The following is a 56,977-nucleotide window of genomic DNA, read 5'->3' on the forward strand; positions in this document are numbered from 1 at the left end:
CGGAAAGGACCTCTCATGCACGACACCGACACCGGCACCACGATGCGCGCGATCAGCCCGGCCGCCTGGGGCGGACCCGAGCTGCTGCGCGAGGTGACCCTCGCCCGGCCCGCCCCGGGTCCCACCGAGATCCTGGTGCGAGTGCACGCGGCCGGGGTCAACCCCATCGACTGGAAGACGCGCGCCACCGGAGGCTTCGGGATGCACGGCGAACCGCCGGTGCTCGGATACGACGTCTCCGGCGTCGTCGAGGCCGTGGGGCCGGGCGTCACCGTCCACCGCCCCGGCGACGAGGTGTTCGGCATGCCGGAGTTCCCGCGCCAGGCCGGCGGCTACGCGCAGTACGTCACCGGCCCGGCCCGGCACTTCGTGCCCAAGCCCGCGGCCCTGAGCCATGTGGAGGCGGCCGCCCTGCCGCTGGCCGGCCTCACCGCCTGGCAGTCCCTCGTGGAGACCGCGGGTCTGGCCCCCGGCCGGCGGGTGCTCGTCCACGCGGCGGCGGGCGGCGTCGGTCATCTGGCCGTCCAGATCGCCGCGGCCCGCGGCGCGTACGTCATCGGCACCGCCCGTGAGGAGAACCACGCACTGCTGAAGGAACTCGGCGCCGACGAACTCATCGACTACACCCGGCACGACTTCACGGCCGTGCTCGGGAACCAGGCCGTCGACGTCGTCCTGGACTCGATCGGCGGGGACTACGGGCACCGGTCCCTGCGGGTGCTGCGCGAGGGCGGCACGCTCCTCACACTGCCCTCGCCCGACGAGGTGCCCGCCCCGGAAGAGGCCGCACCGAGGGGCATCCGCACCGGTTTCACGCTCGTGGAGCCGGACTCCACCGGGATGCGCGCGCTCGCCTCGCTCGCGGTGGAGGGAAGGCTGCGTCCCGTCGTCGAGACCGTGCTGCCGCTGGAGCGCGCCGCCGACGCCCACCGGCTGGGCGAGACCGGACGCACCCGGGGGAAGATCGTGCTCACGGTCGTGGACGCCTGATCCGGACCCCCGTCGATGCGAAATCCCCGTTCCGCGTCTGTGTCCGGGTCGGTGTCCGTCGGTCGGGCCGTTCCTTCCTCGTTCCTGCTGCGTGAAGGGTGACCGGCCGTGGGAGGCGCGTGCGGGCCGGGGCACGGACTCCGGCCGCGCCCGGCCCCGCGGCCGTCCGCCGTGGCCCCGGGGAGGGGTGGCCCGTAGACCGCGCTCGAGCCCGTCCGCGGGACCTCAGTCGGCGGACGGGCTCCAGCCCGCCGCCTCGATCCGCGCCGCGTCGCCTGCCCGGGACTCGTCGAAGAGGGTCCCGCCGCCGTCGTCGATCCGCAGGCCGTCCACGTACGCGCCGCGCCCGACGTACAACCGGTCCGTCGTGTACCGCCAGCGCAGCCGGAGCGGCCGGGCGTGCCAGGCCGACAGATCCGCCTCGACCTCGTGCCAGACCCGCCCCGACCACCCGGTGACCCAGCCCTCGTGGCGGGTCTCCGCATGCTCCCCCCGGCGCCGCGTCTCGAACGGCAGCGCCCGCCAGGTCGTCCCCCCGTCGGCGGACGCCTCCAGGAACACCTTGGCGGAGCCGGGTTCGGTGTCCCACCACAGGGAGCACCGCAGCCCGGCGCGCCCGGTGGAGGGGGTGACCTCGGGCAGCGCCAGCGTCGCGGTGGTGGCCGGGGCCATCCCGGAGAACCAGGCGGTTCGCCCCAGTGCGGGACGTACCGGGACGGCGCGGGCGAGGTTGTTCGCGGCGGTGACGCGCGGCGCGCTGCCGGAGCGCCATGTGCGCACCGGATGGACGGAGTTGCCGAGGACGACCAGGAACGAGTCCGTCGATGGGTCGAGCACGAGACTGGTTCCGGTGAAACCCGTGTGTCCGGCGGTGCGTGGCGTGGCCATCGCGCCCATGAACCAGTGCCGGTAGAGCTCGAAGCCGAGCCCGTGCCCGCCGCCGGGGAACGCGGTGTTGAAGTCGGTGAACAGCAGTTCCACCGACTCCGGGGCGAGGATGCGGGCCCGGCCGTACGCGCCCCCGTTGAGCAGGGTGCGGGCGAGGACCGCCAGGTCCCAGGCGCGGGAGAACACCCCGGCGTGCCCGGCGACCCCGCCGAAAGCGTGGGCGTTCTCGTCGTGTACCTCGCCCCACACCAGCCCACGGTCCAGACCCGACCACGGCGGCCGGGCGTCCTCGGTCGCCGCGATCTCCGGACGCCAGGACGCGGGAGGGTTGAACCGGGTGCGGTCCATCCCGAGCGGCTCCGTGATGTCCTCCCGCAGGAGGGCCTCCAGGCCCCGGCCGGTGATCTCCTCCAGGACCAGCTGAAGCGTGATCAGATTCAGGTCGGAGTAGAGGTACCTGGTGCCCGGGGTGCCGATGGGTGCCTCGTTCCACAGCAGCCGGAGCCGGCCCGCGTGCGTGGGCTCCTCGAAGAGGGGAATCCAGTCCCGCAACCCCGAGGTGTGGGTGAGCAGTTGACGTACGGTGACGTCCTGCTTGCCCGCCGCCCCGAACTCCGGCAGGTACGACGCGACCCTCGCCTCCAGCCCCAGCGCGCCCCGTTCGATCTGCTGCACGGCGAGGATCGAGGTGAACAGCTTGGACACCGACGCCAGGTCGAACACCGTGTCCTCGGCCATGGGGATCTGCCGCTCCGGCGGGAACTCCACGCCGGTGTCCGTCTTCTCGTCGTAGGCCGAGTAGCGCACGGCCCTGCCGATCGGGTGGTGCAGCGCCACCGTGCCGCCGCGGCCGGCGAGCAGGACGGCCCCCGCGTACCAGGGCCGCCGGGGCGAGGGGGACAGGAAGGCCTCCGCGTCCGCGACCAGCCGGTCCAGATGCCCGGCGACGAGCCCGGCCCGCTCGGGCGTCCCGCGCCGCAGCGTCGTACGTCGGCGGCCCGCGCCGCCGCCCCCGCCCGCGGCCGGTGCCGCCGCGGCACCCGGGACCGGTTCGATCACCTGCGGACACCTCCAGTGCGAAGCTCCGGGGGAGTTCCTCCCGGTGCCGGCGGCGCGCCGCCGAACCGGTGCGGGCCGATCCCCCTGCGTGCCGACGCCTCCGTCATACCGCACCCTCCCAGAGGGAATCCTTGGGGTGGCCGTGCAACACGGGAAACCCTCGTGCCGAGGCGAGGGGGCGTCAAGACCGCTCAAGAATCTGACACTGCATCAGAAATCCTCTTCCCTCGGCCGTTCCGCTGCGGCATCCTGCGCCCATGGAGACGGAGCTGAGCAAGAGACTGGGAATCGAGCACGCCATCTTCGGCTTCACCCCGTTCCCCGCGGTCGCCGCGGCCATCAGCCGGGCCGGGGGCCTCGGCGTCCTGGGCGCGGTCCGCTACGCCGTGCCCGGCGACCTCGCCCGGGACCTCGACTGGATGCAGGAGCACACCGGCGGCAGACCGTACGGACTCGATGTCGTGATGCCGGCCAGGAAGGTCGAGGGCGTCACCGAGGCCGATGTCGAGGCCATGATCCCCGAAGGGCACCGCCGCTTCGTCGAGGAACTCCTCACCAAGCACGGCGTACCCCCGCTGCCCGCCGGCGAGGCGTCCGGCTGGCGGATCACCGGCTGGATGGAGCACGTCGCCCGCAGCCAGCTCGACGTCGCCTTCGACTATCCCGTCAAGCTCCTCGCCAACGCCCTCGGTTCGCCGCCGCCCGACGTCGTCGACCGGGCCCACGGCCACGGAGTGCTTGTCGCGGCCCTCGCCGGCAGCGCCGCGCACGCCCGCCGTCACGCCGAGGCGGGCATCGACATCGTCGTCGCCCAGGGCTACGAGGCGGGCGGCCACACCGGCGAGATCGCCTCGATGGTGCTCACCCCCGAAGTCGTCGACGCCGTCGGCCCGCTACCGGTGCTCGCCGCCGGAGGCATCGGCAGCGGCGAGCAGATCGCCGCCGGACTGGCCCTGGGCGCCCAGGGCGTCTGGCTCGGCTCGGTCTGGCTCACCACCACCGAGGCCGATCTCCACTCCCGCGCGCTCACCGCGAAGCTGCTCGCCGCGGGATCCGGCGACACCGTCCGCTCGCGCGCCCTCACCGGCAAACCCGCCCGCCAACTGCGCACCGAGTGGACCGACGCCTGGGACGACCCGGACGGGCCCGGCACCCTCCCCATGCCCCTCCAGGGCCTGCTCGTGGCCGAAGCGGTCTCCCGCATCCAGAAGTACGGGACCGAACCGCTCCTCGGCACCCCCGTCGGGCAGATCGTCGGCCGGATGAACTCGGAGCGGAGCGTCCGGCAGGTCTTCGACGAGCTCACCCGCGGATTCGAACGCGCCGTGGACCGCATCCAGCGCATCGCCGGAAGGAGCGCATCATGAGCGAGCGGCCGTCGGGAGCACCGCTGACGGAGACCCCGGGAGGCTTCTGGGCCCAGGCCGGGGTCGATCCGGAGCGGACCGTGCTGATCGCCCCCGGCGGCGAGGAGTGGACCGCGGGACGGCTCCACGAGGACGTCAACCGCCTCGTGCACGGGCTGCGCGCGGCGGGGATGCGACGGGGCGACGCCCTCGCCGTCGTACTGCCCAACGGCGTCGAGTTCCTCACCGCCTACCTCGCCGCCACCCAGGCGGGCTTCTACCTCGTCCCCGTCAACCACCATCTCGTCGGCCCGGAGATCGCCTGGATCGTCGCCGACTCCGGCGCCGAGGTCCTCATCGCGCACGCACGCTTCGGCGCCGCGGCGACCGCCGCCGCGGACGAGGCGGGGTTGCCCGCGGACCGCCGCTACGCCGTCGGGGACGTGGACGGCTTCCGCCCCTACGCCGCGCTGTTGGACGGACAGCCCGCGACGCCGCCCGGGGACCGTACCCTCGGCTGGGTCATGAACTACACCTCCGGCACCACCGGACGGCCCCGGGGCATCCGCCGCCCTCTGCCCGGCAGACCACCGGAGGAGACGCACCTCGGCGGGTTCCTCGGCATCTTCGGCATCAGGCCCTTCGACGACAACGTCCACCTCGTGTGCTCGCCGCTCTACCACACGGCCGTGCTCCAGTTCGCGGGAGCGTCGCTCCACATCGGCCACCGGCTGGTGCTGATGGACAAGTGGACGCCCGAGGAGATGCTGCGGCTCATCGACACCCATGCCTGCACCCACACCCATATGGTTCCCACCCAGTTCCACCGGCTGCTGGCGCTGCCCGAGGAGGTCCGTGCCCGGTACGACGTCAGCTCCATGCGGCACGCCATCCACGGCGCCGCGCCCTGCCCCGACCACGTGAAGCGGGCGATGATCGACTGGTGGGGACACTGCGTCGAGGAGTACTACGCGGCGAGCGAGGGCGGGGGCGCCTTCGCCACCGCCGAGGACTGGCTGAAGAGACCCGGCACGGTCGGCCGGGCCTGGCCCATCAGCGAACTCGCCGTCTTCGACGACCACGGAAAGCGGCTGCCACCCGGTGAACTCGGCACCGTCTACATGAAGATGTCCACCGGAGGCTTCAGCTACCACAAGGACGAGGCCAAGACCCGGGGGAACCGCATCGGCGACTTCTTCACGGTCGGCGACCTGGGTCTCCTCGACGAGGACGGCTACCTCTTCCTGCGCGACCGCAGGATCGACATGATCATCTCGGGCGGAGTCAACATCTACCCCGCCGAGATCGAGTCCGTACTCCTCGGTCACCCCGCCGTCGCCGACGCCGCAGCCTTCGGAATCCCGCACGCCGACTGGGGCGAGGAGGTCAAGGCCGTCGTCGAGCCGGCCGAGGGCCACACCCCGGGCCCCGACCTCGCCGCCGCGATCCTCGCCCACTGCGAGGAGCGCCTCGCGGGCTACAAACGGCCCAGGAGCGTGGACTTCACCGCCGCCATGCCCCGCGACCCCAACGGCAAGCTCTACAAGCGCCGGCTGCGCGAACCGTACTGGGAGGGGCACGAACGCCCGGTGTGACGGCCTGTGGGATCCCTCCCCGCAGCCGCCGGTCCGGCTCCGGACGCGGCCCCGGTCCGCCCGGCGGGAGCCCAGCCCCGTAGGGGAGCCGCCCGCAGCGTTCTCCAACGTGCGCGGCCGGGGCCGCCCCGGACCTCGGAACTGGGACCGCGAACCCCGGACCCTCGGACCCCGTGGTCCCGTTGGCCCACCAGACCGCGCGAGCCGCCCGGCCTCCTGGCAGCGTGGCGCGCATGAAGACCGGCACGAAGGCGCTGGGCGCGCAATGGACCACCTGGGTGCCGGTGGCCGCTGCGTTGGCGCTCGTCGTCGGCTGGGGCAGACACCTTCCGGGCTTCGCCGTGACCGTGGTGGGACTGTGCCTCGTCGGTGCCGTGCTGGCCGCGGTGCACCACGCCGAGGTCGTCGCGCACCGCGTGGGCGAGCCGTTCGGCTCCATCGTCCTCGCCGTCGCGGTGACCGTCATCGAGGTAGGACTCATCGTCACCCTGATGGCGGGCGGCGGGGCCAAGGCCTCCACCTACGCCAGGGACACCGTCTTCGCGGCCGTGATGATCACCTGCAACGGAATCGTGGGCCTGTCCCTGCTCGTCACCGCCCTGCGCAAGCGGATCGCCGTCTTCCATGCCGAGGGCTCGGGCGGGGCGCTGGCCACCGTGTGCACCCTCGCGACCATGACGCTGGTGCTGCCGAGTTTCACCACCGGCCGCCCGGGAGGCGAGTTCACCGCGGCCCAGTTGGCCTTCGCCGCGATCGCCTCGCTCTGCCTCTACGCCATCTTCATCGCCGTGCAGACCGTGCGGCACCGCGACTACTTCCTGCCCGTCGAACGCGAAGGGCGAGGGAGCGACCCCGACGAGCACGCCCCGCCGCCGGGGATGCGCCAGACCTGGTGGAGCGTCGCGCTGCTGTTCGTGGCGCTCGTGGCCGTCGTGGGGGACGCCAAACTCGTCTCCCCGACGATCGAGGGCGGCGTGGAGTCGGCCGGACTGCCCAACTCCGTCGTCGGCGTCGTCATCGCCCTGATGGTGCTGATGCCCGAGACCCTCGCCGCCGTCCGTGCCGCGCGCCGGGACCGCATGCAGACCAGTCTGAACCTCGCCTACGGCTCCGCCATCGCCAGCATCGGGCTGACCGTCCCGGCGATCGCCCTCGCCTCGGTCTGGCTGCCCGGTGCGCTGATCCTCGGAATCGACGCCACCCACCTGGTGCTGCTCGCCCTCACGGCCGTGGTCAGCGCCCTGACCGTGGTCCCCGGCCGGGCCACCCTGCTCCAGGGCTTCGTCCACCTCGTGCTGTTCGCCGCGTTCGTCCTGCTGTCGTTCAGTCCCTGACCCACGAGCCGGGCGACGGTTCCGCACCCGGCGGCCGGACCGGAGCGGCGCGTCGCCTTTCGGGCGGTGCGGCCTGCCACCCGGCGGTACGTGCCTAACCGCCGGGCGGGAAGGGCTGAGCCTGCTGCGGGGGCATACCGGCCGGCGCCACACCCGACCGGATCACCTGCTCCAGGCCGCGCAGGGTCTGCTCGGCCTCCCGGCGCACCTGAGCGGGCACATCACCGCGTTCGGTGACGAGCCGGTCGTAGATCGGCGCCTCTTGCCACACAGCCAACCAGCCCTTTCCGCAGACGACTTCCCCCGGTTCCGGAGGCGGCTGCCGAGCTTAGCCGGTCCCCGGAGCGGCGCCGAAACCGGCCCGTCGAACCGACCGCCCGCCCCGACCGTCCGCCGAACCGGCCCGTCCTGCCCGCCGGGGCCGGCGCCGGCCCCGGCACCGGGTCAGCGGTGCCGGGAGGCGAAGGCCGCGGTCGAGGTGTCGTCCAGGTCCACACAGCAGCCGTAGCCCCAGTAGACGTAGTAGTGCGGGGTGGCGAGCCGGCGGCGGCACTCGACGCACTGCACCTGCTGGTGCGGATTGGCGCGGATCACGGCGGTGTCCTTGAGCGCGAACACCGCCCGGGTGGCCTCGAGACCGTGTTCCTCGATCCCCTGCTTGACGAACTCGAACGCCCCGTAGACGTGGCCCGAAGGGCACTTGATCCGGTTGGAGTAGGCGGATCCGCACGCCTCGGCCCCGAGTTCCGCCGTGATCCTGGCCATCTCCTCGTCGGACACCGGCTCCAGACCGAGCTGCTTCATCCGATTGGGGGTCCAGTACCAGGCGTTCACGGCGTCGAACTGGGACCGGGTCAGATAGAAGGTCGCCGTACGGCCGCTGCGCACGGTCTCCTTGACCGCGTCCACGACAGCGGTGTCGTCGGCCGCCATCACGGCTCTGCCGCGCTTGACGACCGACTCGATCCCGGCCAGTGAGGATGTGTCCACGGTGTATCCCTCCGCGGGACGGACAGGCCCGGGTGGCCTGTGGCAGGAGGCTTCCGCAGTGATGGTCCGTCCGGCGCGGCCGCACCGCAAAGCGTGGCGGGCGTTCGGGTGGACCGGCCGAGGGCGGTGGGGCGCGCGGTGCGAGGTCCCCGTGGCGAGGGCGGCGGGGCGCGGGGGCGGGCGGCAGGCAGCCGCGCCCCGCCGCCCGGCCCGGTCCTCAGGGCCTGGTCAAGTCGACCGCAGGTCGACGATCCGCTTGATCTTGCCGAGGGATCGCTCCAGCGTCTCCGGATCGACCACCTCGACCGCTACGGACACGCCGACCCCGTGCGCCCGGCATCGACGGGAGGGACGGCACCGACGGCCCGGCCGGATCGCCCGGAGTGGACGGTGCGCCCGGGGCCGACGGCCAGGACGGCGCGACCGGTCCGGCCGGACCACCGGGACCACGAGGCGAGCCGGGCGCCACAGGGCCGCAGGGACCAGCTGGCCCGCAGGGTCCGCCCGGCAAGGACGGCACCGGCTGCCCGGCCGGGTACAGCTGGCAGCCGAAGCCCGGCGACCCGGACGCTGTCGAGCGCCGGCGGGACGGCGCCCCCTCACCGTCGCCTGAGCGGCGCGGTCTGCTGCCCATGGCACTCGATCCGCAGCGCCGCCAGTACGCCTGATCCGAGCCCCCTCCCACGCTGCTGTGGGAGGGGGCGCTTCGCCATGCTCCTGCAGACGTAGGCTCGAAGCGTGATTGAGACCATCGTGTTCGACGTCGGTGAGACTCTCACCCGTGACGACGGCTACTGGGCGTCTTGGGCGGAGTGGCTTGGCGTACCCCACCACACCATGTCCGCCCTGGTCGGTGCCGTCGTAGCCCGGGGCCTCGACAATGCGGAGGCCCTGAGACTTCTACGCCCTGGCGTTGACATCGAAGCGGAGTACGCGGCGCGTGAGGCCAGTGGCCTGGGCGAGCAGTTGGACGAGGAAGATCTCTACGGCGACGTGCGCCCGGCACTGTCCGCGCTCCGCGAACTCGGAATCCGTGTCGTCATCGCGGGGAACCAAACCTCTCGGGCCGGCGAGTTGCTGCGCGCCCTCGAGCTGCCTGCGGACCTGGTCGTCATGTCGGGGGAGCTCGGTGTAGCCAAGCCCGACCCGCGGTTCTTCGCCCGGGTGCTCGAGACGTCCGGTGCTGTGGCTCACGAGACTCTGTACGTGGGCGACCACCCGAAGAACGACGTCTACCCAGCGCGACGTGCCGGGCTGCGTACCGCTCATTTGCGGCGCGGGCCCTGGGGGTTCCTGTGGGCTGACGACCCGGATGTCGTGGCGGCTGCGGACTGGAGCATCGATTCCCTCACTGAGCTCGTCGGCATCGTGAAGGTGTAGAGCGTCAGCGGCCCTGCCCGGCATAGCCGGGCAGGGCCGTTTCGGTATACCGCGCGTCGCCGCACGGGTACCTTTCGGAGTGGACGCCCCGAATGGAGCAAGTATGCCCGCCGACACCGCACGGCAGGTAGGTCAGCGCATCGCGGCCACCCGCCAGTCCCGCCGCATGACACAGGCCGACCTCGCTCGCGCCGCCTTCGTCTCCCTCGCCATGATCAAGGCGATCGAGCGCGGAGCCCGAACCCCCAGCGACGCCACCCTCGACGCCATCGCCGGTGCCCTCGGAGTCGACTCTTCCAGACTCGTCACGGGCCACTCCGGCACGGAGCGCCGGGTGCACGCCGCGCTTCCCGAACTCTCGGCTGTCCTGGCCGCGTACGACATTCCGCTGGGTCCGCCGACACGCACGACCGCGGAGTTACGTCACGACGTCGAGCGGGCCGAGGCTTGGCGGCTGGCCGCCCAGTACAGCCGCATCGCTGAGCGCGTGCCCGCTCTGCTGGCCGACACGCTCAGGCAACTGCACACCAGCCACGCGCCGGACGCCGCGCGGCTCGTCGTCTCCGCGGCGCGCACCGCGGACGCCGTGGCGTACAAGTACGGAGCGCACGACCTCTCGGCCCGGCTCATCGATGTGATGCGCTGGGCCGCTGCCCAGGCGGAGGACGCGTTGCTGTCGAGCACGGCCGCCTACGTACGCACCGAAACCTTCTTCGCTGCCCAGGCCCACGAGGCTGGCCTCCGCGCGCTTGAGGCAGCGGTCGATGCTGCGCCCTCACCAGACGATGCCCACGGCTTCGCGGTCCGTGGTGCCCTGCACATGCGGGCCGCCGTCATCGCCGGCCGGGCAGGAGACGACAGCGCCGCGGACCTGCACCTCACAGAGGCCAAGCAGTTCGGGGACCGCGTCCAGGAAGACATCTACCAGGGCACCGCCTTCGGGCCCGACTCGGTCCGCATGCACGAAGTGTCCGTGGCCGTGAGCCTGGGCCAGGACCACGTAAGCCGAGCCCTGGAGGTTGCCCAAGACTGGAAGCCGTCGCAGGACCTGCCGGCCGAGCGCTGCTCCGGCTTCTACATCGAGCTCGCCCGGGCACAGCTTTGGTCGGGCTTGGCCGACGACGCGTTCGAGTCCCTGAAGGTCGCGCGTCACATCGCACCCCAGCACACCCGCGAGCACCCTTGGGCGAAGCACGATGCGGCAACGCTGCGTCGGCTGAAGAGGGCTGACGCCGAGTCGCTCACGAGTTTCGCCGAATGGATCGGGGCAGTCTGAGCTCGTTCGATGTCGAGGGCTACAGGGGATACAGCCTGTAGCCCTTGTGCCCCTTGCCGTCCCCCATCATCTGTCAGACCACGACGAGGTCAGGCAGATGGAGTGACGGGATGGCCCAGGAATCGCACGCACCGGCGCCGCTCGCTGAGCGCCCCGTGAGTATCGCGCGGCTCCACGGTATGGCCTGCTTCTACTGCGGCGCAGTCAGCCGCAACCTCCGTGCCGCCGGGCACATCAGCCTCCCCGGAAGAGAGAGGCGGTGGCCCATCGTCACCTGCGGGTGCGAGGCCCCGAGTTCGGGCGGTGGCACAGGCCGACCCTCGTCGTTCCCGCCTGAGACCCCGGCGACCGTCCAGCACACGGCCCCCGGGGCGCTTGCCAACGCTGCGAGGAGCGTCGACATGAAGCACGGTACCGCCCCGGCCGAGCCGTCGTCCGGGAACGACGAGAACAGACCACCTGATCTCGCCACGATGCGCGAGACCGGCCGCCTGGTCATGGCCATGGGCGAACCGGGCCCCGAGCTCGAGGACCTCACTGCCGAGATGCGCGGCTTCGTCCAGCTCCTGGTCCCTGAGATCCGCGCGCTCATCGCCGCGAAGCCCGCCGGTGACCAGCCCGCGCAGGTTGCGCAGGTCGGCGTCGACGAGGCGTGGCGCCGACTGCACACCACACCTGGCTTCGGCCCCGACGCCGCGTACCGCCGCGCCCAGAAGCTGGCCCTGTCGGTGTTCTCCCTCTGCGACCACTACGAGAACCTGCAGCCACCGGCGGCCGCGGCGTCGTGACCCCACACCCATGGCGACCGAACCGGGTTAAGGGTCGCACCCCCTGAACGCCCGCCCCGCCGGTGATCCGGAAGACGCCGGCGGGGCGGGTTTCCAAACGCCCGCTCCCGCAATCCCAACGGTGACAGGTCGAGTGCGCGGGGGCGGGTTCCACAACCGCACGAATACCAGAGAGGTACAGCTGTGGGAACCATCAGCAACGGCAAGACGACGAAGGCCTACGAGAACGAGCAGGCCCCGGGCCTGGACTGGCGCAAGGCGAGCCGCACCGACCTCGACCCGATCCTCAAGGACTGCGTCATCCTCGCCGCAGCCCCGGACGCCACGGGCCACCCGCACCCCCACGTCCCGGACGGCACCCGCATGGTCGCGCTCTCCGACGACAAGGACCCGGGCAGCCCCGTCCTCTACTTCACCCGCGCCGAGCTCCGGAAGTTCCTCGAGGGCGCGAAGGCCGGCGAGTTCGACGACCTGATGGCCACCGACGAGGAACTGCAGCAGGCCGCCGCGGTGGCGGTCTGACGATGGACGCGCAGCAGGTGAACACCGCGTTCGCGACAGTACGGCAGCGGTACGCGCGGACGCCGTGCCGGTCCTGCCGTAGCCGTGAGACGGACGCGCTGATCGCCTACGGCGAGGTGCTCGTCTCCTGCAGCAACTGCGGCACGGCCGCCAACAAGGGATCGGCGCAGGACCTCCCTGCCTCGCGGTGAAGACCGCCCCGGTCCTCAGGGCCTGGTCAAGTCGACCGCAGGTCGACGATCCGCTTGATCTTGCCGACGGATCGCTCCAGCGTCTCCGGATCGACCACCTCGACCGCGACGGACACGCCGACCCCGTCCTTGACCGCCGCCGCGATCCCCAGGGCCGCGGCCTCGCGCTGCTCCGGCGACACGCCCTCGCGGGCCTCGGCCCGGACGGTGAGCGCGTCCATCCGGCCCTCCCGCGTCAGGCGCAGCTGGAAGTGCGGGGCCACGCCGGGCGTGCGGAGCACGATCTCCTCGATCTGGGTCGGGAAGAGGTTCACCCCACGCAGGATGATCATGTCGTCGCTGCGTCCGGTGACCTTCTCCATCCGCCGGAACACCCGTGCCGTCCCCGGCAGCAGCCGCGTCAGATCCCGCGTCCGGTACCGGATCACGGGCATGGCCTCCTTGGTGAGCGAGGTGAAGACCAGCTCGCCCTCCTCGCCGTCCGGAAGCACCTCGCCCGTGAAGGGGTCCACGACCTCCGGATAGAAGTGGTCCTCCCAGATGTGCAGACCGTCCTTGGTCTCCACGCACTCCTGGGCCACGCCCGGCCCCATCACCTCCGACAGCCCGTAGATGTCGACCGCGTCGATCGCGAAACGTTCCTCGATCTCCCGCCGCATCTCCTCGGTCCACGGCTCCGCGCCGAATATCCCCACCTTCAGCGAGGTGGAGCGCGGATCGACGCCCTGCCGCTCGAACTCGTCCAGCAGCGTCAGCATGTACGAGGGGGTCACCATGATGATCTCGGGCCGGAAGTCCTGGATCAGCTGCACCTGCCGGGCCGTCATCCCGCCCGAGGCCGGGATCACCGTGCAGCCGAGCCGCTCCGCGCCGTAGTGCGCGCCGAGCCCGCCCGTGAACAGGCCGTACCCGTACGCCACATGGACCTTGTGCCCCGGCCTGCCGCCGGCCGCGCGGATGGAGCGGGCCACCACGTCCGCCCAGGTGTCCAGGTCCCGGTCGGTGTACCCGACCACCGTGGGCCGACCCGTCGTGCCGCTGGAGGCGTGGATGCGGCGCACCCGCGACTGCTCCACGGCGAACATCCCGAACGGGTAGTTGTCGCGCAGGTCCGCCTTGGTGGTGAAGGGGAAGCGGGCCAGGTCCGCCAGGGAGCGACAGTCCTCGGGCCGCAGCCCGGCCTTGTCGAACGACTCCCGGTAGAAGCCGACGTTGTCGTACGCGTGGCGCAGGGCCGTCCCCAGCCGCTCGAGCTGCAGGGCCCGCAGCTCGTCACGGCCGAGGCGCTCACCGGCGTCCAGCAGGTCCGCAGGCTCCGTCGGTTCCGTCAGGTCCGTCCGATCCGTCATACGGATGACTCCCCTGTCACTCGCAAACCGGGCGACCGATCATTCGGTCGAGGTGTCCGGGATCAGTAATCCAGCACCCGGGCCGGGCGTCAAGACACGGGTACGGCCCGGTCGGCTCCGTCGGGCGTGCGGCGCACCGCGGGCCGCACGATCCGTTGGCGCGATCGCCGCAGCCCGGAGAGGATCACCGTATGCCGACCTTCAGTGCCCACGACGGCACGGCGCTCGCCTACCACGCCGAGGGCGAGGGCGAGCCGCTGGTGTGTCTGCCCGGCGGCCCGATGCGTGCCTCGGCGTACCTCGGCGACCTCGGCGGACTGACGGCCCACCGCGGGCTCGTACGGCTCGATCTGCGCGGCACCGGCGACTCCGCGGTCCCCGGCGACGACGCGACGTACCGCTGCGACCGGCTCGCCGCCGACGTCGAGGCGCTCCGCGAGCACCTCGGACTCGACCGCGCCGACGTCCTCGCCCACTCGGCGGGCGGCAACCTCGCCCTGCTGTACGCGGCGGCGCACCCCGGGCGGGTGCGCTCCCTGACCCTCGTCACCCCCGGCACCCGCGCCCTCGGAATCGAGGCCACCGCGGAGGACTGGCGCGGCGCTGTCGCGCTGCGCCGGGGCGAACCCTGGTACGGGGCGGGCCGCTCGGCATGGGAGGCGTTCCTCGGCGGAGCCGAGCTCGACGACCTCTGGCCCGACATCGTGCCCTTCATGTACGGCCGTTGGGACGCCGCCGCCCGGGAGCACGCCGCTGACGACGCGCACCAGACGAACCCGCACGCGCGCGGTTGCTACTACGCCGAAGGCGCGTTCGACCCGGGCGCCACGCGGAAGGCGCTCGCCGCACTGGAGGCGCCGGTCCTCGTGCTCGCCGGCGAGTACGACGGCGCTCCCACACCCGCCCGGGCGGGTGAGATCGCCGCGCTCTTCCCGCACGGCACGGCAGCCGTGCAGTCCGGCGCCGGCCACTATCCGTGGCTCGACGACCCCGGTGCCTTCCGCCGTACGGTCGCCGCCTTCCTGGAGGCGGACGGACGACCCCCGTGAAGCTCTGCTGTCGGCCCGCTTAAGAAGATCTCGATGGACTGAACGCCCGAGGCTCGGCAGATTGGTGCGCATCACCGCCGGCCGGGTCGTCATGCCTGGTCAACCCCTCGCCACGCCTGGAGCCGCACTCATGAAGGCACTCGTCAAGCAGCACGCCGAGCCCGGGCTGTGGCTCATGGACGTCCCCGAGCCCGAGTACGGTCCCGGAGACGTGCTGATCAAGGTCCTGCGCACCGGCATCTGCGGGACCGATCTCCACATCCGCTCCTGGGACGGCTGGGCGCAGCAGACGATCTCCACGCCGCTCGTGGCCGGCCACGAGTTCGTCGGAGAGGTCGCCGCCGTCGGCACGGACGTCGAGGACGTGGCCGTAGGCGACCTGGTCAGCGGTGAGGGCCATCTGGTCTGCGGGAAGTGCCGCAACTGCCTGGCCGGCCGTCGCCATCTGTGCCGCAGCACGGTCGGGCTCGGCGTCGGCCGCGACGGTGCGTTCGCCGAGTACGTCTCCCTGCCCGCTTCGAACGTCTGGGTCCACCGCACCCACGTGGACCTCGACGTCGCCGCGATCTTCGACCCGTTCGGCAACGCGGTGCACACCGCGCTGTCGTTCCCGCTCGTCGGCGAGGACGTCCTGATCACCGGCGCGGGCCCGATCGGCGTCATGGCGGCGGCCGTCGCCCGCCACGCGGGCGCCCGCAACGTCGTGATCACCGATGTGAGCGAGCCCCGCCTCGAACTGGCCCGCAAGGTGGGCGCCACGCTGGCCGTCAACGTCGCCGAGACCGGCATCGCCGAGGCGCAGCGCTCGCTGGGCCTGAAGGAGGGCTTCGACATCGGCCTGGAGATGTCCGGCCGTCCCGAGGCCGTCCGCGACATGATCGACAACATGACGCACGGCGGCCGGATCGCGATGCTGGGACTGCCCGCGCAGGACTTCTCCGTCGACTGGTCGAAGATCGTCACCTCGATGATCACGATCAAGGGCATCTACGGCCGTGAGATGTTCGAGACCTGGTACGCGATGACGGTCCTGCTGGAGGGCGGGCTCGACCTCAGCCCCGTGATCACCGGCAGTTACGGCTACCAGGACTTCGAGGCCGCCTTCGACGAGGCCGCCACCGCCCGCAGCGGCAAGATCATCCTCGACTGGACCGCCTGATCCCCGGCCCGGCGCCCGCGCCGGGCCGTGCGGCGTCCTCCGCCACTCGCCCGCAGCCACATCCCAAGGGAGCACCCCGCATGTACGCCTCCGTGCGCGACGACCTCCGCGCCACCCTCGACGAGATCCGCGCCGCCGGCCTCCACAAGCCCGAGCGGGTCATCGGCACCCCCCAGTCGGCCTCGGTGGCCGTCACCGCCGGGGGTGCCCCCGGCGAGGTGCTGAACTTCTGCGCCAACAACTACCTCGGACTCGCAGACCACCCCGAGGTCGTCGCCGCCGGCAAGGAAGCACTCGACCGCTGGGGCTACGGCATGGCCTCCGTCCGCTTCATCTGCGGCACCCAGGAGGTCCACAAGGAGCTCGAGCGGCGCCTGTCCGCGTTCCTCGGCCAGGAGGACACGATCCTCTACTCCTCCTGCTTCGACGCCAACGGCGGTGTCTTCGAGACCCTCCTCGGCCCGGAGGACGCCGTCATCTCCGACGCCCTCAACCACGCCAGCATCATCGACGGCATCCGCCTGTCGAAGGCCGCCCGCTTCCGCTACGCCAACCGCGACATGGCCGAGCTGGAGGCCCGCCTCAAGGAGGCGGCCGACGGCGGAGCCCGCCGCAAGCTGATCGTCACCGACGGCGTGTTCTCCATGGACGGCTACGTCGCGCCGCTGGACGAGATCTGCGACCTGGCCGACCGGTACGACGCGATGGTCATGGTCGACGACTCGCACGCCGTCGGCTTCGTCGGCCCCGGCGGCCGCGGCACCCCCGAGCTGCACGGCGTCATGGACCGCGTCGACATCATCACCGGCACCCTCGGCAAGGCCCTCGGCGGAGCCTCCGGAGGCTACGTCGCGGCCCGCGCCGAGATCGTCGAGCTGCTGCGCCAGCGGTCCCGCCCGTACCTGTTCTCCAACTCCCTCGCCCCGGTGATCGCCGCCGCGTCCCTCAAGGTCCTCGACCTGCTGGAGTCCGCCGGCGACCTGCGCGGGAAGCTCGCCGCCAACACCGCGCTCTTCCGCCGCCGGATGGCCGAGGAGGGCTTCGAGATCCTGCCGGGCGACCACGCGATCGCCCCCGTCATGATCGGCGACGCGGCCGAGGCCGGGCGCATGGCCGAGCTGCTGCTGGAGCGCGGCGTCTACGTGATCGGCTTCTCGTACCCGGTGGTCCCCATGGGCCAGGCCCGCATCCGGGTGCAGCTCTCCGCCGCGCACTCGACCGAGGACGTGGAACGGGCCGTGGGGGCGTTCGTCGACGCCCGGGCGACAATGGCGGGGTGATCGACCCTCGCAGGCTCCGCATTCTGCGCGCCGTGGCGGACCACCGTACGGTGACCGCCGCGGCCGCGGCGCTGTATCTGACCCCGTCGGCCGTCTCCCAGCAGCTCGCCGCGCTGGAGCAGGAGACCGGCCACACCCTGCTCATCCGCAGCGGCCGGGGCGTGACGCTGACTGCGGCCGGCGAGATCCTGCTCGGCCACGCCCACGCCGTGCTCTCCCAGCTGGAACGGGCGGAGGCGGAGCTCGCGGCGTACGCGGGCGGGGCGGCCGGCGAGGTCACCGTCGCCTCCTTCGCCACCGGGATCGCGGAGGTCCTGGCCCCGGCCATCGGACGGCTCGCCCAGGACCACCCCGGGATCCGGGTGCGCGTCCGCGACGCCGAGGGCGACGAGAGCCTGCCCATGGTCCTGGACGGGGAGGCCGATCTCGCCCTGGCCGTGGAGTACCGGGGTGCCCCGCGTGAGGACGACCGCCGCCTCGCGCGGGTCCCGCTCTACGCGGAGCCCTTCGACGCCGTGCTGCACTGCGGCCACCCGCTCGCGGATCGCGGCCAGGTGGAGCTCGCCGCCCTCGCGGACGGCGACTGGATCGGCCAATACCCCGGCAACCCCTGCCATGACGTGATGCTCCTGGCCTGCGAACTCGCCGGGTTCCAGCCGCGCCTCACCCACTCGTCCGACGACTTCCGGGCCGTGGTGGCCCTGGCCGGCGCGGGCGCCGGAGTGGCCCTCGTACCCCGCTCGGCCCTGCGCGGCATGGAGCTGAAGGACACCGTGGTCCTTCCCGTCGCCGGCCCGGCCGCCACCCGGCGCGTCTTCGCGGCGGTCCGGCGCGGAGCCGAGAGCCATCCGCTGCTCAGCCCGGTCCTGGAGGCCCTGGCGCGCGCGGCGGCGGGTCTCTCCACGGGCTGAGCACCCCACCGGGCCGGCCGGGGCGGTGTCACCCCCGCCGCTCCGTCGCCTGCGGCCGGTACAGGAACGGCGTCGTCGTGCCCAGCGCGGTGAATCCCAGCCGCTCCAGGATCGGCCGGCTCGACGGCAGTGCGTCCACCTGGAGGAAGCGGTGGCCCCGCTCGGCCGCGATGCGTGCGCGGAAGGCCACCGACGCGCGGTACAGACCCCGGCCGCGCCACTCCGGCACGGTGCCACCGCTCCACAGTCCCGCGAAGTCCCGGCCCGGGGCCGACTCCAGCCGCGAGGAGCCCACCGGCTCCCCCTCCGCGGTCGCCACCACGGCCACCACCGTCCGCCGCTCCGAAACCAGCTGCTCCAGCAGGTGCTCCCGCAGCCAGGAGCCGTCCGCGCCGAACGCCCGCTCGTAACCGCGCACCGCGAGCTCCACCCCGGCCGTGTCCGTCACCTCGCGGAGCGTCACCCCCGAGGGGAGCTCCACCTCGAGGTCCCGGAGGGCGCCGACCGGGGCGGCCATCAGCGTCTCCGCGGGCTCCCGTACGAACCCGGCGGCGAGCAGCCGGTCCGCCAGGTCGGCCGGCCGGTCGTGTCCGTACAGCTTCCACTCGAATTCCCGCCCGAGGGAGGCGAAGTGGTGCACCTGCTCCGCGACGGCCGCGTCCGCCGTCGCCCCGTCCAGGTCCGACCAGAGGACCCCGTTCCATCCGCCGTCGTGCCCGGCGGTCTGCCGGACGACCCCGCCCACGTGCTCGACCCGTGCACCCGGCCCGTCCGCCACCGCGCCCCGCCGCATCTGCCGGTCGTACAGCGCGAGTACCGCCTCATCGTGATCCATCCGGCCAGTCCAGCACCGGGGCGGGGCGGCGGCAACGGAGTTTCACCGGGACCGGAGGGCGGTGGCCGCCGCCCGGGGCCGGGTTCAGGCGCCCTGCACCAGCCGGTCCACCGCCGCCGTGCCCGAGGCGTACGGCAGCGCGTGGGCCGGGTCCGCGTGGGCGTGCATGGGCATGGGGCCGGGATGCCGGCCGGCCGGCACGAGGGCCTGGCCGGACAGCGGGGCCTGGCCGGACGTGTGGGGCGTCCCGTACAGCGTCCGTTCCAGCCCCGCCACCAGTCGCTGGACGTCCGGCTGCGGCCGCACCACCAGCCGCAGGTACCTGCTGGAGCTGCCGATCTTGTTGCCGCACTCCCGCACCAGTACCCCGTGCTCCTCCAGCAGCCGGTCCCGCAGCAGCGCGCCGTCCGCCCCCTCCGGGAGCCGCACGTACACGAAGTTGCCCTGCGACGGGTACACGGTGAGCCCGGGCAGCCGGCTCAGCTGCCAGATCATCTCCTGGCGGTCGCGCTGCACCAGCCGCAGACTGTGCGCGTACTCCAGCCGGTGCTCCTTCAGCATGAACACCACGGTCTCCGCGAAGGAGTTGAGGTTCCACTTGGGCAGGGCGGCCCGCACCCGGCCGGCGAGGCCCGGATTGGCGACGAGATAGCCGAAGCGCACCCCGTGGAGCCCGAAGTTCTTGCCCAGGCTCCTCAGCACGATCGTGTTGGGCCGCAGCACCGCGTCGCCGACGACACTGGCGTCCGACTCGGCGTCGGCGAACTCCAGGAAGGACTCGTCCACGACGACCAGGTCCAGGTCCTGGAGCTGGTCGAGCAGGGCGAGGACGGCGTGCCGTGGCAGCAGACCGCCGTCCGGGTTGTTCGGATTGCAGATGACGGCGGTGCGGGAGCCGCGCGAGCGGACGAAGTCGACGAACGACGCCGGATCGAGCACGAAACCGTGGGACTCCGGCAGCGGGAACATGTCCACGCGCTTGCCCGTCTCCATCGGCTGGTCCGTCCAGCGGCCGAAGGTCGGCACCGGCACCGCCAGCGACTCGCGCACCAGCAGGTGGTCGATCCAGGTGATCAGTTCGGTGGAGCCGTTGCCCATGGCCACGGTCTGCGGATTGAGCCCCAGCACCGAACACAGCTCCGCGGTGATGGTGTCCGCGCTGCTGGGGTAGTAGGTGAGGATCTCCCGCAGCCGGTCACCCAGTTCCTCGAACATCTCGGGTGTCGGGAAGTACGGGTTGCAGGGGATGCAGAAGTCGGTGATCGGCTGCTGGTCACCGGTCGCCCGGCTCAGGGCGGCGTACGACGGGCTGTGCGCTGTGGACGTGCGGAAGAGCTCGGTGACGTTGCTGCCGGCTTCTGCCATGGGGGTCCTCCGGAGGTGGCTCGCTGCTCCCTGCCGGGGAATACGTACGGGCGCGCGACCGTGCTCAACGCGAGTGGCCGACGAGGTGCCCGGGGACGGGTGGGACGGGCGCAGCCCCCTGACCGCGGGCGGTTCGCCCCCGCCGGGCCTGCGGGGCACCCGGCGAGGGCTCACTGCGTCCCGGTGTCGCCGGCCGCCGCGGCGACCGCCCGTGCCCAGCGGTAGTCCGCCTTGCCGCTCGGAGAGCGCTGGATGGCCGGGGCGAGGACCAGTTGCCGCGGGATCTTGTATCCCGCCAGCCGGCTGCGGCAGTGCGCCTGGACGGACCCCAGGTCCAGCGCGGGCGCCCCCTCCCGCAGTTGTACGACCGCGGCCACGTGGTTGCCCCACTTGGCGTCGGGAACCCCGGCCACCAGTGCGTCGTAGATGTCCGGATGGGCCTTCAGCGCCTGCTCGACCTCCTCCGGATAGACCTTCTCCCCGCCGGTGTTGATGCACTGGGAGCCCCGTCCCAGCACGGTGACCACGCCCTCCTCGTCCACCGTGGCCATGTCGCCGAGCAGCACCCAGCGCTCGCCGCCCCGGCCGAAGAAGGTCTCGGCGGTCTTGTCCGGGTCGTTGTAGTAGCCGAGCGGCACGTGGCCGCGCTGGGCGATCCGGCCCGGCTCGCCCACCGCGACCGGCTCGCGGGTGACCGGATCGACCACCCGCGTACGGTGGTTGACCCGCAGCCGGAACCCGTTCTCCGGACCCGAGTCCTCCGTGGCCGTGCCGTTGAAGCCGGACTCCGACGAGCCGAAGTTGTCCAGGAGCATCACATGCGGTGCCAGCGCCTTGAACTGCTCCCGCACCGTCTCGGACATGATCGCGCCGGAGGACGACACACTGAACAGCGACGAGAGGTCCGTGCCCTTCAGCGGGCCGTTCAGGGCGTCGACCAGCGGCCGCAGCATCGCGTCGCCCACCAGCGACACCGACGTCACCCGCTCCCGCTCGATCGTGCGCAGCACCTCCTCCGGTACGTACTTGCGGTGCAGCACCACGCGCTGGCCGAAGCCGAAGCCGATGAACGAGGTGAGCGTCGACGTGCCGTGCATCAGCGGGGGGGTGGGGAAGAAGGTGATGCCGTCGCCGCCCGCCGCGACGCGCTCCGCCAGTTCCTCGGGCCGCTCCACCGGCTCACCGGTCGGCGCCCCACCGCCGAGCCCGGCGAAGAAGAGGTCCTCCTGGCGCCACATCACACCCTTGGGCATCCCCGTCGTGCCGCCCGTGTAGATGATGAACTGGTCGTCCGCAGAGCGCGCCCCGAAGCCGCGCTCCGGCGAGCCGGTCGCCTCGGCGTCCGTGAACACGGTGCAGTCCAGGACCGGCGCGTCCGGCTCCGGTGCGCCGACGCGCACGAGGTGCCGCAGCTTCTCCGTCCGCGGCAGCGCGGCCGCCACCCGCCCGGTGAACTCGGCGTCGAAGACGAGGGCCGCGAGATCGGCGTCGCGGTAGAGGTAGACGAGTTCCTCCTCGACGTAGCGGTAGTTCACGTTGACGGGGACGACCCGTGCCTTGAGGCAGCCGAGGACCGTCTGCAGGTACTCGACGCCGTTGTAGAGGTGCAGCCCGAGGTGTTCCCCGGGCTTCAGTCCCGCGTCGGCCAGGTGGTGGGCGATCCGGTTCGCCGCCGCGTCGAGCTGAGCGTAGGTGAGGCGGCGTTCCGCCCCCGTCCCGGGGAGGTCGAGGTAGAGGAGCGCCTCGCGGTCCGGCACCACGTCGACGACCGACTCGAACAGGTCGGCAAGGTTGTACTCCACCGTTCCTCCTGACCCCGGCCCGTACGGCGCAACCGCCTCGGAGCGGTCATTAGAGCGCCGCCGCCCACAACTGGGAAGGGTTACCGCAGAAGAAATCTGACTGTCTGTCAGAAAACTATTGAACTGCTCCCCGGGCTCCTGCAACCTGTTCTAGGTCTTGAGACGGGAGGACGGTCATGACGGGTACGGAACACCTCACCGTGCTGCGCGAAGGCGCCACTCTGGTGCTCACGCTGAACAGACCGGAGGCCAGGAACGCCCTGTCGCTGCCCATGCTGGTCGGGCTGTACGACGCCTGGCTGGAGGCCGACGCGGACGACGGCGTCCGCTCGGTCGTGCTGACCGGCGCGGGTGGCTCGTTCTGCGCGGGAATGGACCTCAAGGCCCTGGCCGGGAAGGGCATGGAGGGCGAGGAGTACCGCGACCGTCTCAGGGCCGACCCCGACCTCCACTGGAAGGCCATGCTCCGCCACCACCGCCCCCGCAAGCCGGTCGTCGCCGCGGTCGAGGGGCCCTGCGTCGCCGGCGGCACCGAGATCCTCCAGGGCACGGACGTACGGGTCGCCGCGGAGAGCGCCGTGTTCGGGCTGTTCGAAGTCCGCAGGGGGCTCTTCCCCATCGGCGGCTCGACCGTCCGGCTCCAGCGTCAGATCCCGCGCACCCACGCCCTCGAGATGCTGCTCACGGGCCGCCCCTACACCGCCGTCGAGGCGGAGCGCATCGGCCTCGTCGGCAGCGTCGTCCCCGACGGCACGGCGCTGGAGCGGGCCCTTGACATCGCGGGGAGGATCAACGCCTGCGGGCCGCTCGCCGTGGAGGCGGTGAAGGCGTCCGTCTACGAGACCGCCGAGATGACGGAGGCCGAAGGGCTCGCGGCCGAACTGAAGCGCGGCTGGCCGGTCTTCGACACCGCCGACGCGAAGGAGGGCGCCCGCGCCTTCGCCGAGAAGCGCGACCCCGTGTACCGCCGGGCCTGACCGCGTGACCGTCCGGCCTGACCGCCCCGCCACCCGCCCGCCCCGCCTGACCGGCCTGCCACCCGCCCGTCCGGCCCGCCCGCCCCGCCTGACCGGCCTGCCACCCGCCCGTCCGGCCTCGCCGTCCCGCAGCCTCACGGCCGAGCGCCCTCCGGCCGGAGGCCCGCGCGGGAGCACCACGGCACCCCGGGGACCCGCAGGGTCCTCCGTACGCAACCGGCAGAAGGAGTCCCATGACCGCCACCCCCGCATCCCGGGTGCCTCCCGCACCGGAGGTGCTGCGCGCCCCGCTCGCCGTGGAGTTCCCCTTCACCCGCTCCCTCGGTCCCGTGCAGTCGGCCTTCCTCACCGGCCTGCGCGAACGCATCGTGCTCGGTGTCAGGACCACCGGCGGCCGGGTCCTCGTCCCGCCCGTGGAGTACGACCCCGAGACCGCCGAGGAGATACGCGAACTCGTCGAGGTCGGCACCGCCGGCACCGTCACCACCTGGGCCTGGAACCCGCAACCGCGCCGGGGCCAGCCCCTCGCCACCCCCTTCGCCTGGGTGCTGGTGAGGCTCGACGGCGCCGACACGGCCCTCCTCCACGCCCTCGACGCGCCCGGCCCCGACGCCGTGCGCACCGGAATGCGGGTCCGAGTCCGCTGGGCCGCCGAGCGCGCGGGAGCCATCACGGACATCGCCTGCTTCGAGCCGTACGAGGACCGCGGCCAGGGGGTTCCGACCCCGGCCGGGACCGACGGGCGTGCCGCGATCGGACACCGCCCCCACAGCGGGGAGTTCGACGACCCCGTCACCGGAATCGTCGCCCCGGCCCGGCTCGACTACACCTACACGCCCGGGCGCGCCCAGACCCGCTTCATCAACGCCCTCGCCGAGCGCCGCACCACCGGCGAGCGCTGCCCCGCCTGCCGCAAGGTCTACGTACCGCCGAGAGGCGCCTGTCCGACGTGCGGTATCGCGACCTCCGAACAGGTCGAGGTCGGTCCCCGAGGCACCGTCACCACGTTCTGCATCGTCAACATCAAGGCGAAGAACCTCGACATCGACGTCCCGTACGTGTACGCGCACATCGCGCTCGACGGTGCCGGCCTCGCGCTCCACGGCCGCATCGGGGGCATTCCCTACGACCGGGTGCGCATGGGCCTGCGCGTCGAACCGGTGTGGACCGAGGGCGGCCGGCACCCCGACCACTACCGGCCCACCGGCGAACCCGACGCGGACTACGACACCTACAAGGAGCTGCTGTAGCCATGCGAGACGTCGCGATCGTCGCCTTCTCCCAGACCGACCACGTACGCAGCAGCGAGGAGCTCTCCGAGGTCGAGATGCTCATGCCCGTGCTCCACGACGTCCTCGGACGGACCGGGCTGCGCACCGGCGACATCGGCTTCACCTGCTCCGGCTCCTCCGACTACCTCGCCGGCCGGGCGTTCTCCTTCACGATGGCGCTCGACGGCGTGGGCGCCTGGCCGCCCATCCCGGAGTCGCACGTGGAGACGGACGGTGCCTGGGCGCTGTACGAGGCCTGGGTCGAGCTCCTCACCGGCGAGACGGACACGGCCCTGGTCTACTCCTGGGGCAAGTCCTCGCCCGGCTCCGTCCGCGACGTCCTCACCCGCCAGCTGGACCCCTACTACCTCGCCCCGCTCTGGCCCGACTCGGTGGCCCTCGCCGCCCTGCAGGCCCAGGCGCTCGTCGACGCGGGGGAGACGGACGAGCCGGCCCTGGCCGCGATCGCGGTACGCAGCAGGGCCGACGCCGCGGACAACCCGCACGCCCAGCTCCGCGGTGCCCGCGCGCAGGGCGACTACGTCGTACGGCCCCTGCGCACCGGCGACTGCCCACCCGTCGGCGACGGCGCGGCCGCGGTGGTCCTCGCCGCCGGGGACAGGGCACGGGAACTGTGTGACCGCCCCGCCTGGATCCGGGGCATGGACCACCGCATCGAACCGCACTCCCTCGGCGTACGCGATCTCACCGACTCGCCCTCCACCCGGCTCGCCGCCGAACGGGCCGGAGCGTTCGAGCGGCCCGTGGACACCGCCGAACTGCACGCCCCGTTCACCTCCCAGGAGGTCGTGCTGCGCAAGGCGCTGCGCCTCGACGGCTCCGTGCGGATCAACGCCTCGGGCGGTGTCCTCGCGGCCAATCCCGTCATGGCCGCGGGCCTGATCCGCATCGGCGAGGCCGCCGCCGCCGTCCACCGGGGCGCCTCGGACCGCGTCCTCGCCCACGCCACCTCCGGCCCCTGCCTGCAGCAGAACCTGGTCGCCGTCCTCGAAGGAGAGCCGCATGTCCGCTGAGGAACCCGTGGCCGTCGTCGGCGTCGGCCAGACCAAGCACGTCGCGGCCCGCCGCGACGTGTCGATCGCCGGGCTCGTCCGTGAGGCCGCGCGGCGGGCCCTCGACGACGCCGGACTCGGCTGGGCCGACGTCGACGCCGTCGTCATCGGCAAGGCCCCCGACTTCTTCGAGGGCGTGATGATGCCGGAGCTGTACCTGGCCGACGCCCTCGGAGCCGTCGGCAAGCCGATGCTGCGCGTGCACACGGCGGGCTCGGTCGGCGGATCGACGGCGCTGGTCGCCGCCAACCTCGTGGCGGCCCGCGTCCACCGGACGGTCCTCACCCTCGCCTTCGAAAAACAGTCCGAATCGAACGCGATGTGGGGCCTGTCGCTGCCCGTCCCGTTCCAGCAGCCGCTCCTCGCGGGCGCGGGCGGGTTCTTCGCCCCGCACGTACGCGCGTACATGCGCCGCAGCGGCGCACCCGACACCGTGGGATCCCTGGTCGCGTACAAGGACCGCCGCAACGCGCTGAAGAACCCGTACGCCCACCTCCACGAACACGGCATCACCCTGGAGAAGGTGCAGTCCTCGCCGATGCTCTGGGACCCGATCCGGTACTCGGAGACCTGTCCGTCCTCCGACGGCGCCTGTGCGATGGTCCTCACCGACCGGGCCGGGGCCGCCCGTTCGCCGCACCGCCCGGCATGGGTGCACGGCGGCGCGATGCGCAGCGAACCGACGCTGTTCGCGGGAAAGGACTTCGTGTCCCCGCAGGCCGGCAAGGACTGCGCCGCCGACGTCTACCGGCAGGCGGGCATCACCGACCCGCGCCGCGAGATCGACGCCGTCGAGATGTACGTGCCCTTCTCCTGGTACGAGCCGATGTGGCTGGAGAACCTGGGCTTCGCCGCCGAGGGCGAGGGCTGGAAGCTCACCGAGTCCGGCGTCACGGAACTGGACGGCGACCTGCCGGTGAACCCGTCCGGCGGGGTGCTGTCCACCAATCCCATCGGTGCTTCCGGGATGATCCGCTTCGCCGAGGCCGCCCTCCAGGTACGGGGCCGGGCGGGCGCGCACCAGGTGGAGGGGGCACGGAAGGCCCTCGGCCACGCCTACGGCGGCGGCTCGCAGTTCTTCTCCATGTGGCTGGTGGGCGCCGAGCCCCCGGCGACCTGACTCCGTGCCCCCGGTTGGCGCGGGTGTGCCCACCGGGGGCACACGGGCGGGCGGCGGCTGCGCACACCCGGGCCGGGAACACGAATGGGGCCCCGCGAGCGGCCCGGCCGGCATCCCGGAAGAGGCCCGCGAGTCCTCCTGCGGCGGCCTGTCCGCGACCGGCCACGATCGCTACGCTGACCCCGGACGACGAACCGGGAGGAGTAGGGACGTGGCCGAGAGCATCACCACGGAGCAGCCGCTTTCGGGTTGGGACAAGCCGGAGCTCGACCTCAGCCAGGCGGACTGGCAGTCGGGGAGCCAGGGGGCGGGTGACGTACAGATCGCCTTCGTCGAAGGCTTCATCGCGATGAGGAACGGCGGCCGTCCCGGCGGCCCGTCACTGATCTTCAGCCCGGCCGAGTGGCGCGCCTTCGTCATGAACGCCCGGCACGGGGAGTTCGACCTCACCTGATGTGCCTCCGGCGGCGGCCCGTGTGCGAGGCGCGCCGGGTCGCCACCCCGGCGCCGACCTTCGAATGAAAGGTGGGCGCCCCCAGAATCCATGGGTCCCTGGTGTTCGGTTGCGCCCATGAGGGATCGTATCGATGAGAGGTGGGAGAACCCGCCGGCCCCTAGGCTGACGATCATGAGCCCAGAACGCGACCTCGGCCGTCTGCTCACCGGCATGCGTCCCGAACTGAACCCCGGCCGCTACGTCTTCACCACCGTCGCCGGGGCGCCGCCGCCCGGCCCCACCCCCGTGGTCACCGTCGCCGAGGCCGAGGGCCTGACCCTCGTCGTGCGCGAGGAGGAGGCCGACGCCGCCGGGCTGGCCCACGACTACGTCGCCGGCTGGATCACCCTGCGGGTGCACTCCGCACTCGACGCCGTCGGGCTCACCGCCGCCGTCGCCACCGCCCTGGCCGACGCGGGCATCAGCTGCAACGTCGTCGCCGGCCATCACCACGACCATCTGTTCGTCCCCTACGAACGCGCGGACGAGGCCGTCACCCTCCTGCAGGAGCTGGCGGGCCGCGCCGGCTGAGCCCGCGGGACGCGGCGCGACCGGCCGTCCGGCCCGTTCCGGCGTGTCGCGCCCGCGAGCGCCCGGTCGGCGGCACGGCCTGCGGGGCACGTACCATGTCGGCATGTCCTTCCTCCGCCGCCGCAGCGCCTCCACTCCCGCGGGCCCGGACTTCGACGTCCTGGCCATGGACCCGGGGGACTGGCCCGGAAACCTCGGCGCCGGGCTGCTGCCCGCGCCCGACGGCAGCTGCCAGGGCGTATTCCTGCGCTACGACCTCTTCGGCGGCCGGGGTCCCGCGATGATCATCGGCAATCTGCCGGAGGGCTCGCCCGCCCGAGAGGTCGGCGAAGGACAGGCCCCCTTCGAGGTCGCCCAGCTGCTCGCGGCACTGGAGAACGACGAGGACGTCACGGTCGTCGGCACCGAGGACGTCCCCGTGATGCAGGGCGACAACCTGCTGATCGTGCGCCGGATCAAGCTCTCCGAGGGCCGGATCTCCTGCGTGCAGTTCGACCGCAGCGACAACGTCCTCGTCACCATCGCCAGCTGGGACCGGCCGATCACCGACGATCTCTACGCCCTCCTCAAGCCGCTGCCCGCGGAACTCTTCCAGCAGGGCTGATCCTCCGGGCACCCCCGCCGTCGGAATCGCGCGGACGGGGCGGTCCCGCGGTGGGAGCCCGCCGGTGTCGGTGAACCCGGCCCGGGTCGGGTCCATGCCCGTGCGCCCCCGCTCCCGCCGCACGCGCCTCGCGCACCGCCCGGCCCCGTAGGGTCCCGCGCCCCCGACGCGGGACCGGTACGACAGCCCGCGCCCGCCCCGGTTCCTGCGGCGCGGGACGTCCCGGGCCCACACGAGCCGCCCCGGTATCGGGGTCAGAGCCGCACGGCACCCGCCGACGCGCCGGTGTGCGATCCCGTGCCGGTGCTCACCGGCGCCCCCGACCCCGCACCTGTCCGGAGCAGGTCGACGACCCTCGCCGCCGACATGCCCAGAGCCAGGGGCCCGTCGAGACGCAACGCCGCGCCCGGGCCCGACCGCACGTCCTCCGCCCCGTAACGGCGCGCCTTCCGGTGCCAGTTCAGGATGCCCGCGAGCCAGTCCTCCAGTTCCCGCACATAGGAGTCCAGGGCCGCCCTGCCCCGGGAGTCCAGCGCGAACCGCTCCTGCAGCAGTGGGAGTTCGTGCTCCGTGATGTGCAGGAACTGGCTCAGCCGCGACCGCATCAGATCGTCCACGATCCCGACGGCGGCCCCGTAGTCGCAGCCGAAGAAGTTCTGCACCACCAGGACGCCGTTGTGCAGCTCGCCCTCGACCTCGATCTCCTTCTGGTACGAGAAGAGGTCATTGATCAGACAGGCGTAGTCCGACGCCGCGTTCTCCAGGCTCCGCATCGTCCCCGTAGCGTGGATCTCCGGCGGCAGCTCCCCCTCGTGCCGCAGTCGGCACAGCATCATCGTGAGGTCCGATCCGAAGGTGCTGCGTCGCATCTCCATGTAGTCCACGGGGTCGGGCACCCGGTGCTGCGCCTGGTTGTGCAGCTCCCACAGCCAGCTCTCCAGCATCATGTCCAGCGCACGCCGCAGCCCCGCCCGCGCCTCGGGGCCCATCGGCCCCGCTGTCCGCGCCCAGAGATCCGCGAGCGACCGCTCCATCGGGCTCCGCGCGACCGCGGCGCCCGACCCCGGGTCGTCGAGCGGCATACAGGCCGTCAGCCGGTCGGTGCACGCCTTCGCGCCGAGGAGATCGCGGGGGCGGCCGAAGACCAGCGGGTAATAGTCGTCCCCGTACGTGCCCCACGTCAGCCACTCCGTGCTGAGCTCCAGCTCCTCGGGCGTGGCGTCCGGGTCGAGGCCGGCCGCGCAGAGGGCGAAGTCGAAGCCGGTGAGCATCTCCTCGTCCCAGATGTCCCCGAGGAGCCCCATCCGCTTCGCCCAGGTGACCGACCGGGTCAGCGCGTCCTGATGGTGCGGGCTGAGCGTGAGGGGGAACGGGCAGTCGAACTCGGGCAGCAGTGACGGCCCCGTCGGCCGGTGCGGTACGTGCGTCAGTCCGCGCAGCCGGGACACCGCCGGCCGGCCGAACAACGTCCTGACGTCCAGGGCAGACGTCCCGAGCACCCCGTCGAAGAGCGAAGGCCCCGCCACCGCGCCCTCGTTCATGTAGCGGCTGGAACGCAGATGCCACTCGTGCCCGCCCGACTGCCAGTCCTGCAGGCCCTTCGTGTACGCGGCGACCGCCGCGCACTCCGCCGGGTCCAGGCCGTACTCCACGCAGAGCGCCGGGACCTCGGTGAGCGCGCTGTTCTCGAACTGCTGCAGCCGTGAGGTCAGCAGGTCGTTGACCGCATCGGCCGCCTCCTGGGTGGAGCAGCCGAGGAACGTCTCCAGGACCAGCACGCCGTTGCTGTTCTCGCCCTCGTCGCCGACCTCCCGCTCGTACGAGAACAGGTCGTTGCGCAGATGAACCCCGTCGGAGAAGGCGTCCCTCAGCACGCGCATCGGCCGCGAGCCGGCGACCCGCTCGGGGATCTCCGCGCCCGCCGCGAACTCGACGAGCCCCGCCGACCACGGCGCACCGCCGACCTTGCGCCGCATCTCGACGTACTCGACCGGGTTGGCGATCCGGCCCTGGTTGATGTTGTGCAGCTCCCACAGCGACTCGTTGAGCAGATGCTCCGTCGCCTCGGCGAACCGGGCCCGCCACGCCGCGGACATGCTCGGCACCGTGCGCGCCCACAGGTCGGCGAGTCCCGCCTCCACCTGGTTGGTCGGCTCCGGGACGCCCTGCTCCGGATCGAGCGGCATGAACGCGGGCAGCCGGTCCAGATAGGCCTTGCCGCCCGCCGTGTCCCCCGTGCGCTTGTAGACCTCCAGGAAGTGGTCGTCGAAGAAGAACACCCACACGTACCAGTCGGTGACCAGCGAGAGCACCTCCGCCGAGCAGTCCGGATGGGTGTAGGCGCACAACAGGGCGTAGTCGTGCGCCTCGAGGTCCTCGAGCTCCCAGATCCCCGACCCCTCCAGCATCCCCATGCGGTGCGCCCACTCACGGGTGTGCCGCCGTGCCGCGTCGACGTGGGGGTTGAGACGGGCCGGATGAGGGACGTAGAAATCCGGCAGTTCGAAGGGCTGTGCCATGCGTGCCCGGCCTTTCGGTGTGCGTCCGCGCGCGAGCCGCGCGGACCGGTCGGCGTACGGGCGAGCCCTACCCGTCGCCTCTCCGGGCCACGCGGCCCCGATGATCACCCGTCCGGATGAACCGGCCGCGCGCCGCCGCCCGCCGGCGGTCCGCTACCGGCGCACGACCCGCACGTCGGAGGCCTTGACGAAGGCGACCCGGTGCCCGAACTGGATCTCGTAGTAGCGCTCGTCGCCGCGCACCACGGTGTGCTTCGACGCGTCGAACGTCGTCGCCCAGTAGTACTCGCCCGGCGTGCTGCCACCGGTCACGTACCGCTGTCCCGCGAGCAGCCTGTACGGCAGCGGCGTCACCGCCTGCACCGGTACGCCCGCCGGGTACGCCGACGCCTCCGGGTAGGCACGGCCGTACACCGCAACCTCCGCCAGGCCCGCGCGCGGGGTGACGAGCGCGGCCCGCGCGCCCACCGCGGTCGGCCGGGTACGCGGGTCGTGGAACCAGGCCTTCTGGCCCAGGTACCAGATGGCCGTCCAGTCACCGCGGCGCTCCGCGACGGCGTACTGCTGCCCCGTCGTGGCCCGCGCGCCGGTGTCGTTGACACCGGTCGTCGACTCGCCGCCGCCCGGCCGCAGCCCGATGTCCTTCACCAACGGCGCCGAGGCGTCCGGCGCGGTGTGCAGCCGGACCGCACCCGAACCGTGCGGAGTGCAGGTGTCGCCCGCCTTCACACAGCCCGTGTACACGGGCTGGTGCCGGTCGTAGTCGGGACGGATCGTCACCGCGGACGCGCCCGGCCCCGCCGTCGGGACGAACGGCCGCCCCAGCAGCGTGAAGTAGTGCGCCCAGTCCCAGAACGGCCCCGGATCGGTGTGCATGCCCGGGATGGTCGAGGGCAGCGTGCCCGGCACGTTGTCGTGCCCGATGATGTGCTGCCGGTCCAGCGGGACGCCGTACCGCTTGGCGAGATAGCGCACCAGCCGGGCGGAGCTGCGGTACATCGCCTCCGTGTACCAGGCGTCGGGACTGACGAGGAAACCCTCGTGCTCCAGCCCGACCGACTTGGCGTTGACGTACCAGTTGCCGGCGTGCCAGCCGACGTCCTTCAGCCGCAGGTGCTGGGCGACATGACCGTCCGACGACCGCAGCGAGTACTGCCAGGACACGTACTCGGGGTCCTGGACCAGGCGGAGGGTGGTGTCCCAGGTCGCCTCGGTGTCATGGATGACGATGTACTCGACCGACTGCGACGCGGGCCGGTCCGCCTTGTCGTGGTTGCCGTAGTCGCCCTCGCCGAACTGCTCGTACGGCGCGGGGATCCACTCGCACGCCACGGTCACCGGGCACTCCGTGAGCGATCGGTCCACGGTGCGCAGCCCCAGCCGGGCCAGGCCCGACCTGTCGGGACGCAGCCCCTCGTGGGCCCGCAGCGACACCCGCTGCCCGCTGTCCGTGGTGCGCCTCTGGCCCGTGCGGATGACGTCGAACACGTCGTCGGCGTAGGTCGTCGCGGTCGCCGTGTCATCGGCGCCGGAGAACCGGGCGACCGCCGTGTACCAGTCCGCCGCGCCACCGCCGGGCGCCAGGCCCAGCTTCCGCTGGGCGTCGGCGAGCAGCGCCGCGCCGCCCCGGACGTTCGCGGCCGCGTTCGTGCGCAGCCGTTCGGCGGGGATGCCGGTGAGGTCCGCGGCACGCTCCAGGGTCCGCAGCCGGGCCGGCGGTACGGCACGCTCCGCGAGCGTGGCGCCGTCGCCCGTCCGGGGAGCGCGGGCCGCGTCGCCACGGGCGTCCTCCGCGCCGTGCGAATGGTGCGGGGCTTCGGCCAGGGCCGTCGCGGCGTCCGTGAGATGCATCGGCCCGTAACCGCCCGTGACGCTCGGGGCGCCGCCGTGCCCGTCCCAGCGCGACTGGAGGTAGGCGACGCCGAGCAGCACGCTCTGCGGCACCCGGTACTCTGCGGCGGCGGCGGCGAAGGCGCGCTGGAGTTCGTCGGACGGCGCGGCCGGCTCCGCGGCGGCGGACGGAGCGGCCGAGGCAAGGGTCAGCAGCAGGGCCGCGACCACCGCCCCCCGCCTGCGAGCAAGTCTCGGTCGTGCCAGGGCGGATGCCTGCAATGCAGCCTCCAGTGACGGATGGTGCGCGAGCGACCCGTACAGGGGTAGCGGCTCCCGGACGATCCGTCAATGAGGCTCAGCGGCACGGAAGTCCACGTCATGGACGGGCGGGGCGCGGCCTGCGGCGCGTCGGTGGAGTGAACCGATGATCGTCGGTGAGGGGCCGTCAGGGCACGGCTCCGGCCGGGCGCGGCGCCTGGGCGCGGAACGTCGCAGGGACGGGGGAACGGCCGTGCGTCCGGCCGGTGCGCTGCGGAGCCGACGCGGCCGGGGGCCGGTCCCGGGAACGCAGAGAGCCGTCAGGCGCGGGCGTCGCAGGGCTCACGGCACACGGCCGTGGGACGTGACACCGCGCGCAGGAGCAGCCGCCGGCCCTGGCGACCAGCGGCTCCTGCGCGCGAAGGCGTTGCCTGGCGGCGGTGGACGACGCCGGGGTCAGCTCGCCGGTACGACCGCCACGGGGCAGGGCGCGTGGTGCAGCGCGGCATGGGCGACGGAACCGATCCGCGTACCGATGGGAGAACGGCGCGCGCGCCGGCCGACGACCAGCAGTAGCGCACGCCCCGTGGCGGACAGCAGCACCTGCCCGGCGCTGCCCATCTCGACGTGCTCCGTCACCGGCACCTGGGGGTAGCGCTGCCGCCAGGGCTTCAGTGCGTCCGCCAGCGCCTTCTTCTCGAACGGCTCCAGGCCGCCGGCCTCGTCGGCCGGCCGCATCGACCCCGGGCTGTAGGTGTAGAGGGTCGGCAGGCTCCAGGCCCGCACCGCGCGCACCCCCACGCCATGCGCGGCGGCGGTCTCGAAGGCGAATCCGAGGACGGCGTCGCAGTCCTCCGGCGTGCCGTGCTGTCCCACCACCACCTCGGCGCCGTCGTGGGGTTCGGGAACCGCGGTCCCGTCCTGCTCCTCCCCGGCCGGCGCGCGTACGGCGACGACGGGACAGGAGGCGGAGGCGATCACCTGCTGGCCGTAGGAGCCGACGATGAAGCCGGCGATCGCGCCATGGCCGCGGGAGCCCAACACCAGCATCGACGTGCGCTCCGACTCGTCGAGCAGCGCTGCCACCGCCGTGTCCGCCACCACCTCGGCGGAGACCGGCACGTCCGGGTAGCGCCCGGTGATCTCCGACTCCGCCTCACGCACCAGACTCTCGGCCGAACGCGCTTGCGCCTCGCGGTCCTGCACGATCGGCACGTCGAGGGGCTGCCACAGCCATGCGTGCACCATGCGGAGCGGAAGCCCGCGGAGCGCCGCTTCGCGGGCCGCCCAGTGGACCGCGGCCCGGCTCTCCGGTGATCCGTCCACTCCGGCAGTGATGCGTCGGGCCATGAGGGGTGTGCCTCCGTCCGGGGTCCGGGCTCGACCACGCGGTCCGCCCTGCGGAGGTCAGTATTGCGCAGCCTGCCCGCACGGGGCGGGCGGCCCGTGCCCGGTCACGGACCCGTGTTCCCGTGCCGCCCGGACGGCTGGGAACGGCTGCGACCGGTACGACTTCCCCCGAGCGGGACTCGCTGCGCCTCCCGCCGTGAGCCGTCCTCCCGCGGTGTGAGCCGGGCCGTAGGGCGGACGGCCTCTGCCTCGGCCGTGCGGGGTGTGGCAGCGGGCCTCCGACATCCCGCGCGGTGCGGCCCGGGCGTGCCCGTCATCCCTGGCGCGGAGTCACCTCGGCACACGACAGAGCGCTGTGCGTCCAGTGTGTCGGCACTGGGCGCACAGCGCTCTTCCCCCTCGTCCCGGTCAGCGGGTGCCGACCGCCGCGCGCACGGCCCGCCGTGCCAGCGCGCAGTCATCGTGCAGCCGCCGCAACAGCAGCCGCTGCTCCTCGCCGGAGGAGACTCCGGCCTGCGCCGAAGGGACGGTGCCGGCCGGCGGGGCCTCCCGCATCGTCCGCTGCACGGCCGTCTCGTAGGTCCTGATCTCCCGGGTCAGCACCAGCATCAGGTTCACCAGGAAGGCGTCGCGGGCCGCGGGGCCCGACTGCTGGGCCAGCTGGCTGATCTGGCGCCGTGCCACCGGCGCGTCGCCCAGCACCGTCCAGAGCGTCGCCAGGTCGTACCCCGGCAGGTACCAGCCGGCGTGCTCCCAGTCCACGAGCACCGGGCCCGTCGGCGCGAGGAGGATGTTCGACAGCAGCGCGTCTCCGTGACAGAACTGGCCCAGGCCGCCCTGCCGTCCGCCGGCGTGGGCGAGACCGTGCAGCAGCTTCTGCAGATCACCCAGGTCGCGGTCGGTGAAAAGCCCCAGCTCGTGGTAGCGGGCGATCCTCGACGCGTAGTCCAGCGGTGCGTCGAACGTCCCCGCCGGCGGCCGCCATGAGTTCAGCCGGGCGATGGCCCCGAGCGCGGCGCGGACGTCCGCGCGCGGCGGCGCCTCGGAGGGATGCCGGGCGAGGGCGGCCGGACGTCCGGGCATCCGCTCGACGACGAGCGTGCAGTTGTCCGGGTCCGCGGCGATGAGCCGGGGCGCACGCACCGGAGGCCGGTGCCGGACGAACGCACGGTATGCCGCTATCTCGTGCCGGAACCGCTCCGCCCACGCCGGCGACTGGTCCAGTAAGCACTTGGCGACGGCCGTGGTCCGCCCCGTCGTGCCGACGAGCAGCACCGAGCGACCGCTCCTGCGCAGCACCTGCACCGGATTGAACTCCGGGCAGATGCGGTGCACGGAGGCGATCGCCATGCGCAGCTGCGCGCCCTGGGGGCCGGACAAGTCGATTCTCCCGCTGAGCGGTTGGCCGACAGCCCCCGGCCAGCGCCGGGTCCTGCCGGTCGTGGAGGGCTCGAACAACGGCCCGCCGCCTGCCTGCAGGGTGCGCGGACGGGGCGGGGCGGACACGGAGGACGATGCTGTGTACATGGGCGATACAGATCCCTTCGTGTGCCGACAAGTCGCGTGCGCGGCCCTGCCCCGGAAGCCTTCGGCACCCTGGGGAATGCGGTCTCGCTCCCGGGGCGGGGTGGCGCTTTCCTACCTGACACCCGGCCGTGGGTGGCACACCATCTGGCGGACCCTGGCGAACCCTGGCGAATAGTCGCGGCGCATCTGACAGGGGGTTACTGTCAACTCAGCCGAGAACCTGGGGGCTTGACGTGACCGGAGAACCCAACACCCGTCTCGCGGACCTGTTCGGCCTCGCCGGCTGGTCCAAGGGCGAGCTCGCGCGGCTCGTGAACCGGCAGGCGGCGGCCATGGGGCATCCGCAGCTGGCGACCGACACCTCGCGGGTCCGGCGCTGGATCGACATGGGGGAGTCCCCACGCGATCCGGTGCCGAAGGTGCTGGCGGCTCTGTTCACCGAGCGACTCGGCCGTGTCGTGACCATCGAGGACCTCGGGTTCGTACGGCACGGGCGCACGCGCAAGCGAAGGGAGGCCGGCTGCGCCGGCCATTCCGACGGCCTGCCCTGGGCACCCGAACGTACGGCGGCGGTCCTCACCGAATTCACGGGAATGGACCTCATGCTCAACCGACGCGGCTTGGTGGGCGCGGGCGCCGCGCTCGCCGCAGGCTCCGCACTCAGCAGCGCCATGTACGACTGGCTGCACACCGACCCCGCTCTCGCCACCGGCACTCCGCGTGTCCACGATCCCCTGCACGCCGACCCCGCTGGATTCGACCGCTACGAGGCCGCCCCCATCGGGTCGCAGGAGATCGACGCACTGGAGCGCTCCGTCGAGGTGTTCCGCGCCTGGGACGCCTCCCGGGGCGGCGGACTGCAGCGCAAGGCGGTGGTCGGCCAGCTCAACGAGGTGGGCGGCATGCTCGCCTACCGCCACCCCGACCACCTCCAGCGCCGCCTGTGGGGCGTCGCTGCCAACCTCGCCGTGCTCGCCGGCTGGATGTCCCACGACGTCGGCCTCGAACCCACCGCCCAGAAGTACTTCGTCATCGCCGCCCACGCGGCACGCGAAGGGGGCGACCGCCCCCGCGCGGGAGAGGCCCTCTCCCGGGCCGCACGCCAGATGGTGCACCTGGGCCGGCCGGACGACGCCCTCGATCTGATGAAGCTCGCCAAGTCCGGTTCCGGGGAGGAGACCCTGCCCCGTACCCGGGCCATGCTGCACACCATCGAGGCATGGGCGCAGGCCTCCATGGGCCGGGCCCAGGCCATGCGCCGGACCCTCGGCGAGGCCGAGGAACTGTTCGTCTCCGACAAGGGCGACGTGCCGCCGCCGAGTTGGATGCAGATGTTCGACGAGGCGGACATGCACGGCATGCAGGCGCTCGCCTACCGCACCCTGGCCGAGCACGACCCCGCCGCCGCCGGCATCGCCCAGCGCCATGCCAAGCAGGCGCTGGAGCTGAGGGAGGGCGGCCGCCAGCGGTCCAAGATCTTCGACTACCTCTCCATGGCGTCGGCGTGCTTCATCGCGGACGACCCGGAACAGGCCGACAGGTACGCCCGACTGGCGCTGGTGTCGATGGGTGAGACCTCGTCGCACCGCACCTGGGACCGGCTCCGGGAGATGTACCGGCTCACCGGGCAGTTCGCGGGCTACGCGAAGATCGAGGATCTCCGCGCGGAGATCCAGCACGCGCTGCCCAACAGCCCGTCGAAGAGCGCGCGGAGCGCCCGGATCTGAGAGACGTCGGTACCGACCCCCGTCACCACCCGGAGGTGACCGCGGCCGCGAGCCGGCGGTGGTGGACGATGTCACCGTTGCCGTTCTCGTGCAGGAGACAGCCGGGCACGTCCGACGGGTCCGCTGCCGGCCCGCCCCCACTCACCCGTTAGCGACTGACCCTGGCCACCATCACACAGGCGTCTTCCTGACGCTCGATCGCACCGAACTCCTCGACGATCAACCGGGTGCACTCCTGCGCGCTCCGGGCGACGGAGAGCGCGGGGGCGAGGGCCAGCAGACGTTCCCGCCCGGAACCGTCGTGGGCGGCGCCCGGTCCCCTCATCAGCCCGTCGGTGTGCAGAACCAGCACGTCGCCGGGCAGCAGGCCGATCTCGGCCTGCTCGTACGCCCCTCCGGCCGTCGCGCCGAGCAGCACTCCGTCCGGCTGGGGCAGGGCTCGCCCCGTCCCGCCGCGGAACAGCAGCGGGGCGGGGTGTCCGGCCTGCGCCCAGGACAGCAGCCGGGTCTCCGGGTCGTAGTGGCAGCACACCGTGCTGCCGAGCGCGGGCTGTGCCGAGGAGTCCAGGAGACCGTTGAGCCGGCCCATCAGCGGGCCGGGCCGGATACCCGCCGCGGCGAGAGCCCGCAGGGCGCCCAGCAGCATCGCCATGGTCGAGGTCGCGGTGACCCCGTGGCCGGTGAGATCGCCCACGCTCAACAGTGCCCGTCCACCGGGCAGTTCCAGGGCGTCGAACCACTGGCCCCCGATGAGGCCGCCCTCCGCCGAGGGGAGTTGATGGCCGGCCAGCTCCAGCGCCTGCGGACCGTGCCCGGGAAGGGCGAGCGGGCCGCGCCACGGAGGGAGGACCGCTTCGTGCATCTCCCTCGCGACCCGGCGCTCGGTCCGGTCGACGTGCTGCCGGCGGGCGAGCGAGTCCTGGGATTCGCGCACCGCGCGCTGTGACCGCCGCAGTTCGCTGACGTCCCGGAGCACGGCCCACATCGAGGCCGTGCAGCCGTCGGCGTCGAGGACCGGCTCTCCCATCATATGGAGCGTACGGACACGTCCGTCGGCGCGGACGATGCGGAACTCCCCGTCGATCGGCTTGCCGTCGACCAGACAGTCCGTCACCATCTCCGTGAGCAACCCCTGGTCCTCTGCGAAGACCATGGAGGGCAGCTCGTCCAGTGTCATCGGCTCGCTTCCGGCGGGCAGTCCGAAGATCTGGTGCAACTCCTCGGACCAACCAACCTCGTCCGTCAGCAGGTTCCACTCGGCACTGCCGACCCGGCTCAGCAGGGACCCCGGGCGCGGCGCGAGGTCCTCGTACGGGGCGGACTCCTCCGGGCCGAGGAGGTCCTCGGGTTCCGGCAGGGCGGGCAGTCCCTCCTTCAGCTGGCCCAAGTGCGACCCGAGATCGTCGAGCTGATGGACCGCCAGGTCGCACAGGGCTCGGTGCCAGCGTCCCTGGGGGTCGTCCTCGTCGACCACGGCGTCGCGCCGGACCGCGTCCACGTCGCCGCGCAGCCGTCGGGTCTGCGAGATCAGCTCGTCCACCGAGCCGCGCCGAGGAGGCTGGGGGGCGGGGCGGTCCGCGAACAGATGGGACGGCATGTCGTACTCCGATGCAGGCGCGGCGTGGCCAGGTCTCGGTGAGGAGACCGTTACGACTGTTGCACAGGTAACGGGGGCGCGTAAGGGATTTGGCAACACTCGATACGGTGGTGCACCTGGCATATGTCAATGGCGCGCAGCGCTCCGACCAGCCATGACGCGTTCGCTGTTACTCCTGAGTGCTCGTGTGGCGTGGCCCGGAGATGTCCCGTTCGACGTTCCGCAGCAGTGCCGGCATCGGAGAACCGGGTTGCAGCGTCAGTCCCGTACGCGGTGCCACCTCGCCGGGACCGAGATCGACATGGAACCGCTGCGCCAGGGTGGCCAGTACCAGTACCGCCTCCACCATCGCGAACCGCGCGCCCAGGCAGGCCCGTGCGCCGCCCCCGAAGGGGAACCAGGCGTGGTCCGGCACCGCCGGCTCCGCGTCCGCCCCCCACCGTTCCGGCCGGAACGCCCCCGGCTCCGGGAACCAGCGGGGATCCCGGTGCGCGCTCCACTGGGAGGACCAGACCACCGTGCCCTCGGGCAGCGGCAGTCCGCCCAGCGCCGAGCCCTCCTTCGCGATGCCCGTCATCAGCCACACCGGCGGGTACAGCCGCAGGGTCTCCTTCACCACCTGCTCGGTGTACGGCAGCAGGCGCAGATCGTCGAACCCGGGTGTTCGGCCCCCCAGGACCTCCGCCAGCTCCCGGCTCAGCCGGGCCCGCGCCCCGGGATTGCGCGAGAGCAGGTACCAGGCCCAGGCCAGCGTCGTCCCGGTCGTCTCGTGCCCGCCGATGTAGAGCGTCACCGCCTCGTCGCGCACCTCCCTGTCCGACAGGGGACGGCCCTTCTCGTCACGCGCCGCCAGCAGCCGGCTCAGGAGGTCGTCCCGATCCTCCTCACCGCCGCGCCGCCGCTCCTCGGTCACCCGGCCCACCTCGGCGTCGATCACCTCGACGGCCCTGTGCAGAGCGCGGCGACCGGGAGTCGCGACCCGGGTCGGCAGGAACAGCGTGAGCCCCCGGAACTCGGCGCCGATCGCCCGCTGGGCCACCTCCATGGCCGAGCCGATCACCCGCTCCCTGCCCGTGGTCTCCGCGCCGAAGAGCGTCCGCACGGCGATGCGCTGAGTGAGCGCCAGCATTTCGCGGCGTACGTCGACGCGTTGCCCCGGCTGCCAGGCGTCCGCCAGCCGGGCGGCGCAGTCGGCCATCGTCCGGGCGTACGACCGCACCTGACGGGGACGGACCGCGGGCTGCACCAGTGCGCGCTTCCGGCGCCACGCGGGCCCCTCGGACGTCACCACGCCGTCCCCGAGGAGCAGCTTGAACGCCCAGCCGAGCTCCGGGTGGCGGAAGACCGTCTCGACGCCCTTCAGGAGCTCGCCGATGTGCTCCGGACGCGACACGAACAGTGCTCGCTGCGGGCCGAGCCGCCACTCCACCAGGTCTCCGCGGTCGCGCAGCCGTACGAAGAAGCCGAGCGGATCGCGGGCGAAGGCCGGCAGATTGCCGAGGCCCGGCAGCCGTCGCGGACCGGGCACGACCGGATCCGGTCCGGGCCGTGCGCTCTCCGCCGTCATCGCAGACACCTCCCCGCGCGCTGAACCGCCGGGCACCCGGGGCGTCTCCGACTGCACGACGTGTGCACGACCACACTGCCAGGACCGCCCCGCCGGTGGGCAGGGCGATCCGGCCGGAAAGTCGGCTCGGGTGTCCGGAACGCACTGTCGGCGGCGCGACGGAAGAGAGGACGCGCCGCGGCGTCCGCACCGGCGTCCTGGCGGCGGGGCGTCGTCAGGTTCTCCGTCCGCCGGGTTCCTTGCCGGGGCCGGGGCCGGGGTGGGAGCCGGAGTTCCCGAACCCGGCCGCGCCACCGGGCTCCTCCGCGGCGGCGGGGTCCAGGATGCGATCGAGGAAGTTGCGCGTCCGCTCGTGGCGCGGAGAGCCCACCACCTGTTCCGGCGGGCCCTGTTCGACGATCGCCCCCTCGTCCATGAACACGACCCGGTCGGCGACCTCCCGGGCGAAGCTCATCTCATGGGTGACCACCATCATGGTCATGCCCTCCGCCGCGAGCATCCGCATGACCGCGAGGACCTCCCCGACGAGCTCCGGGTCCAGCGCCGACGTCGGCTCGTCGAAGAGCATCACCTCCGGGCTCATCGCCAGGGCCCGTGCGATCGCCACGCGCTGCTGCTGCCCGCCGGACAGCTGCGCCGGATACGCGTCCGCCTTGTCCGACAGACCCACGCGCTCCAGGTTCTCCCGGGCCACAGAGGCGGCCCGCGCCTTGTCGCGCTTCAGAACCCGCCGCTGCGGGAGGGTGAGGTTCTCGGTCACCGTCACGTGCGGGAAGAGGTTGAACTGCTGGAACACCATGCCGATCCGCCGCCGCACCGCGTCGATGTCGACGTCGAGGTCCGTGACCTCCGTGCCGCCCACGAAGACCCGGCCCGCGCTCGGTTCCTCCAGCAGGTTCACACACCGCAGCAGCGTCGACTTGCCCGAGCCCGACGGGCCGATGACGCACACCACTTCGCCACGGGCCACGTCCATGTCGATGCCCCGCAGCACCTCGTTGTCCCCGAACGACTTGCGCAGTCCGCGGATCTCGATCTCGTTCTCCGCCATACCCGTCGTCACCTGGCCTTCTCGGTTCGGGCTTCCAGCCGGCGCACGACCAGACCCAGCGGGACCGTCACCAGCAGGTAGCACAGCCCGGCGACCAGGATCGGCGTCGAGTTGGCGGTCTGGCTGGCCAGGTCCCGTCCGAACTTGGTCAGTTCCCGCTCGCTCAGCGTCACACCGAGGAACAGCACCAGCGAGGAGTCCTTGAACAGCAGCACCAACTCGTTGGTCAGGGGCGGGATCACGATCCGGAAGGCCTGCGGGACGACCACCGACACCATGGCCCGCGCATGGGAGAACCCGAGCGAACGCGCCGCCTCCATCTGCCCCCTGGGCACGGCCTGGATCCCGGCCCTGATCGTCTCCGCCATGTACGCGGCGGCCACCAGCCCGAGACCGAGCGCGACCTTGCCGTACACCCCGCCGGGGATCTCCGTCCCCGGGAAGGCCAGCGGCACCGCGACCCCCACGAAGATGAAGATCAGCAGAGCGGGCAGACCGCGGAACAGCTCGATGTAGACGCTCGCCACCCAACGGTACGGCGCCACCGACGACAGCCGCATCAACGCCACGACCATGCCCAGCACCAGACCGAAGGCGAAGCCCGACAGCGTGTACACGACCGTGTTGCGCAGCGCGATGGTGATGATGTCGGGGAACAGCTCGCTCGCGAGGTCCTTCTGTGCGAACTGGTTCCGCAGCCGCCCCCAGTCGGCCAGCACGGCGACCAGGACCACAGCGGCGACGAACACCGCGTACTGGATTCCCTGCGACACCCGGCGGCGCTGTCGCCTGGTCAGTCGCGAGGTCATGACCGGCCCTCCGGCAGCGGCCCGATCCACTGCCGGTAGAGCTTGTCGTAGGTGCCGTCGGCCTTGGCCTCCGTGATCGCCCTGTCGATGGCCGCGCGGAGCTCGTCGTTGCCCTTCTTCACCGAGAAGCCGTACTCCTCCCCGGTCTCGATGTTCTGCCCGAGCACGAAGGCCTCCGCGTTGGCCTTGTCCTTGAGCCAGCCCTGCACCACCGGGTAGTCGATCACCACGGCGTCGACCTGGCCGGTGCGCAGACCGTTGAGCACGGCATCGGAACTCTCGAACGCCACCGGGTCGAAGCCCTGCGACTTCGCGTGGCTCTCGCCGGTCGTCCCGGCCTGCGCGCCCAGTCTCGCGCCCTCGGCCTCGACGTCGGCCAGCGAGGTGACGCCGCTCTTCCTCGTGGCGAGCAGCGCCTGGGTGGCGTCGAAGTACGGGACGGAGAAGTCGACGTTCTTCTTGCGCTCGTCGGTGATGGTCATACCGGCGGCGGCGAGGTCGCACTCGCCGGAGTTCAGGAACGCGCCCGTCCTGAAGTTCTCGAAGGGCGTGTCGAGGATCTTCTGTTCGACCTCGAGGTCCTTCGCCACCAGGTCGACGAGGGCCACGTCGAAGCCGACGACCTTGCCGCCCTGCTCGAACTGGAACGGCGGATAGGGCAGATGCGTACAGGTGGTCAGTTTCCCCTTCTCCACCACCGGCACTCCGCCCGCGGCCTCACCGGGCCCCTCCCCGGAGGAGCAGCCGGCGGTGAGCGACAGGCCCGTCGCCGTGGCGCAGAACAGGGCGAGAACGCGGATCGGGTGGGTACGGCCGCCGGCAGTCCTGGACATGGTGACCTCCATGGGCACAGGGATCGGTGGATGGCACCGCCACACATGAGCGTAGGCCACCGTCACAGCCCCGGCCCGGAAGATCGTGGACCTTGCCGGTCGGGGTGGTCTTCCCGCAGGTGGGGGTCGCGGATACGGTGGGGCGATGAGCATGCGTCATGTCCCGGTGCACCTTTCGGCCTCGACTTGGCGGCAACCGCGCCCGGCCCCCGCGTCCCCGGGGCGGGAGGCCCTCGTGGCGGGGATCGCCGAGCGGGTCCTCGCGCTCGGCGACGGCCGGCTGCTCGTCGGCATCGACGGGCTCACCGCCTCCGGCAAGACGAGCTTCGGCCATGAGCTGGGCGCCCGGATCGGCGCGGCGGGCCGCCCGGTGCTCCGCGCCACCCTGGACGACTTCAAGCGGCCCTGGAAGGACCGGCACCTCTACGACCGGGAGTCCGGTGAGGGCTACTACCGCAACGCCTACGACTACGAGGCCGCCCGCCGGCTGCTGCTCGACCCGTGCCGTACCCAGGGCGCCGCGTCCTGTGCGCTGTGCAGCATCGACCCGCTGACGCAGCAGGACCACTCGGCGACCAGGACGCCGCTGACCGACGACAGCGTGCTGATCGTGGACGGGGTCTTCGCCTTCCGCCCCGCGATCGACGCGTATTGGGACTTCCGCGTCTGGCTCGACGTCGACGCCGAGGTCTCCGTACGCCGCGGCGCCGCCCGGGACGGGGACTGGGCCGGCTCCGCGGCAGAGGCCCTCCACCGGGACCGCTACCTCGCCGCCATGCGTGTCCACATCGAGGAGGCCGACCCGCTGACGCGGACGGACGCGATCATCGACAACACGGACTTCGCCCGTCCACGTCTCCTCTGATCCCCCGCCCTTCGCGTGCGGTGCCGTCGGGGCGACGCGCGTCGGCACCGGGTCGTCGGGGCGTTCGGACGGCGGTGATGGCCGGGAACCCGTACTCCGGCGCGGGCGGTCCGGCCCGGCGCGCCGGCCGCCGCCTTCGCCCCTCCCCGTCCGGCGGGCATCACACCTGCGGGAACCCGGGGGGCACTCCGAGGGTCCGCGCGACGGTCCCCCAGATGGCCGTCTGGGCGGCGTCCAGGTCGACCTTCGGGTCCGACAGCATCAGCCGGATCCCGTAGCCGTCGCAGAGCGCGAGCAGGAGGGTGCTGGTGGCGTCGATGTCGCAGGAGGCGAACTCCCCGGAGTCGACGCCCCGCACCAGTGCGCCGCCGACCCATTCGTGGAGCTGGTCGTACAGGTCGACGGCGAGCCGCTGGGCCGTCTCGTCGCGCAGCGCGCGCACCCACAGCTCCTGCCAGAGCCGCCAGTCCTGCCGCAGCTCGGGGTCGGTGGGGAGCAGAGCGCGCAGGATCCGGGCCAGGATCACCGAGGCGGGCACCGAGCCGGCGTCCTTCTCCAACTCCGTCCCGGTCTGGGCGAAGGAGTGCGTCATCGCCTCGGCGAAGAGCTTCTCGCGGGTGTCGAAATGGTAGTGCAGCAGCGCCGTCGACACCCCGGCGTGCTCGGCCACCATCCGCATGCGGATCTTCTCGAAGCCGACCTCGGCGATCACTTCGCACGCGGCGGAGAGGATCCGCTCACGGGTCTCGCGAGTGCGTTCGGCCTTGGTCACGTGTGTGCTCCCCGGTTCGGATAGTTGTCGGTGCTGTCGGTGCTGTCGGTGCTGTCGGTGCTGTCGGTGCTGTCGGTGTCGTCCGTGTGGCTCTCGGTGCGGGCCGTCGGCGCGGGACGGCCCGACCGCCGTCGTCCATCTTGGCGCATCCACGCCGTCCGCGGGTCCCGGCCACCGGCGGTCCGGACCCCGGAGGACGGCTGTGGCCGGTCATCGGCAGGAGCCGGTCACCGGTCATCGGTAGGAGTGGAAGCCGCGTCCGGACTTCCGCCCCAGCAGCCCCGCGTCCACCATCCGCGCCAGCAGCGGCGGAGGCGCGTACAGCGGCTCCCGGAACTCCTCGTACATCGACTCGGCGATGGCCTGAGTGGTGTCCAGACCGATCAGGTCGGTGAGCGCGAGCGGCCCGAGCGGATGCGCGCAGCCGAGCACCATCCCCCGGTCGACGTCCTCGACGGAGGCCGTGCCGGACTCGACCATCCGCACGGCCGCCAGCAGATACGGCACCAGCAGCGCGTTCACCACGAATCCGGCACGGTCGCGGGCGCGGACGACCTCCTTGCCGAGGACCCCGGAGGCGAAGGCCTCCGCCCGCCGCACGGTGCTCTCACCTGTCAGCAGCGACGGCACCAGCTCGACCAGCGGCAGCACCGGCACGGGGTTGAAGAAGTGCAGCCCCACCACCTGCTCGGGCCGCGCGGTCGCCGTCGCGAGCCGGATGACCGGGATGGACGAGGTGTTCGTCGCCAGGACCGCGTCCTCGCGGCCCACGGTCCGGTCGAGCTGGGCGAACACCCGGACCTTGGCCTCCTCCCGCTCGGCCACGGCCTCCACCACGAGGTCCCGGTCCGTCAGTGCCTCCATGTCCGCCGTGACCACGATCCGTGCCAGGGCGGCGTCACGGTCCGGGCCCGGGAGCCTGCCCGCGGCCACGGCCCGGTCCAGCGACGCCGTGATCCGGCCGCGGCCCTCCTTCACCGCCGCCGCACCGGTCTCGACCACGACGACCTCCCGGCCGGCCCGCGCGCACACCTCGGCGATGCCGGAGCCCATCAGGCCGCAGCCCACGACCCCGATCAGCGAGCACTCCCGCTCTCCGTCAGCCATCAATTCCTCCGGTTCCACACGCTCATCCACCCGGCAACAGGCGTCACGGCACCGAGGCCCCGTGTCCCGGCGACCCCGCCGGGACACGGGGCCCGGGCCTCAGCCCGCGGACGGCATCCGCAGGACGCCCGTGCCCCGCTTGACCAGTTCACCGGCGACGATCAGCCGCTGGATCTCGGAGGTGCCCTCCCAGATGCGGTCCACGCGCAGTTCCCGGTAGAGGCGTTCGACGGGGTAGGAGCGGTCGTAGCCGCGCCCGCCGAAGATCTGTACGCAGCGGTCGACGACCCGCCCGGCCGCCTCGCTGGCCGACAGCTTGGCGATCGACGCCTTGGCGTGCAGGGTCTTGCGGTCGGACAGGCCGGCGTCCACCTCCCAGGCGACCTGGTGGGTGTACGCGCGGTTGACGGCGATGTCGACGGCGCAGTCGGCGAGCATGCCCTGGACGAGCTGGAAGTCGGCGATGGGGGAGCCGAACTGGCGGCGTTCGACGGCCCAGTCGCGGGCCAGCTCGAGGGCGCGCTCGGCGGCCCCGGTCGTACGGGCCGCGATCATCAGCCGCTCCTCGGTGAACCAGGACCTGGTGATGTCGTATCCGTTGCCGACCCCTCCGAGCACCGCGTCGTCTCCCACGCGGACATCGGTGAACGTGAACTCGGGGTGCTCGTAGACGAAGGTGTGCATGAAGCGCGGCACCCGCGTCATCTCGATCCCCGGCGTCTCCTTGTCGACGAGGAACAGGGTCGGCGCACCTTCCTCCCCGGCGGCCGCCAGCACGATCATGAAGTCGGCGTGGTCCCCGACGGTGACGAACCACTTCTCGCCGTTCAGCACCCAGCCGTCCGGGGTGCGGGTCGCCGTCGTGGCGATGGCCTGCGGGTCCGAGCCCGCGTCCCGCTCGGTCACCGCGTAGCAGTCCCGCCGCCGCCCCTTGATGACGGGGACGAGATAGCGCTCGCGCTGCTCCGGGGTGCAGAACCGCAGGGCGTTCGCCGGCCGCCACACGGTGTCCCACAGGGCGCCCGTCAGCCTGCCGAGCTCCTCCTGCACGATCGCCTGCTCCAGGATCGTCAGTCCGGCGCCGCCCCACTCGGCGGGCATGTTGACGGCCTGGAGCCCGCTCGCGAGCACGGCGTCGCGGATCTCGTGGTGGGCCTGCGGCTGCAGGCCGTTGTTCTCCTCGCAGTCGAGTTCGTACTTCATGATGAACTCGGTGAGCCCGCGGGCTGAGTCCTTCAGCTCCTTCTGACGGGCGGTGAGACGGAAATCCATGGCAGTCAGTCCTCTTGGGTCGGCGTCGGCGTCGGCGTCGGCGCGTACGGGTCGGGGATCGGGGCGGCGGTCGTGTCGCCGGTGGGCGAACGGGTCGGCGGATGCGCGGCCGGTGGGCGCGCCGGATCAGGAATGGGGCAGTGCGAGGGCCCCGGTGCCCCGCTTGATCAGCTCGTTGGCGACGATCAGCCGCTGGATCTCGGAGGTGCCCTCCCAGATGCGGTCCACGCGCAGTTCCCGGTAGAGGCGTTCGACGGGGTAGGAGCGGTCGTAGCCGCGCCCGCCGAAGATCTGTACGCAGCGGTCGACGACCCGCCCGGCCGCCTCGCTGGCCGCCAGCTTCGCCGTCGACGCCTTGGCGTGCAGGGCCTTGCGGTCGGTGCCCGGCTGATCGGCCTCCCAGGCGACCTGGTGGGTGTACGCGCGGTTGACGGCGATGTCGACGGCGCAGTCGGCGAGCATGCCCTGGACGAGCTGGAAGTCGGCGATGGGGGAGCCGAACTGGCGGCGTTCGACGGCCCAGTCGCGGGCCAGTTCGAGGGCGCGCTCGGCGGCCCCGGTCGTACGGGCCGCGATCATCAGCCGCTCGTCCGTGAACCACTCCTTCGTCAGCTCGTAGCCGTTGCCGACGCCGCCGAGCACGTCCTCGTCGGAGACGAAGACATCGGTGAACGTGAACTCGGGGTGACCGTTCACGGCGGAGTGCATGAAACGCGGCACCCGGGTCATCTCCACCCCCGCCGCCTGCTTGTCGACGAAGAACAGCGTCGGCGCGCGTTCCTCGCCGGCGTCGGCCTGGACGAGCAGGAAGTCGGCGATGTCGCCGCAGGTGACGAACCACTTCTCGCCGTTGAGTACCCAGCCGCCGTCCGTACGGGTCGCGGTGCTCGTTCCCGATGAGGGGTCCGAGCCCGCGCCCGGCTCGGTCACCGCGAAGGCGTCGAACTTCTCGCCCCGGACGACCGGCAGCAGGTACTTCTCCCGCTGCGCCTCCGTGCCGTACGCCAGGACGTTCGCGGGCCGCCACGGAATGTCCCACAGACAGTTGGTGACCTTGCCGAACTCCTCCTCCACGATCACCTGGTCCAGCAGGGACAACCCGGCGCCGCCCCACTCGGCGGGCATGTTGATGGCGTACACACCGGCGTCGATCGCGGCACGGGTGAGTTCGCGGACCGTGTCGACCGGCAGCGGACCGCCCGCCTCCTCGGACCGGTCCTCGTACTCCATGAGCAGGCGGGAGTAGGCGGCGGCACGGGCCTTGAGGTCCGCCTGTTCGGGGGTGTAGCGGAAGTCCATGGGGTGTTCCTCCGGAGATGCGTCAGGGGGAGGGGGAGGGGATCCGGCGCGTCGCGCCGGGGCGGGGGATACGGAAGTGGGGATACGGAAGCGGGGGCGCGGTTACGGCCGGGCGTGGGATGCCGGGCCGGTCGAGTCGGCGAGCGGGAGTGCCGGGCCGATGGAGCCGGCGAGCGGAGTCCGGGCCGCCGCGGCCCGGTGGCGGGCAAGGGGGATCAGGCCAGTACCGCCCGGGCGTCGAGGGCCAGGGCGCCGTCCGGCCGTACCAGCAGGGGATTGACCTCCAGTTCGGCGATCTCGGGATGCGCGGCCGCGACGGCGGTGATGCGTTCGATCGTCTCCGCCGCGGCGTCGACGTCCACCGCCGGCCGGCCGCGTACACCGGAGAGCAGGGCCGCGGTGCGCAGCCCCCGCAGCAGCCGCGCGGCGCGCTCCGCCGGCACCGGTGCCAGCGAGAAGGCGACGTCGTGCAGCGTCTCCGTGAGAACGCCCCCGAGCCCGACCATGGCGACCGGACCGAAGCGCGGATCCCGGTTGACCCCCACGATCAGCTCGACCCCGTCCGAGAGATCCGCCATCGCCTCGACCGAGTAGGAGGAGGAACCGAGCCGGGCGTGCATCTCCCGGTACGCGGCGAGCAGGGCGTCACGGTCGGCCAGCCCCAGCGCCACCCCGCCCGCGTCCGACTTGTGCAGCACGTGCAGCGCCTTGAGGACGTACGGCCCCGGGAACTCCTCGGCCGCCGCGAGGAGTTCGGACTCACCGGTGACCTCCCGGGCGCCGGGGAACCGCACTCCGGCCGCGGCCAGCAGCCCGCGGACCGCGTGGTACCCGGAGTCGAGCAGTGCAGGGGCGGGCGGCGGCAGCGCGGACACACCGGACCGTCGGTCCGGGTGGGTCGAGGTCATCGCGGCCAGGGCGCGTGAGGCGTCCTCCGTGGACGAGAACACCGGTATGCCCGCGTCGACCAGGGTCCGGCAGCTCGGCGACGCCGGGTACATCGACTGGACCACCAGCGGCTTCGGCCGCCTCCGCCAGTGGCCGACGATCTCACCGGCCGCACGGCCCTCGCCCTCCGCCAGCGTCGCGCCACCGCCGCCCAGCCCGCCGCCCGCGGCCGCGTAGCCGCCGAAGTAGCCGGTCATCAGGACGGCGTCGACCTCGTCGGCGCCGAGCAGGGCCCCGACCGTCGCGGAGTACGAGAGGGGGTCCTGCTCCCCCATGCCGGCCAGGTCCACCGGGTTGCCGACCGCGGACTGCTCCCACAGCACCGACCGCAGCTGCCGCCGCGTGGGCTCACCGAGCTCGGGGACGTCGAGCCCGGCGGCCTCGGCCGCGTCGGCCGCGATGACCCCGTGCCCGCCGCCGTCGGTGAACACCGCCGTACGGCGGCCGCCGGTCCGGGCCCGGGCGTTCAGGGCCGCGAGGACCACCGTCATCTCCCTGGGGGTGGCGACGAGTTCCACTCCGGCGTCCCGGCACGCGGCCGCGACCACATCGGCCGAGGTGGTCAGCGCCCCGGTGTGGGACTGGGCGCTGCGGGCGGACGCGGTGCCACGGCCCGCGGTGAGGAGGACCACCGGCTTGCCGGCCGCGGCGGCCGCCCTGGCGAAGGCGCGGCCGTCGCCGAAGTCCTCCGCGTACACGGCGACGGCCGACGTCGCGGCGTGCCGCGCACAGTCCTCGACGAGGTCGACGAGGGTGACGTCGGCCTGGTTGCCGAGCGAGACGAACCGCGAGAAGCCCAGCCCGTGCGGGGCCATCCGCAACTGCAGTTCCAGGGCGAGGTTGCCGCTCTGGCTCAGCAGGGCGATTCCGCCGGGTGCGAACGTGTCCGAGGCGAGATAGAGCTCGGTCGTGTTGTCGGCGATGCCGAGGCAGTTGGGGCCCACCAGCACGGCTCCGGCCTCCCTCACCCGGGCCGCGACGGCACGCTGCCGCGCGAGCCCGGCGGGGCCCGTCTCGGCGAAGCCGGCGGTGATGCCGACGATCGCGCGGGCACCGCACTCCAGGGCGGAGTCGACGGCCTCCTCGAAACCGGCGCCCGGGACGGAGACGACCACCAGCTCCACCGGCTCGCCGATCTCGGCGAGGGTCCTGGCGGCGGGGCGCCCGAGGACCGTGCCGCCACGGCGGTTCACCAGATGCACCGGTCTGCGGTGGGGAGCGCGGAGCGCCTGCGCGGCCACGGCGTGGCCGTACTTCGCGGGATCGTCACTGGCGCCGACGACGGCGACGGACTTCGGGTCGAACAGAGCGCTCAGTTCACGGGGCATGTCACTTCTCCAGGCGCAGCGCGGAGTTGGGGCAGCTGTCGGCGCACGCGCGTGCCGCGTCCTCGGAACCGGGCGGCACATCGGCGGCCAGCACCGACGCGTAGCCCCATTCGTCGAGGTCGATCAGCCCGGGGGCGTGCTCCTGGCAGAGCCCGTAGCCCTGGCAGCGGGTGGAGTCCAGGAAGAGTTTCACGCGGCGTTCCTTTCGGCGACGGCGGGAGGGTGGGTGGCGACGGGGCCGCGGACGCGGCCGTGGACGGCGCCCGGTCCGGAGGGGCTCAGCGGACGGGGGCGGTGTCGGGGCGGAGGCCGGCGACCTCGGGAACGGGCACGACCAGCCGATGGCCACCGGTGGCCGGGCAGTCGGCACACACCGGGCACGCCGTGCCCAGGTGGTCGCGCACGGCCTCGGGGAACGCGCGCAGCAGGCTCCCCGCCGTGCCCGCGGCCGCGTCGAGCAGCCCGCACGCGCCGCGCCCCGGTAGACCCCGGGCCCAGCGTTCGAGCCGCGCGGCGGCGTCCGGACCGGCCCCACCGGTGGCCAGTTGCCGGAGCGTGTCGCGGATCGCGGCCGTGCCCGACACGCACACACCGCACTGACGCGCGCTCTCGGCGGCGAGATGGTCCACGGCGTCGTGGGCGACGGCGACGGGGCATCCGCCCGGTGCGAGAAAGCGGATCGCCCCGCAGCCGAGGGACGTGCCGGCGGCGGCCAGGACACCGGGGTCCAGCCGTAGCGCCAGCGCACCGGAGCCGACGAGGCCGCCGAACAGCCCGCCCATCAGCACGCCGCAGGCGTCGTCCGAGCCCTGGCCCGCGGCGAGGTCGTGCAGGCGCACTCCGTAGGGGGCCTCGACGAGCAGAGGAGCGTCGCGCCAGGACGACAGGGTGAGCAGGGTGGTGCGGGCGATCGTGCCGCTCAGCTCCGGGTGTGCGGCGATCAGCGCCATCCGGGCGAGCGTCTCGACGTTGGCGACCAGCGTCGGCCGGCCGGCGACCCCGCGCTCGTAGGGCCGGGGCGGCTTGGCGGTCGGCAGCGCGGGGCCGCCGTTGATGCGCCGCACCACCGAGGTCTCCTCGCCCGCGACGTAGCCGTGCGCGGTCTCGACGACCTCCACGGGGACCACCGGCGGGTGTTCCTCGAGGGCCCGGCGGACCTCCGCCGCCGCGCAGGGGTCGGACAGATACACATAGCCCTGCGCTGCGCCGGTGATCTCCGCGGCGTGGGAGATCCCGTCCAGCACGAGGTGCGGCCTGGCCCGCAGCAGCCAGCGGTCCTTCACGGACCCGGGCTCGCCCTCCTCGCCGTTGGCCACCACAACCGGTACGCCGCCCCCGTCGCGCACGGAGCGGAGCTTCACGGCGGCCGGGAAACCGGCACCGCCGCGGCCACGGAGGCCCGCGCGGTCGACGGCCGCCAGCAGCCGGGCGGGCGAGGCGGCTCTCCCGTATCCGCCCGAGCGGGTGTACGCCTCGGCGCTCTCGGTCCTGCCGGGCTCCGTCCCGAGCACGGAGACCGCGGGATCGCCCAGGAGCGAGCGCACGGCGGTCGCGACGGTCATGGCCGGTCTCCGTCCGGAGTGTGGGTGTGCGGAGTGCGGGTGCTCGACGGGTGGGTGTCCGCCGAGGGGACCTCGGAGCGGGCACGGACGCGGTGACGGGCCGGGGCCGTCCGTCGGGAAGGGCCGAGGCGCCGTTCGGCCCCGGTCGCCGCCGCGGAGAAGCCCGTGGTGGGACCTTCCTCCGGTGACGCGGTCTCCGGTGCGGCGGCAGCCGCGCGGGAGGCGGAGCCGGGCGCTCCCGGCGCGGCGGCCCGCAGGGTGCGGACCGCGGTCTCCAGGGCGGAGCGGTCCTGTGCCGTGCGGTCGTAGCCGGAGCCCGGCATGCCGATGAGCATGCGGTGGTGGTCCAGGACGACCTCGCCCGCGACGAGTGCGGCTCCCGGGTCGCCGGCCGCGGTCCCGTCCGCCACGGAGGTCACGAGTTCGGTGACCTCCGCGAGATAGCGCAGCCAGCTGCGTTCGGAACCGTGCAGGATCAGCCTCTCCACCCGGCGGCGCTCGGCGGCTGCCGGTTCCCGGGCCTCGGCGCCGGCGCCCGGTGCGCGGGTGCGCAGCGCGGCCACGGCTGGGGGCAGTTCCCGCTCGGGTTCGGGCGTGAGCCCGAGCCAGACGAGACTCCGACGACCGCTCATGCGTGCCTCCGGGAGAGGAGAGGGGGACTTCGGGAGCTGGAGCAGCAGAGGAGGAGCTTGGGGGTGGGACGTGGTGCCGGGGGTCTCGCGGCGTACCCCAGGCGTGGGGTCGGAAGCGGGCCGGCACCGGTGGTCGGGCCCGGGACGGCGGATGCCGGACGTCTCGGGCGCGTGGTTCGGTGCGCGGGACCGGACCGGACCGGGTCCCGTCCGCGGGCTCTCGGCGTCCGGCCGGGACCGGGACCGGGACCCCGGAGCACGGATCGCCGGGAGCCCGCGGTGCGACTACGCTAACTAATCAATTAGTCAGTCCACAAGTCTTGACATCGCCGAATCGCGTCAGCAATCTGACTGACCAATTAGTCAGCCCGTCCGGCGTCCTCGCCGGGCCCGGCCGAACGCCCCTGGGCCGCCTCAACACCGATCGCCGCGTCCGGCGGCATGGATGGAGTCAGCCGATGCAGCCCGAAGCCCCCGCAGAGACACCGAGCAAGGCCCGCGCCGCCGGGAACCGCACAGGCGGGAGCGCCGCCGCCCCCGAAGCCCCGGCCGCCCCGTCGCCGCCCGCCTCGGAGGACGACACCGGCTCCCGGGCGTCCGCTGCCGCCGGGAACGGGGCCGCCGCCCCCGAAGCCCCGGCCGCCCCCGGGCCGGCGCTCGCCGCCCGCTACTACACCGACCCCGCCGTCGCCGAGGCCGAGACCTCGCACATCTTCGCCTGGTCGTGGCAACTCGTCTGTCACGAGTCCGACCTCCCAGGGCCGGGAGCCCGCCTCGCCGCCGCGGTCGCCGGTCAGGAGGTCATCGTCGTACGCACCGAGGACGGCGGCCTGGCCGGCCACCTCAACGTCTGCCGCCATCGCGGCACCCGGCTGGTCACCCGGCCCGAGCCGGCCGGCAAGGCGATCCGCTGCCCGTACCACGGCTGGACGTACAAGCTGGACGGGCGGCTCGTCGGGGCGCCCGAGGCCCGGCAGATCCCCTGCCTGGACAAGCCCCGTCTCGGACTGTTCCCCGTCCGGGTCGAGTCCTTCCTCGGCTTCGTGTTCGCCAACCTCGACCCGGACGCCACCCCCCTCGCCGAGCAGTGCGCGGGTCTGGCGGAGGCCGTCGGCCACTATGCCGGGGCAGACCTCGTGCCCGTCGGCCGAAGCCGCATCCACGATCTCGGGTCCGCCGAGGTGCAGCACGCCAACTGGAAGGTCGCCGTCGACAACTACCTCGAGGGCTACCACGTACCCGTCGCCCACCCCGGCCTGATGCGCCTGCTCGACTACCAGCGCTACAGCTGCGTGATCGACGAGGCGTACGCCCTCTTCGCCTCACCGCTGCGCGACAAACCGTCGTCGAACTGGGCCGAGCGCCTCTACCAGCGGCTCGCCGCCCCCATGCCGGGACTGACCGAGGCGGACCGTCGTGTCTGGCGGTACGCCGCGATCTACCCCAACACGCTCATCGACTTCTACCCCGACCATGTGCTTGCCTGGACCGCGATCCCGACGGCGGTGGACCGCGTGGCCGTGCCAGGAGCGTTCTACACCCGCCGCGGCACCGGGCTGCGCACCCGGATCGCCCGGCGGCTGAACATCCACATCGGCTGGATCACCAACGACGAGGACTCCGAACTGGTGTCCCGTGTGCAGAAAGGACTGACGACCCCGGGCTTCGAGCCGGGCCCGCTTTCCCGGCGCGAGGAGGCGGTCGGCTGGTTCGCCGAGCGCGTCCGCGCCGACCTCGACGGCGCGGAGCACTGAGCCCCGGCCCCCGAGGGCGCCGAGGCGTGCCCCTGCCGCCCCACGGCACGGGCGAGTGACCCACGCAGACCACGGCGACGCGGATCGACGAGCCGCATCCGCCCGCCACGTACCCTGTCGAGCCGCACCCGGCGGTGCACCCCAACACCGCGCAGGCTCCCCGGTCCGTGCACGGAGCCACAGCGCCGTGCATCCCCGACCGCACCCGCAGCAGTGTCCGTCACCGTACGGCCCCATGGAGAGGACCCCGATGTCCCCCGAGGTACCCTCGTCCCCGCCCCAGCCCACCGTCCCGACCCCCCTGTCCCGCCGCTCCCTCCTGCGCGTCGGCGCTGCCGCGACCGCCGGTCTCGGCCTCGGCCTGACCTCGGCGGGATGCGGATTCCTTTCGTCGGGTCCCACGGCCGACAGCGACGGCCAGGAACCGATCGACGTCAAGGTCGACGGCGACCTGGTCTACTTCAACTGGGCGGACTTCGTCGATCCTGCCGTCCTCGCCGGATTCGAGGGGGAGTACGGCGTCAAGGTCATCCAGTCGAACTTCGACTCGATGGAAGGCATGGTCGCCAAGCTCAACGCCGGCAACCGCTACGACATCATCTTCCCCACGGCCAAATGGGCCCAGCGGCTGGCCGCCGGTAACCGGCTGCACCGGATCGACCACGGCAAGCTCAGGAACGCCGAGTCGATCCTCGGGCAGTACGCCTACTTCGCGGACCCCTGGTACGACTCCGGTTCCCGGCACACCCTGCCGTTCACCATGTACAAGACCGGGATCGGCTGGCGGAAGGACAAGATCGGCGACGATCTCGGCGGCTCCTGGGACGACCTGTGGAACGCCCGCGCCAAGGGCCGGGTCTTCGTGCTCGACGACCGGGACGAGGTCCTCGGCTTCGCCGCGCTCAAGCTCGGCCTCGACGTCTCCACCACGGACGCGGACGACCTCGGGCGCATCACCGAGACCCTCCTCTCCCTGCGCCCCCATCTGCGCGGCTTCTCCAGTGACAGCTACAACAACCTCCTCAACGGCAACGCGGCCATGACCCAGGCCTGGAGCGGGGACATGGCCGCCATGCTGGGCCAGGCCAAGGACCCCTCGGTCTTCGGTTTCGAGGTCGCCAAGGAAGGCGCCCCGGTCAACTCGGACTGCTACGCCATCCCCTCCAACGCGCGCCACCCCGGTACCGCGATGCTGTTCATCGACTACATGCTCCGACCGGAGAACGTGAAGAAGAACATCGAGTACCTCGGCTACCCGATGCCGGTCGGCGGCACCGAGGACACCTACGCCGCACTCGTGGAGCCCTTCCCCGAGTGCCTGGTCTCCGCGGAGGACCTCAAGGACGACCTCTACTTCCGCAACGGAACCACGAAGGGCGAGCAGGCACGCGACAGCGCCTGGACCCGCGTGAAGGCGGGATGAGATGGCACCGCACACCCCCGGCCTGAGAACCCGGACCTCCAGGAAGCCGGGCCCCTCCGCGAGGAGCAACCGGATGTGGGCCTGGCTGATGGTCCCCGGCACCCTCTGGATGGCCACGTTCCTCGTCGCCTCGCTCCTGCTGGTCGCCACCCTCGCGCTCGGCACCACCGATCCGCTCGGGAATCCGCAGTTCGGCCTCAACTTCGAGAACTTCGCGGCGCTGGCCGATCCCGCCTACCGTTCCGTGCTGCTCCGCTCGCTCGGCTACGCCCTGCTGACCTGTCTGATCTGCCTGGTGGTGGCCTATCCGGTGGCCTATGTCATCGCCCTGCACGGCGGACGGTTCAAGAACCTCCTGATCGCCGCCATCGTCGTCCCGTTCTTCGCGAACTACCTGGTCAGGATGTACGGCTGGTCCGTCGTCCTCTCCGACGACGGACCCGTGCTGAAGGCGCTGCGCGGGATCGGGATCGCGGACGGCGACACCAAGATCCTCCAGACCGGCGCGGGCGTCGTCGCCGGACTCGTCTACGGCTTCATCGTGTTCATGATCATCCCGCTGTACGCGGCGCTCGAACGGATGGACATCTCGCTGACCGAAGCCGGACGCGATCTCTACGGCGGACCGCTGCGGACCTTCTTCCACGTCACCCTGCCGGCCACCCGGCAGGGTGCGGCAGCCGGCTGCGTCCTCGTCTTCCTGCCCGCCATGGGCGACTTCGTCAGTGCCCAGCTGATGGGAGGTCCCGACCAGATCATGATC

Annotated in this window: 48 protein-coding genes and 1 pseudogene (1 of these 49 running past the window's edge); 25 read left to right on the forward strand and 24 right to left on the reverse strand. The window is 72.6% G+C overall.

The genetic code is table 11. From position 1 onward, the window contains the following. The first annotated feature begins 15 nt into the window (after window positions 1-15). Window positions 16-990, forward strand: coding sequence for an NADP-dependent oxidoreductase (locus O7595_RS31450; RefSeq protein ID WP_269731968.1), 975 nt, complete (start codon window positions 16-18; stop codon window positions 988-990). A 225-nt stretch (window positions 991-1,215) separates the two neighbouring features. On the opposite strand, the gene O7595_RS31455 is transcribed toward O7595_RS31450, so the two are convergent. Further along, window positions 1,216-2,937: a serine hydrolase gene (locus O7595_RS31455; protein WP_269731969.1), complete on the reverse strand. Its 1,722-nt coding sequence runs from the start codon at window positions 2,935-2,937 to the stop codon at window positions 1,216-1,218. A gap of 257 nt (window positions 2,938-3,194) precedes the next feature. Here O7595_RS31455 and O7595_RS31460 point away from each other — a divergent pair, with 257 nt between their 5' ends. The 3 genes from O7595_RS31460 (at window position 3,195) to O7595_RS31470 (ending at window position 7,212) form a co-directional block, all read left to right on the forward strand. Then, window positions 3,195-4,304: an NAD(P)H-dependent flavin oxidoreductase gene (locus O7595_RS31460; protein WP_269731970.1), complete on the forward strand. Its 1,110-nt coding sequence runs from the start codon at window positions 3,195-3,197 to the stop codon at window positions 4,302-4,304. Next, entirely contained in the window at window positions 4,301-5,878 is a 1,578-nt protein-coding gene (locus O7595_RS31465; RefSeq protein ID WP_269731971.1) for an acyl-CoA synthetase, read from the forward strand. The genes O7595_RS31460 and O7595_RS31465 overlap by 4 nt, the downstream gene beginning before the upstream one ends. Before the next feature lie 233 nt (window positions 5,879-6,111). Next, on the forward strand, window positions 6,112-7,212 hold the full coding sequence (locus O7595_RS31470) for a calcium:proton antiporter (protein ID WP_269731972.1): 1,101 nt from the start codon (window positions 6,112-6,114) through the stop codon (window positions 7,210-7,212). A 94-nt stretch (window positions 7,213-7,306) separates the two neighbouring features. Here O7595_RS31470 and O7595_RS31475 read toward each other — a convergent pair whose 3' ends face one another. Both O7595_RS31475 and O7595_RS31480 read right to left on the reverse strand, forming a co-directional pair. After that, complete coding sequence (locus O7595_RS31475) at window positions 7,307-7,489, reverse strand: hypothetical protein (RefSeq protein ID WP_269732724.1); 183 nt, start codon at window positions 7,487-7,489, stop codon at window positions 7,307-7,309. Between the two features lie 167 nt (window positions 7,490-7,656). Further along, window positions 7,657-8,202, reverse strand: coding sequence for a hypothetical protein (locus O7595_RS31480; protein WP_269731973.1), 546 nt, complete (start codon window positions 8,200-8,202; stop codon window positions 7,657-7,659). A 741-nt stretch (window positions 8,203-8,943) separates the two neighbouring features. Here O7595_RS31480 and O7595_RS31485 point away from each other — a divergent pair. From O7595_RS31485 to O7595_RS31505, 5 genes are all read left to right on the forward strand, one after another. Beyond that, entirely contained in the window at window positions 8,944-9,582 is a 639-nt protein-coding gene (locus O7595_RS31485; protein ID WP_443071874.1) for an HAD family hydrolase, read from the forward strand. Window positions 9,583-9,685: 103 nt separating this feature from the next. After that, window positions 9,686-10,858 carry a helix-turn-helix domain-containing protein gene (locus tag O7595_RS31490; protein ID WP_269731975.1) on the forward strand — a complete coding sequence of 391 codons (1,173 nt, stop codon included), beginning with the start codon at window positions 9,686-9,688 and terminating at the stop codon, window positions 10,856-10,858. A 401-nt stretch (window positions 10,859-11,259) separates the two neighbouring features. Beyond that, window positions 11,260-11,646 (forward strand): DUF6415 family natural product biosynthesis protein, encoded by a 387-nt coding sequence (locus O7595_RS31495; RefSeq protein WP_269731976.1) that lies wholly within the window; start codon window positions 11,260-11,262, stop codon window positions 11,644-11,646. Between the two features lie 183 nt (window positions 11,647-11,829). Further along, window positions 11,830-12,168 (forward strand): DUF397 domain-containing protein, encoded by a 339-nt coding sequence (locus O7595_RS31500; protein ID WP_269731977.1) that lies wholly within the window; start codon window positions 11,830-11,832, stop codon window positions 12,166-12,168. 2 nt (window positions 12,169-12,170) lie between these two features. After that, window positions 12,171-12,359 (forward strand): hypothetical protein, encoded by a 189-nt coding sequence (locus O7595_RS31505; protein WP_269731978.1) that lies wholly within the window; start codon window positions 12,171-12,173, stop codon window positions 12,357-12,359. 26 nt (window positions 12,360-12,385) lie between these two features. Here the strand turns inward: O7595_RS31505 and paaK are convergent, their stop codons facing one another. Next, entirely contained in the window at window positions 12,386-13,708 is a 1,323-nt protein-coding gene (gene paaK / locus O7595_RS31510) for a phenylacetate--CoA ligase PaaK (RefSeq protein ID WP_269731979.1), read from the reverse strand. A gap of 191 nt (window positions 13,709-13,899) precedes the next feature. On the opposite strand from paaK, the pseudogene O7595_RS31515 reads away from it, so the two are divergent. From O7595_RS31515 to O7595_RS31530, 4 genes and pseudogenes are all read left to right on the forward strand, one after another. Then, window positions 13,900-14,736: pseudogene (locus O7595_RS31515) on the forward strand (alpha/beta fold hydrolase); the annotation flags it as partial. A 151-nt stretch (window positions 14,737-14,887) separates the two neighbouring features. Further along, window positions 14,888-15,916 carry an L-threonine 3-dehydrogenase gene (gene tdh / locus O7595_RS31520; RefSeq protein ID WP_269731981.1) on the forward strand — a complete coding sequence of 343 codons (1,029 nt, stop codon included), beginning with the start codon at window positions 14,888-14,890 and terminating at the stop codon, window positions 15,914-15,916. 80 nt (window positions 15,917-15,996) lie between these two features. Then, on the forward strand, window positions 15,997-17,196 hold the full coding sequence (locus O7595_RS31525; protein WP_269731982.1) for a glycine C-acetyltransferase: 1,200 nt from the start codon (window positions 15,997-15,999) through the stop codon (window positions 17,194-17,196). Continuing rightward, window positions 17,193-18,107, forward strand: coding sequence for a LysR family transcriptional regulator (locus O7595_RS31530; protein WP_269731983.1), 915 nt, complete (start codon window positions 17,193-17,195; stop codon window positions 18,105-18,107). Before O7595_RS31525 ends, O7595_RS31530 begins: the two co-directional genes overlap by 4 nt. A gap of 28 nt (window positions 18,108-18,135) precedes the next feature. Here the strand turns inward: O7595_RS31530 and O7595_RS31535 are convergent, their stop codons facing one another. The 3 genes from O7595_RS31535 to O7595_RS31545 form a co-directional block, all read right to left on the reverse strand. Then, the gene (locus O7595_RS31535; RefSeq protein ID WP_269731984.1) at window positions 18,136-18,942 is read right to left on the reverse strand and encodes a GNAT family N-acetyltransferase; all 807 of its coding nucleotides are present in this window, start codon (window positions 18,940-18,942) and stop codon (window positions 18,136-18,138) included. Window positions 18,943-19,026: 84 nt separating this feature from the next. Further along, window positions 19,027-20,307 (reverse strand): pyridoxal phosphate-dependent aminotransferase, encoded by a 1,281-nt coding sequence (locus O7595_RS31540; RefSeq protein ID WP_443071777.1) that lies wholly within the window; start codon window positions 20,305-20,307, stop codon window positions 19,027-19,029. A gap of 170 nt (window positions 20,308-20,477) precedes the next feature. After that, the gene (locus O7595_RS31545; RefSeq protein WP_269731985.1) at window positions 20,478-22,109 is read right to left on the reverse strand and encodes an acyl-CoA synthetase; all 1,632 of its coding nucleotides are present in this window, start codon (window positions 22,107-22,109) and stop codon (window positions 20,478-20,480) included. Window positions 22,110-22,285: 176 nt separating this feature from the next. Between O7595_RS31545 and O7595_RS31550 the strand changes: the two genes are divergently transcribed. From O7595_RS31550 to O7595_RS31580, 7 genes are all read left to right on the forward strand, one after another. Continuing rightward, window positions 22,286-23,086 carry a crotonase/enoyl-CoA hydratase family protein gene (locus tag O7595_RS31550; protein ID WP_269731986.1) on the forward strand — a complete coding sequence of 267 codons (801 nt, stop codon included), beginning with the start codon at window positions 22,286-22,288 and terminating at the stop codon, window positions 23,084-23,086. 233 nt (window positions 23,087-23,319) lie between these two features. After that, window positions 23,320-24,336, forward strand: coding sequence for a Zn-ribbon domain-containing OB-fold protein (locus tag O7595_RS31555; protein ID WP_269731987.1), 1,017 nt, complete (start codon window positions 23,320-23,322; stop codon window positions 24,334-24,336). Between the two features lie 2 nt (window positions 24,337-24,338). Next, entirely contained in the window at window positions 24,339-25,391 is a 1,053-nt protein-coding gene (locus tag O7595_RS31560) for a thiolase domain-containing protein (protein ID WP_269731988.1), read from the forward strand. After that, window positions 25,381-26,550: a thiolase domain-containing protein gene (locus O7595_RS31565; RefSeq protein ID WP_269731989.1), complete on the forward strand. Its 1,170-nt coding sequence runs from the start codon at window positions 25,381-25,383 to the stop codon at window positions 26,548-26,550. Before O7595_RS31560 ends, O7595_RS31565 begins: the two co-directional genes overlap by 11 nt. A 211-nt stretch (window positions 26,551-26,761) precedes the next feature. Next, window positions 26,762-27,004, forward strand: a complete 243-nt coding sequence (locus O7595_RS31570; protein ID WP_269731990.1) for a DUF397 domain-containing protein — start codon at window positions 26,762-26,764, stop codon at window positions 27,002-27,004. A 174-nt stretch (window positions 27,005-27,178) separates the two neighbouring features. After that, complete coding sequence (locus O7595_RS31575) at window positions 27,179-27,577, forward strand: ACT domain-containing protein (RefSeq protein ID WP_269731991.1); 399 nt, start codon at window positions 27,179-27,181, stop codon at window positions 27,575-27,577. 103 nt (window positions 27,578-27,680) lie between these two features. After that, entirely contained in the window at window positions 27,681-28,181 is a 501-nt protein-coding gene (locus tag O7595_RS31580; RefSeq protein ID WP_269731992.1) for a hypothetical protein, read from the forward strand. 254 nt (window positions 28,182-28,435) lie between these two features. On the opposite strand, the gene O7595_RS31585 is transcribed toward O7595_RS31580, so the two are convergent. The 4 genes from O7595_RS31585 to O7595_RS31600 all read right to left on the reverse strand — a co-directional run bounded on the left by O7595_RS31585 (window position 28,436) and on the right by O7595_RS31600 (window position 35,668). After that, window positions 28,436-30,700 (reverse strand): terpene synthase family protein, encoded by a 2,265-nt coding sequence (locus O7595_RS31585; RefSeq protein ID WP_269731993.1) that lies wholly within the window; start codon window positions 30,698-30,700, stop codon window positions 28,436-28,438. A gap of 153 nt (window positions 30,701-30,853) precedes the next feature. Beyond that, window positions 30,854-32,761 (reverse strand): N-acetylmuramoyl-L-alanine amidase, encoded by a 1,908-nt coding sequence (locus tag O7595_RS31590; RefSeq protein ID WP_269731994.1) that lies wholly within the window; start codon window positions 32,759-32,761, stop codon window positions 30,854-30,856. 486 nt (window positions 32,762-33,247) lie between these two features. Further along, on the reverse strand, window positions 33,248-34,141 hold the full coding sequence (locus O7595_RS31595; protein ID WP_269731995.1) for a universal stress protein: 894 nt from the start codon (window positions 34,139-34,141) through the stop codon (window positions 33,248-33,250). Between the two features lie 408 nt (window positions 34,142-34,549). Continuing rightward, the gene (locus O7595_RS31600; protein ID WP_269731996.1) at window positions 34,550-35,668 is read right to left on the reverse strand and encodes an aminoglycoside phosphotransferase family protein; all 1,119 of its coding nucleotides are present in this window, start codon (window positions 35,666-35,668) and stop codon (window positions 34,550-34,552) included. A 233-nt stretch (window positions 35,669-35,901) separates the two neighbouring features. Between O7595_RS31600 and O7595_RS31605 the strand changes: the two genes are divergently transcribed. Then, entirely contained in the window at window positions 35,902-37,395 is a 1,494-nt protein-coding gene (locus tag O7595_RS31605) for a DNA-binding protein NsdB (RefSeq protein ID WP_269731997.1), read from the forward strand. Window positions 37,396-37,543: 148 nt separating this feature from the next. Here the strand turns inward: O7595_RS31605 and O7595_RS31610 are convergent, their stop codons facing one another. The 5 genes from O7595_RS31610 to O7595_RS31630 all read right to left on the reverse strand — a co-directional run bounded on the left by O7595_RS31610 (window position 37,544) and on the right by O7595_RS31630 (window position 43,252). Beyond that, complete coding sequence (locus O7595_RS31610) at window positions 37,544-38,992, reverse strand: PP2C family protein-serine/threonine phosphatase (RefSeq protein WP_269731998.1); 1,449 nt, start codon at window positions 38,990-38,992, stop codon at window positions 37,544-37,546. A gap of 169 nt (window positions 38,993-39,161) precedes the next feature. Continuing rightward, window positions 39,162-40,559 carry a cytochrome P450 gene (locus O7595_RS31615; RefSeq protein WP_269731999.1) on the reverse strand — a complete coding sequence of 466 codons (1,398 nt, stop codon included), beginning with the start codon at window positions 40,557-40,559 and terminating at the stop codon, window positions 39,162-39,164. 214 nt (window positions 40,560-40,773) lie between these two features. Then, window positions 40,774-41,610 (reverse strand): amino acid ABC transporter ATP-binding protein, encoded by an 837-nt coding sequence (locus tag O7595_RS31620; RefSeq protein ID WP_269732000.1) that lies wholly within the window; start codon window positions 41,608-41,610, stop codon window positions 40,774-40,776. Window positions 41,611-41,618: 8 nt separating this feature from the next. Continuing rightward, entirely contained in the window at window positions 41,619-42,419 is an 801-nt protein-coding gene (locus O7595_RS31625; protein ID WP_269732001.1) for an amino acid ABC transporter permease, read from the reverse strand. Next, window positions 42,416-43,252, reverse strand: a complete 837-nt coding sequence (locus O7595_RS31630) for an ABC transporter substrate-binding protein (protein WP_269732002.1) — start codon at window positions 43,250-43,252, stop codon at window positions 42,416-42,418. The genes O7595_RS31625 and O7595_RS31630 overlap by 4 nt, the downstream gene beginning before the upstream one ends. Before the next feature lie 145 nt (window positions 43,253-43,397). On the opposite strand from O7595_RS31630, the gene O7595_RS31635 reads away from it, so the two are divergent. Beyond that, complete coding sequence (locus O7595_RS31635; RefSeq protein ID WP_269732003.1) at window positions 43,398-44,117, forward strand: uridine kinase; 720 nt, start codon at window positions 43,398-43,400, stop codon at window positions 44,115-44,117. 160 nt (window positions 44,118-44,277) lie between these two features. Here O7595_RS31635 and O7595_RS31640 read toward each other — a convergent pair whose 3' ends face one another. The 8 genes from O7595_RS31640 to O7595_RS31675 all read right to left on the reverse strand — a co-directional run bounded on the left by O7595_RS31640 (window position 44,278) and on the right by O7595_RS31675 (window position 53,037). Next, the gene (locus O7595_RS31640) at window positions 44,278-44,889 is read right to left on the reverse strand and encodes a TetR/AcrR family transcriptional regulator (RefSeq protein WP_269732004.1); all 612 of its coding nucleotides are present in this window, start codon (window positions 44,887-44,889) and stop codon (window positions 44,278-44,280) included. 234 nt (window positions 44,890-45,123) lie between these two features. Next, window positions 45,124-45,996, reverse strand: a complete 873-nt coding sequence (locus O7595_RS31645; RefSeq protein ID WP_269732005.1) for a 3-hydroxybutyryl-CoA dehydrogenase — start codon at window positions 45,994-45,996, stop codon at window positions 45,124-45,126. 99 nt (window positions 45,997-46,095) lie between these two features. Continuing rightward, a complete protein-coding gene (locus O7595_RS31650) occupies window positions 46,096-47,268 on the reverse strand; it encodes an acyl-CoA dehydrogenase family protein (protein ID WP_269732006.1) in 1,173 nt (390 codons plus the stop codon). A gap of 126 nt (window positions 47,269-47,394) precedes the next feature. Continuing rightward, window positions 47,395-48,567, reverse strand: a complete 1,173-nt coding sequence (locus O7595_RS31655) for an acyl-CoA dehydrogenase family protein (protein WP_269732007.1) — start codon at window positions 48,565-48,567, stop codon at window positions 47,395-47,397. A 215-nt stretch (window positions 48,568-48,782) separates the two neighbouring features. Further along, entirely contained in the window at window positions 48,783-50,843 is a 2,061-nt protein-coding gene (locus O7595_RS31660; protein ID WP_269732008.1) for an acetate--CoA ligase family protein, read from the reverse strand. Window position 50,844: 1 nt separating this feature from the next. Continuing rightward, the gene (locus tag O7595_RS31665; protein ID WP_269732009.1) at window positions 50,845-51,036 is read right to left on the reverse strand and encodes a ferredoxin; all 192 of its coding nucleotides are present in this window, start codon (window positions 51,034-51,036) and stop codon (window positions 50,845-50,847) included. An 85-nt stretch (window positions 51,037-51,121) separates the two neighbouring features. Then, the gene (locus tag O7595_RS31670; protein WP_269732010.1) at window positions 51,122-52,405 is read right to left on the reverse strand and encodes an NADH-ubiquinone oxidoreductase-F iron-sulfur binding region domain-containing protein; all 1,284 of its coding nucleotides are present in this window, start codon (window positions 52,403-52,405) and stop codon (window positions 51,122-51,124) included. Continuing rightward, window positions 52,402-53,037 carry a hypothetical protein gene (locus O7595_RS31675; protein ID WP_269732011.1) on the reverse strand — a complete coding sequence of 212 codons (636 nt, stop codon included), beginning with the start codon at window positions 53,035-53,037 and terminating at the stop codon, window positions 52,402-52,404. Before O7595_RS31675 ends, O7595_RS31670 begins: the two co-directional genes overlap by 4 nt. A gap of 458 nt (window positions 53,038-53,495) precedes the next feature. On the opposite strand from O7595_RS31675, the gene O7595_RS31680 reads away from it, so the two are divergent. The 3 genes from O7595_RS31680 to O7595_RS31690 all read left to right on the forward strand — a co-directional run. Then, on the forward strand, window positions 53,496-54,791 hold the full coding sequence (locus tag O7595_RS31680; RefSeq protein ID WP_269732012.1) for an aromatic ring-hydroxylating oxygenase subunit alpha: 1,296 nt from the start codon (window positions 53,496-53,498) through the stop codon (window positions 54,789-54,791). Window positions 54,792-55,041: 250 nt separating this feature from the next. Beyond that, window positions 55,042-56,214, forward strand: a complete 1,173-nt coding sequence (locus O7595_RS31685; RefSeq protein WP_269732013.1) for a polyamine ABC transporter substrate-binding protein — start codon at window positions 55,042-55,044, stop codon at window positions 56,212-56,214. Between the two features lie 73 nt (window positions 56,215-56,287). Next, window positions 56,288-56,977: the 5' portion of an ABC transporter permease gene (locus O7595_RS31690; RefSeq protein WP_269732014.1), read on the forward strand. 156 nt of this gene lie beyond the right edge of the window; 690 of the gene's 846 nt are visible here — the first part of the coding sequence; its start codon is at window positions 56,288-56,290; the stop codon falls past the right edge of the window.

It is taken from the genome of Streptomyces sp. WMMC940, from assembly GCF_027460265.1.
In the GTDB taxonomy this organism is placed as follows: Bacteria; Actinomycetota; Actinomycetes; order Streptomycetales; family Streptomycetaceae; genus Streptomyces.

What these genes read in the sequence shown, in the direction of transcription:
- O7595_RS31450 (WP_269731968.1), top strand. Translation starts at nt 16, where the DNA reads ATGCACGACACCGACACCGGCACCACGATGCGCGCGATCAGCCCGGCC.
- O7595_RS31460 (WP_269731970.1), top strand. Translation starts at nt 3,195, where the DNA reads ATGGAGACGGAGCTGAGCAAGAGACTGGGAATCGAGCACGCCATCTTC.
- O7595_RS31465 (WP_269731971.1), top strand. Translation starts at nt 4,301, where the DNA reads ATGAGCGAGCGGCCGTCGGGAGCACCGCTGACGGAGACCCCGGGAGGC.
- O7595_RS31470 (WP_269731972.1), top strand. Translation starts at nt 6,112, where the DNA reads ATGAAGACCGGCACGAAGGCGCTGGGCGCGCAATGGACCACCTGGGTG.
- O7595_RS31490 (WP_269731975.1), top strand. Translation starts at nt 9,686, where the DNA reads ATGCCCGCCGACACCGCACGGCAGGTAGGTCAGCGCATCGCGGCCACC.
- O7595_RS31495 (WP_269731976.1), top strand. Translation starts at nt 11,260, where the DNA reads ATGAAGCACGGTACCGCCCCGGCCGAGCCGTCGTCCGGGAACGACGAG.
- O7595_RS31505 (WP_269731978.1), top strand. Translation starts at nt 12,171, where the DNA reads ATGGACGCGCAGCAGGTGAACACCGCGTTCGCGACAGTACGGCAGCGG.
- paaK (WP_269731979.1), bottom strand. Translation starts at nt 13,708, where the DNA reads ATGACGGATCGGACGGACCTGACGGAACCGACGGAGCCTGCGGACCTG.
- tdh (WP_269731981.1), top strand. Translation starts at nt 14,888, where the DNA reads ATGAAGGCACTCGTCAAGCAGCACGCCGAGCCCGGGCTGTGGCTCATG.
- O7595_RS31525 (WP_269731982.1), top strand. Translation starts at nt 15,997, where the DNA reads ATGTACGCCTCCGTGCGCGACGACCTCCGCGCCACCCTCGACGAGATC.
- O7595_RS31535 (WP_269731984.1), bottom strand. Translation starts at nt 18,942, where the DNA reads ATGGATCACGATGAGGCGGTACTCGCGCTGTACGACCGGCAGATGCGG.
- O7595_RS31540 (WP_443071777.1), bottom strand. Translation starts at nt 20,307, where the DNA reads ATGGCAGAAGCCGGCAGCAACGTCACCGAGCTCTTCCGCACGTCCACA.
- O7595_RS31550 (WP_269731986.1), top strand. Translation starts at nt 22,286, where the DNA reads ATGACGGGTACGGAACACCTCACCGTGCTGCGCGAAGGCGCCACTCTG.
- O7595_RS31555 (WP_269731987.1), top strand. Translation starts at nt 23,320, where the DNA reads ATGACCGCCACCCCCGCATCCCGGGTGCCTCCCGCACCGGAGGTGCTG.
- O7595_RS31560 (WP_269731988.1), top strand. Translation starts at nt 24,339, where the DNA reads ATGCGAGACGTCGCGATCGTCGCCTTCTCCCAGACCGACCACGTACGC.
- O7595_RS31565 (WP_269731989.1), top strand. Translation starts at nt 25,381, where the DNA reads ATGTCCGCTGAGGAACCCGTGGCCGTCGTCGGCGTCGGCCAGACCAAG.
- O7595_RS31575 (WP_269731991.1), top strand. Translation starts at nt 27,179, where the DNA reads ATGAGCCCAGAACGCGACCTCGGCCGTCTGCTCACCGGCATGCGTCCC.
- O7595_RS31580 (WP_269731992.1), top strand. Translation starts at nt 27,681, where the DNA reads ATGTCCTTCCTCCGCCGCCGCAGCGCCTCCACTCCCGCGGGCCCGGAC.
- O7595_RS31585 (WP_269731993.1), bottom strand. Translation starts at nt 30,700, where the DNA reads ATGGCACAGCCCTTCGAACTGCCGGATTTCTACGTCCCTCATCCGGCC.
- O7595_RS31595 (WP_269731995.1), bottom strand. Translation starts at nt 34,141, where the DNA reads ATGGCCCGACGCATCACTGCCGGAGTGGACGGATCACCGGAGAGCCGG.
- O7595_RS31600 (WP_269731996.1), bottom strand. Translation starts at nt 35,668, where the DNA reads ATGTACACAGCATCGTCCTCCGTGTCCGCCCCGCCCCGTCCGCGCACC.
- O7595_RS31610 (WP_269731998.1), bottom strand. Translation starts at nt 38,992, where the DNA reads ATGCCGTCCCATCTGTTCGCGGACCGCCCCGCCCCCCAGCCTCCTCGG.
- O7595_RS31615 (WP_269731999.1), bottom strand. Translation starts at nt 40,559, where the DNA reads ATGACGGCGGAGAGCGCACGGCCCGGACCGGATCCGGTCGTGCCCGGT.
- O7595_RS31620 (WP_269732000.1), bottom strand. Translation starts at nt 41,610, where the DNA reads ATGGCGGAGAACGAGATCGAGATCCGCGGACTGCGCAAGTCGTTCGGG.
- O7595_RS31625 (WP_269732001.1), bottom strand. Translation starts at nt 42,419, where the DNA reads ATGACCTCGCGACTGACCAGGCGACAGCGCCGCCGGGTGTCGCAGGGA.
- O7595_RS31630 (WP_269732002.1), bottom strand. Translation starts at nt 43,252, where the DNA reads ATGTCCAGGACTGCCGGCGGCCGTACCCACCCGATCCGCGTTCTCGCC.
- O7595_RS31635 (WP_269732003.1), top strand. Translation starts at nt 43,398, where the DNA reads ATGAGCATGCGTCATGTCCCGGTGCACCTTTCGGCCTCGACTTGGCGG.
- O7595_RS31645 (WP_269732005.1), bottom strand. Translation starts at nt 45,996, where the DNA reads ATGGCTGACGGAGAGCGGGAGTGCTCGCTGATCGGGGTCGTGGGCTGC.
- O7595_RS31650 (WP_269732006.1), bottom strand. Translation starts at nt 47,268, where the DNA reads ATGGATTTCCGTCTCACCGCCCGTCAGAAGGAGCTGAAGGACTCAGCC.
- O7595_RS31655 (WP_269732007.1), bottom strand. Translation starts at nt 48,567, where the DNA reads ATGGACTTCCGCTACACCCCCGAACAGGCGGACCTCAAGGCCCGTGCC.
- O7595_RS31660 (WP_269732008.1), bottom strand. Translation starts at nt 50,843, where the DNA reads ATGCCCCGTGAACTGAGCGCTCTGTTCGACCCGAAGTCCGTCGCCGTC.
- O7595_RS31670 (WP_269732010.1), bottom strand. Translation starts at nt 52,405, where the DNA reads ATGACCGTCGCGACCGCCGTGCGCTCGCTCCTGGGCGATCCCGCGGTC.
- O7595_RS31675 (WP_269732011.1), bottom strand. Translation starts at nt 53,037, where the DNA reads ATGAGCGGTCGTCGGAGTCTCGTCTGGCTCGGGCTCACGCCCGAACCC.
- O7595_RS31680 (WP_269732012.1), top strand. Translation starts at nt 53,496, where the DNA reads ATGCAGCCCGAAGCCCCCGCAGAGACACCGAGCAAGGCCCGCGCCGCC.
- O7595_RS31685 (WP_269732013.1), top strand. Translation starts at nt 55,042, where the DNA reads ATGTCCCCCGAGGTACCCTCGTCCCCGCCCCAGCCCACCGTCCCGACC.